56 protein-coding genes and 1 tRNA gene (2 of these 57 only partly in view) are annotated in these 56,961 nt (G+C 65.6%); 40 read left to right on the forward strand and 17 right to left on the reverse strand.

Annotated features, from left to right (window positions below):
* The 27 genes from MRBLMD1_RS14660 to MRBLMD1_RS14790 all read left to right on the forward strand — a co-directional run.
* Positions 1–344, forward strand: partial view of a BMP family lipoprotein gene (locus MRBLMD1_RS14660; RefSeq protein ID WP_159632562.1) — the final stretch only. 769 nt of this gene lie to the left of the window's left edge; 344 of the gene's 1,113 nt are visible here — the last part of the coding sequence; its start codon lies beyond the left edge, outside the window; it ends in the stop codon at positions 342–344.
* A gap of 226 nt (positions 345–570) precedes the next feature.
* On the forward strand, positions 571–2,166 hold the full coding sequence (locus MRBLMD1_RS14665) for an ABC transporter ATP-binding protein (RefSeq protein ID WP_159632561.1): 1,596 nt from the start codon (positions 571–573) through the stop codon (positions 2,164–2,166).
* Entirely contained in the window at positions 2,159–3,553 is a 1,395-nt protein-coding gene (locus MRBLMD1_RS14670; protein ID WP_159632560.1) for an ABC transporter permease, read from the forward strand. Before MRBLMD1_RS14665 ends, MRBLMD1_RS14670 begins: the two co-directional genes overlap by 8 nt.
* Positions 3,550–5,070, forward strand: a complete 1,521-nt coding sequence (locus tag MRBLMD1_RS14675) for an ABC transporter permease (protein ID WP_159632559.1) — start codon at positions 3,550–3,552, stop codon at positions 5,068–5,070. Before MRBLMD1_RS14670 ends, MRBLMD1_RS14675 begins: the two co-directional genes overlap by 4 nt.
* On the forward strand, positions 5,067–5,483 hold the full coding sequence (locus MRBLMD1_RS14680) for a cytidine deaminase (protein ID WP_364400921.1): 417 nt from the start codon (positions 5,067–5,069) through the stop codon (positions 5,481–5,483). The genes MRBLMD1_RS14675 and MRBLMD1_RS14680 overlap by 4 nt, the downstream gene beginning before the upstream one ends.
* Positions 5,480–6,796, forward strand: coding sequence for a thymidine phosphorylase (locus tag MRBLMD1_RS14685; RefSeq protein WP_364400924.1), 1,317 nt, complete (start codon positions 5,480–5,482; stop codon positions 6,794–6,796). The genes MRBLMD1_RS14680 and MRBLMD1_RS14685 overlap by 4 nt, the downstream gene beginning before the upstream one ends.
* A gap of 6 nt (positions 6,797–6,802) precedes the next feature.
* Entirely contained in the window at positions 6,803–7,432 is a 630-nt protein-coding gene (locus MRBLMD1_RS14690; protein ID WP_307488576.1) for a DedA family protein, read from the forward strand.
* Between the two features lie 133 nt (positions 7,433–7,565).
* Positions 7,566–8,291 carry a DedA family protein gene (locus MRBLMD1_RS14695; RefSeq protein WP_159632555.1) on the forward strand — a complete coding sequence of 242 codons (726 nt, stop codon included), beginning with the start codon at positions 7,566–7,568 and terminating at the stop codon, positions 8,289–8,291.
* Positions 8,292–8,330: 39 nt separating this feature from the next.
* Positions 8,331–9,467, forward strand: a complete 1,137-nt coding sequence (locus MRBLMD1_RS14700) for an adenosine deaminase (protein WP_364400929.1) — start codon at positions 8,331–8,333, stop codon at positions 9,465–9,467.
* 79 nt (positions 9,468–9,546) lie between these two features.
* Positions 9,547–10,137 (forward strand): MazG nucleotide pyrophosphohydrolase domain-containing protein, encoded by a 591-nt coding sequence (locus tag MRBLMD1_RS14705; RefSeq protein ID WP_364401447.1) that lies wholly within the window; start codon positions 9,547–9,549, stop codon positions 10,135–10,137.
* Positions 10,138–10,255: 118 nt separating this feature from the next.
* Positions 10,256–11,536, forward strand: a complete 1,281-nt coding sequence (eno, locus tag MRBLMD1_RS14710; RefSeq protein ID WP_110542781.1) for a phosphopyruvate hydratase — start codon at positions 10,256–10,258, stop codon at positions 11,534–11,536.
* A gap of 136 nt (positions 11,537–11,672) precedes the next feature.
* Positions 11,673–12,353, forward strand: coding sequence for an FtsB family cell division protein (locus MRBLMD1_RS14715; RefSeq protein ID WP_364400932.1), 681 nt, complete (start codon positions 11,673–11,675; stop codon positions 12,351–12,353).
* A gap of 27 nt (positions 12,354–12,380) precedes the next feature.
* Positions 12,381–13,052 carry a DUF501 domain-containing protein gene (locus MRBLMD1_RS14720; RefSeq protein ID WP_364400935.1) on the forward strand — a complete coding sequence of 224 codons (672 nt, stop codon included), beginning with the start codon at positions 12,381–12,383 and terminating at the stop codon, positions 13,050–13,052.
* On the forward strand, positions 13,049–13,996 hold the full coding sequence (locus MRBLMD1_RS14725; protein WP_364400938.1) for a Ppx/GppA phosphatase family protein: 948 nt from the start codon (positions 13,049–13,051) through the stop codon (positions 13,994–13,996). Before MRBLMD1_RS14720 ends, MRBLMD1_RS14725 begins: the two co-directional genes overlap by 4 nt.
* 3 nt (positions 13,997–13,999) lie before the next feature.
* Positions 14,000–15,382, forward strand: a complete 1,383-nt coding sequence (locus MRBLMD1_RS14730) for a S8 family serine peptidase (protein WP_364400941.1) — start codon at positions 14,000–14,002, stop codon at positions 15,380–15,382.
* 58 nt (positions 15,383–15,440) lie between these two features.
* Positions 15,441–16,904: an NAD(P)/FAD-dependent oxidoreductase gene (locus MRBLMD1_RS14735; protein ID WP_159632550.1), complete on the forward strand. Its 1,464-nt coding sequence runs from the start codon at positions 15,441–15,443 to the stop codon at positions 16,902–16,904.
* Positions 16,905–17,017: 113 nt separating this feature from the next.
* Positions 17,018–17,091: transfer RNA gene (locus tag MRBLMD1_RS14740), tRNA-Leu, on the forward strand.
* Positions 17,092–17,282: 191 nt separating this feature from the next.
* Positions 17,283–18,134, forward strand: coding sequence for a HamA C-terminal domain-containing protein (locus MRBLMD1_RS14745; protein WP_364400945.1), 852 nt, complete (start codon positions 17,283–17,285; stop codon positions 18,132–18,134).
* Complete coding sequence (locus tag MRBLMD1_RS14750; protein ID WP_364400948.1) at positions 18,119–20,308, forward strand: DEAD/DEAH box helicase; 2,190 nt, start codon at positions 18,119–18,121, stop codon at positions 20,306–20,308. Before MRBLMD1_RS14745 ends, MRBLMD1_RS14750 begins: the two co-directional genes overlap by 16 nt.
* A gap of 27 nt (positions 20,309–20,335) precedes the next feature.
* Positions 20,336–20,878 (forward strand): hypothetical protein, encoded by a 543-nt coding sequence (locus MRBLMD1_RS14755; RefSeq protein WP_364400951.1) that lies wholly within the window; start codon positions 20,336–20,338, stop codon positions 20,876–20,878.
* A gap of 207 nt (positions 20,879–21,085) precedes the next feature.
* On the forward strand, positions 21,086–21,436 hold the full coding sequence (locus MRBLMD1_RS14760) for a helix-turn-helix domain-containing protein (RefSeq protein WP_364401450.1): 351 nt from the start codon (positions 21,086–21,088) through the stop codon (positions 21,434–21,436).
* 170 nt (positions 21,437–21,606) lie between these two features.
* Positions 21,607–22,839 (forward strand): branched-chain amino acid ABC transporter substrate-binding protein, encoded by a 1,233-nt coding sequence (locus tag MRBLMD1_RS14765; RefSeq protein ID WP_159632549.1) that lies wholly within the window; start codon positions 21,607–21,609, stop codon positions 22,837–22,839.
* A 152-nt stretch (positions 22,840–22,991) separates the two neighbouring features.
* Positions 22,992–23,999: a branched-chain amino acid ABC transporter permease gene (locus MRBLMD1_RS14770; RefSeq protein ID WP_159632548.1), complete on the forward strand. Its 1,008-nt coding sequence runs from the start codon at positions 22,992–22,994 to the stop codon at positions 23,997–23,999.
* Positions 23,996–25,243 carry a branched-chain amino acid ABC transporter permease gene (locus tag MRBLMD1_RS14775; protein ID WP_364400956.1) on the forward strand — a complete coding sequence of 416 codons (1,248 nt, stop codon included), beginning with the start codon at positions 23,996–23,998 and terminating at the stop codon, positions 25,241–25,243. The genes MRBLMD1_RS14770 and MRBLMD1_RS14775 overlap by 4 nt, the downstream gene beginning before the upstream one ends.
* Positions 25,240–26,205, forward strand: a complete 966-nt coding sequence (locus MRBLMD1_RS14780; RefSeq protein ID WP_307488567.1) for an ABC transporter ATP-binding protein — start codon at positions 25,240–25,242, stop codon at positions 26,203–26,205. Before MRBLMD1_RS14775 ends, MRBLMD1_RS14780 begins: the two co-directional genes overlap by 4 nt.
* On the forward strand, positions 26,198–26,905 hold the full coding sequence (locus MRBLMD1_RS14785; RefSeq protein ID WP_364401453.1) for an ABC transporter ATP-binding protein: 708 nt from the start codon (positions 26,198–26,200) through the stop codon (positions 26,903–26,905). The genes MRBLMD1_RS14780 and MRBLMD1_RS14785 overlap by 8 nt, the downstream gene beginning before the upstream one ends.
* 151 nt (positions 26,906–27,056) lie before the next feature.
* On the forward strand, positions 27,057–27,974 hold the full coding sequence (locus MRBLMD1_RS14790; protein ID WP_364400959.1) for a Bax inhibitor-1/YccA family protein: 918 nt from the start codon (positions 27,057–27,059) through the stop codon (positions 27,972–27,974).
* Between the two features lie 102 nt (positions 27,975–28,076).
* Here the strand turns inward: MRBLMD1_RS14790 and galK are convergent, their stop codons facing one another.
* Complete coding sequence (galK, locus tag MRBLMD1_RS14795) at positions 28,077–29,264, reverse strand: galactokinase (RefSeq protein ID WP_364400962.1); 1,188 nt, start codon at positions 29,262–29,264, stop codon at positions 28,077–28,079.
* Positions 29,261–30,418, reverse strand: a complete 1,158-nt coding sequence (gene galT / locus MRBLMD1_RS14800) for a galactose-1-phosphate uridylyltransferase (RefSeq protein WP_275180422.1) — start codon at positions 30,416–30,418, stop codon at positions 29,261–29,263. The genes galK and galT overlap by 4 nt, the downstream gene beginning before the upstream one ends.
* A 101-nt stretch (positions 30,419–30,519) precedes the next feature.
* Here galT and MRBLMD1_RS14805 point away from each other — a divergent pair, with 101 nt between their 5' ends.
* The 4 genes from MRBLMD1_RS14805 to MRBLMD1_RS14820 are packed head-to-tail and all read left to right on the forward strand — an operon-like array spanning position 30,520 to position 34,738.
* Positions 30,520–31,476: an aldose 1-epimerase family protein gene (locus MRBLMD1_RS14805; RefSeq protein WP_364400966.1), complete on the forward strand. Its 957-nt coding sequence runs from the start codon at positions 30,520–30,522 to the stop codon at positions 31,474–31,476.
* 35 nt (positions 31,477–31,511) lie between these two features.
* Positions 31,512–32,858 (forward strand): AI-2E family transporter, encoded by a 1,347-nt coding sequence (locus MRBLMD1_RS14810; protein ID WP_275180420.1) that lies wholly within the window; start codon positions 31,512–31,514, stop codon positions 32,856–32,858.
* A gap of 3 nt (positions 32,859–32,861) precedes the next feature.
* Entirely contained in the window at positions 32,862–34,100 is a 1,239-nt protein-coding gene (gene ilvA, locus MRBLMD1_RS14815; RefSeq protein WP_159632540.1) for a threonine ammonia-lyase, read from the forward strand.
* An 8-nt stretch (positions 34,101–34,108) separates the two neighbouring features.
* Positions 34,109–34,738, forward strand: a complete 630-nt coding sequence (locus MRBLMD1_RS14820) for a rhomboid family intramembrane serine protease (RefSeq protein ID WP_159632539.1) — start codon at positions 34,109–34,111, stop codon at positions 34,736–34,738.
* Positions 34,739–34,858: 120 nt separating this feature from the next.
* Here the strand turns inward: MRBLMD1_RS14820 and greA are convergent, their stop codons facing one another.
* Entirely contained in the window at positions 34,859–35,353 is a 495-nt protein-coding gene (gene greA / locus MRBLMD1_RS14825) for a transcription elongation factor GreA (protein WP_159632538.1), read from the reverse strand.
* 151 nt (positions 35,354–35,504) lie between these two features.
* Positions 35,505–35,963, reverse strand: a complete 459-nt coding sequence (locus MRBLMD1_RS14830; RefSeq protein WP_364400971.1) for a DUF4307 domain-containing protein — start codon at positions 35,961–35,963, stop codon at positions 35,505–35,507.
* A gap of 132 nt (positions 35,964–36,095) precedes the next feature.
* Between MRBLMD1_RS14830 and mca the strand changes: the two genes are divergently transcribed.
* Both mca and MRBLMD1_RS14840 read left to right on the forward strand, forming a co-directional pair.
* A complete protein-coding gene (gene mca, locus MRBLMD1_RS14835; protein WP_364400974.1) occupies positions 36,096–37,001 on the forward strand; it encodes a mycothiol conjugate amidase Mca in 906 nt (301 codons plus the stop codon).
* 97 nt (positions 37,002–37,098) lie between these two features.
* The gene (locus MRBLMD1_RS14840; protein ID WP_159632535.1) at positions 37,099–37,440 is read left to right on the forward strand and encodes a hypothetical protein; all 342 of its coding nucleotides are present in this window, start codon (positions 37,099–37,101) and stop codon (positions 37,438–37,440) included.
* A 24-nt stretch (positions 37,441–37,464) separates the two neighbouring features.
* Here MRBLMD1_RS14840 and trhA read toward each other — a convergent pair whose 3' ends face one another.
* Positions 37,465–38,208 carry a PAQR family membrane homeostasis protein TrhA gene (gene trhA / locus MRBLMD1_RS14845; protein ID WP_414703694.1) on the reverse strand — a complete coding sequence of 248 codons (744 nt, stop codon included), beginning with the start codon at positions 38,206–38,208 and terminating at the stop codon, positions 37,465–37,467.
* A 148-nt stretch (positions 38,209–38,356) separates the two neighbouring features.
* Here trhA and MRBLMD1_RS14850 point away from each other — a divergent pair, with 148 nt between their 5' ends.
* Together MRBLMD1_RS14850 and MRBLMD1_RS14855 are read left to right on the forward strand one after the other, a co-directional pair.
* Positions 38,357–39,118, forward strand: a complete 762-nt coding sequence (locus tag MRBLMD1_RS14850) for an isoprenyl transferase (RefSeq protein ID WP_159635666.1) — start codon at positions 38,357–38,359, stop codon at positions 39,116–39,118.
* Positions 39,119–39,357: 239 nt separating this feature from the next.
* Positions 39,358–40,776: a PhoH family protein gene (locus MRBLMD1_RS14855; RefSeq protein ID WP_159632534.1), complete on the forward strand. Its 1,419-nt coding sequence runs from the start codon at positions 39,358–39,360 to the stop codon at positions 40,774–40,776.
* A gap of 229 nt (positions 40,777–41,005) precedes the next feature.
* Here MRBLMD1_RS14855 and MRBLMD1_RS14860 read toward each other — a convergent pair whose 3' ends face one another.
* Positions 41,006–41,653: a GNAT family N-acetyltransferase gene (locus MRBLMD1_RS14860; RefSeq protein ID WP_364400978.1), complete on the reverse strand. Its 648-nt coding sequence runs from the start codon at positions 41,651–41,653 to the stop codon at positions 41,006–41,008.
* 42 nt (positions 41,654–41,695) lie between these two features.
* Complete coding sequence (locus tag MRBLMD1_RS14865) at positions 41,696–42,490, reverse strand: hypothetical protein (protein ID WP_364400981.1); 795 nt, start codon at positions 42,488–42,490, stop codon at positions 41,696–41,698.
* 60 nt (positions 42,491–42,550) lie between these two features.
* Between MRBLMD1_RS14865 and MRBLMD1_RS14870 the strand changes: the two genes are divergently transcribed.
* Together MRBLMD1_RS14870 and MRBLMD1_RS14875 are read left to right on the forward strand one after the other, a co-directional pair.
* On the forward strand, positions 42,551–43,096 hold the full coding sequence (locus tag MRBLMD1_RS14870; protein ID WP_224025452.1) for a prepilin peptidase: 546 nt from the start codon (positions 42,551–42,553) through the stop codon (positions 43,094–43,096).
* A gap of 40 nt (positions 43,097–43,136) precedes the next feature.
* Positions 43,137–43,607, forward strand: a complete 471-nt coding sequence (locus MRBLMD1_RS14875; RefSeq protein WP_159632530.1) for an NUDIX hydrolase — start codon at positions 43,137–43,139, stop codon at positions 43,605–43,607.
* Between the two features lie 18 nt (positions 43,608–43,625).
* On the opposite strand, the gene MRBLMD1_RS14880 is transcribed toward MRBLMD1_RS14875, so the two are convergent.
* From MRBLMD1_RS14880 to MRBLMD1_RS14900, 5 genes are all read right to left on the reverse strand, one after another.
* Complete coding sequence (locus MRBLMD1_RS14880) at positions 43,626–45,311, reverse strand: MDR family MFS transporter (RefSeq protein WP_364400985.1); 1,686 nt, start codon at positions 45,309–45,311, stop codon at positions 43,626–43,628.
* Positions 45,308–45,976, reverse strand: a complete 669-nt coding sequence (locus tag MRBLMD1_RS14885; RefSeq protein WP_364400988.1) for a TetR/AcrR family transcriptional regulator — start codon at positions 45,974–45,976, stop codon at positions 45,308–45,310. Before MRBLMD1_RS14885 ends, MRBLMD1_RS14880 begins: the two co-directional genes overlap by 4 nt.
* 149 nt (positions 45,977–46,125) lie before the next feature.
* Positions 46,126–47,553, reverse strand: a complete 1,428-nt coding sequence (locus tag MRBLMD1_RS14890; protein ID WP_364400991.1) for a class II fumarate hydratase — start codon at positions 47,551–47,553, stop codon at positions 46,126–46,128.
* A gap of 87 nt (positions 47,554–47,640) precedes the next feature.
* Positions 47,641–48,255, reverse strand: a complete 615-nt coding sequence (locus MRBLMD1_RS14895; protein WP_159632526.1) for a carbonic anhydrase — start codon at positions 48,253–48,255, stop codon at positions 47,641–47,643.
* A gap of 10 nt (positions 48,256–48,265) precedes the next feature.
* Positions 48,266–48,946: a DUF4245 domain-containing protein gene (locus tag MRBLMD1_RS14900; RefSeq protein WP_364401457.1), complete on the reverse strand. Its 681-nt coding sequence runs from the start codon at positions 48,944–48,946 to the stop codon at positions 48,266–48,268.
* A gap of 224 nt (positions 48,947–49,170) precedes the next feature.
* On the opposite strand from MRBLMD1_RS14900, the gene glpX reads away from it, so the two are divergent.
* Positions 49,171–50,193 (forward strand): class II fructose-bisphosphatase, encoded by a 1,023-nt coding sequence (gene glpX / locus MRBLMD1_RS14905; protein WP_200830737.1) that lies wholly within the window; start codon positions 49,171–49,173, stop codon positions 50,191–50,193.
* Positions 50,194–50,282: 89 nt separating this feature from the next.
* Positions 50,283–51,338, forward strand: a complete 1,056-nt coding sequence (locus MRBLMD1_RS14910) for a lipid II:glycine glycyltransferase FemX (RefSeq protein WP_364400994.1) — start codon at positions 50,283–50,285, stop codon at positions 51,336–51,338.
* A gap of 95 nt (positions 51,339–51,433) precedes the next feature.
* Here MRBLMD1_RS14910 and manA read toward each other — a convergent pair whose 3' ends face one another.
* Genes manA through MRBLMD1_RS14930 form a run of 4 tightly spaced genes read right to left on the reverse strand, consistent with a single transcriptional unit; the run spans position 51,434 to position 56,155 of the window.
* Positions 51,434–52,678, reverse strand: a complete 1,245-nt coding sequence (gene manA, locus MRBLMD1_RS14915; RefSeq protein ID WP_159632523.1) for a mannose-6-phosphate isomerase, class I — start codon at positions 52,676–52,678, stop codon at positions 51,434–51,436.
* Positions 52,679–52,720: 42 nt separating this feature from the next.
* The gene (locus tag MRBLMD1_RS14920) at positions 52,721–54,367 is read right to left on the reverse strand and encodes an LCP family protein (protein WP_364400997.1); all 1,647 of its coding nucleotides are present in this window, start codon (positions 54,365–54,367) and stop codon (positions 52,721–52,723) included.
* Positions 54,368–54,377: 10 nt separating this feature from the next.
* Positions 54,378–54,962 (reverse strand): 5-(carboxyamino)imidazole ribonucleotide mutase, encoded by a 585-nt coding sequence (gene purE, locus MRBLMD1_RS14925; protein WP_364401000.1) that lies wholly within the window; start codon positions 54,960–54,962, stop codon positions 54,378–54,380.
* Positions 54,959–56,155 carry a 5-(carboxyamino)imidazole ribonucleotide synthase gene (locus tag MRBLMD1_RS14930; protein ID WP_224025459.1) on the reverse strand — a complete coding sequence of 399 codons (1,197 nt, stop codon included), beginning with the start codon at positions 56,153–56,155 and terminating at the stop codon, positions 54,959–54,961. The genes purE and MRBLMD1_RS14930 overlap by 4 nt, the downstream gene beginning before the upstream one ends.
* Before the next feature lie 174 nt (positions 56,156–56,329).
* Between MRBLMD1_RS14930 and MRBLMD1_RS14935 the strand changes: the two genes are divergently transcribed.
* A complete protein-coding gene (locus MRBLMD1_RS14935; protein ID WP_159632519.1) occupies positions 56,330–56,890 on the forward strand; it encodes a GtrA family protein in 561 nt (186 codons plus the stop codon).
* A gap of 12 nt (positions 56,891–56,902) precedes the next feature.
* On the opposite strand, the gene MRBLMD1_RS14940 is transcribed toward MRBLMD1_RS14935, so the two are convergent.
* Positions 56,903–56,961, reverse strand: the final stretch of a protein-coding gene (locus MRBLMD1_RS14940; protein ID WP_159632518.1) for a TIGR03089 family protein. 643 nt of this gene lie beyond the right edge of the window; the window shows 59 of its 702 coding nt (coding positions 644–702); its start codon lies beyond the right edge, outside the window; the stop codon is at positions 56,903–56,905.

Raw genomic sequence — 56,961 nt, forward strand, 5'->3', positions numbered from 1 at the left:
GCAGTGCGATCCTCGATGCCAAGTCCAAAGGCAAGGACGCCAAGCTCATCTGGGTTGACTCCGATGGCTACCTGACTGCCCCGGATTACAAGTCCGTGATCCTCTCCTCCGTCCAGAAGACCATGTCCACCGCTGTGGAGACGGTCATCAAGGACGACAAGGACGGCAAATTCGACGCGTCGCCCTACATCGGAACCCTGGCAAACGGCGGCGTGGCCCTGGCGCCGTTCCACGATCTGGATTCCGCCGTGCCGGCAGACCTGAAGAGCGACCTGGACCAGCTCAAGAAGGACATCATCTCCGGCACCGTCAAGGTCGAGTCGAAGTCCAGCCCCACCAAGTAAGCACCGAACCGCGGGGCGCGCTGCCCTTCCGCCGTTACCCCGGCCGAAGGGCAGCGCGTTCTGTTTTGCTGGCAACAGACGGTCGCCGGCACCATGCAGGCGGTGCCCATTGCCGCCTTCCTGCCCTGCCCAGGAACCATCCGTGACACTAGGCTGGGACTACCCGCTGCCTCGCCGCCGACAGCGCGCCGGAGCAGATCCATACACACACAGATTGGTTGGGGTCTTGAAACTCGAACTGAAAGGGATCACGAAGAGATTCGGGTCCCTGGTAGCCAATGACCACATTGATTTGGTCGTTGAACCCGGGCAGGTGCACTGCCTCCTGGGCGAGAACGGCGCAGGGAAATCCACCCTGATGAACGTGCTCTACGGCCTGTACGATCCGACCGAAGGTGAAATCCTGGTCGATGGCAAGCCCGTCGTCTTCAAAGACCCCGGCGAGGCCATGGCGGCCGGCATCGGGATGGTCCACCAGCACTTCATGCTCATCCCGGTCTTCACCGTGGCCGAGAATGTGGCGCTGGGCAATGAGGCCACCAAAGCCGCCGGCCTGCTCAACCTGGAAGCCACGCGCGAAAAGATCCGCCGCATCTCGGACCAGTACGGGTTCGACGTCGACCCCGACGCCATGGTGGAGGACCTGCCCGTCGGCGTCCAGCAGCGGGTCGAGATCATCAAGGCGCTGGTGCGTGATGCCGAGGTACTCATTCTCGATGAACCCACCGCCGTGCTGACGCCGCAGGAAACCGATGAGCTCCTGGACATCATCCGGCAGCTGAAGCGCGACGGTAAGTCAATCGTCTTCATCTCCCACAAACTGCGTGAAGTCAAAGCCATCTCAGACACCATCACGGTCATCCGCCGCGGCAAGGTGGTGGGGCAGGCGGATCCCACGGCTTCCCCCACTGAACTGGCGTCCGCCATGGTTGGCCGCACGGTGAGCCTGACCCTCGACAAGGCGCCCGCCAAGCCCGGTGACGTGACCTTCAAGGTCCGCAACCTGACAGTGACGGACCACAACGGCCAGCACGTGGTCAATGACCTGTCCTTCGACATCGCCAAGGGCGAAGTGCTGGCCATCGCAGGAGTGCAAGGCAACGGCCAGACTGAACTGACCGAGGCGATCCTTGGCGTGCAGCCGCACGTAGCCGGGTCCATCACGCTCGACGGCGAGGAACTGCTGGGCAGGAGCGTCAAGCACGTCCTCGGTGCCGGTGTGGGCTTCGTCCCCGAGGACCGCACCATTGACGGTCTGGTGGGCACGTTCACCATCTCCGAAAACATGATCCTGGACCTCTACGACAAAGCGCCCTTCGCACGAGGCGTGGGGATGAAGCCGGGCGTGATCGCGGAGAACGCCGCCAGGAAGGTCGAGGAATTCGACGTTCGCACGCCCTCCGTGTCCGCGGCGGTGGGCACCCTTTCCGGCGGCAACCAGCAGAAGGTGGTCCTGGCCCGTGAGCTCTCCCGTCCGCTGCGGCTGTTCATCGCCTCGCAGCCCACACGTGGTCTCGACGTCGGCTCGATTGAGTTTGTGCACAAGCGGGTCATCGCCGAACGCGACCACGGGACGCCGGTCATGATCGTGTCCACAGAACTGGACGAAGTACTTCAGCTGGCCGACCGGATCGCCGTGCTCTACCGCGGCCGGCTGGTGGGAATCGTACCCGCCACCACGTCCCGCGACGTTCTGGGCCTGATGATGGCCGGTGTCCCGGCCACCGAAGCCGAAGCCAGCGCCGCCGCCCCTGTTTCCGGCGCCACCACCACAGCGGCGGTATCGGAGCCTGCCGGCCACGAAGGAGAATCCCATGTCTGAAAAGACAACCCCGGAACCGCGGACCGGCCGCAACGGCGCCCCGGAGCCCGTCGACACCCCGGTGCCCGGCGGCACCACCTCCGAGGCTGTGGCCTCCGACGTCGTCCTTGACACCGCCGGTGGCCAGATGCCGCCGTCTGCCGTTCCGGCAGCCACCCAGCGGCGCGGCCGGGACCATGACCGGGATGGAAGCGGTTCCGTCCTGCACCAGATCTTCACCGGCAACGCCATGGTCTCCTTCCTCTCCGTGCTGCTGGCGATCGTGCTCGGCGGCATCCTGATGGCAGTGACCAACCCCAAGGTCGCCGTCACGGCCGGTTACTTCTTCGCCCAGCCCGGGGACCTCCTGACCGAGGTCATCCGTCCCTACACTGCCCTGGTACAGGGGTCCATCTTCAACTGGGCCGGCGCCGACCTGGCAGCCCAGCTGTACCCGATCACCGAGACCCTCACCGTCGCAACCCCGCTGATCTGCGCGGGGCTCGGCGTCGCGCTGGCGTTCCGCGCCGGCCTGTTCAACATCGGCGCCCAAGGCCAGATCATCTTCGGCGCGCTCTTCGGCGCCTACGTAGGGTTTGCTTGGCACCTGCCCATCGGCCTGCACCTGCTGGTCGTTATCCTGGCCGGCCTCGTCGGCGGCGCGGTCTGGGGCAGCGTCGTGGGCCTGCTGAAGGCACGGACCGGGGCGCACGAGGTGATCGTGACCATCATGCTCAATTACATCGCCAACTTCCTGCTGCTGTTCCTACTCACCACCCCGGCTTTCCAGCGCAAGGGTTCCACGAACCCGATCTCGCCTTTCCTTGATTCCACCGCGTTGTTCCCCGAACTGCTCGGACCGCAATTCCGCCTGCACGCCGGCTTCCTGGCCGCGATAGCGGCCACCGCCTTCGTGTGGTGGCTGCTGAACCGCTCAACGATCGGTTTTGAGTTCCGCGCCGTCGGTGCGAACCCCAGCGCGGCCCGCACCGCTGGCATCAACGTGGCCCGCAGCACCATCCTGGTGATGGCGATCGCCGGTGCTCTGGCCGGCTTGGCCGGCGTGGCCCAGGTGTCCGGGACGGAAAAGTACCTCTCCGGCGGTGTCGCTGCCTCCATCGGTTTTGATGCCATCACGGTGGCGCTGCTGGGACGCTCGACGCCGTGGGGAACCTTCTTCGCCGGCCTGCTGTTCGGCGCCTTCCGCGCCGGCGGCGTGGCAATGCAGGCCCAGACGCAGACGCCGATCGACATTGTGCTCGTCATCCAGTCCCTGATTGTGCTGTTCATCGCAGCACCGCCGCTGGTCCGTGCGATATTCGGACTCAACCCCCGTAAGAAAAAGACCACTACGAGTGGGACCGCAGGTTCGCGTGCCGGCGGCGTCAAGAGCGGAGCGGCAGCATGAGCGCCACCACACAATCTCCCACCGGCAAACAGCCGGGCACCGGTAAGGGAACCAGCAGCACCAGCGGAGCCACCCGCGCCGGAGGCCGGACAGGCACAACCGAACTGGTGAGCTGGAAAGCCGGCGTTGGCCTTGGCCTGCTCGCCATCCTGGGAACCGTGCTGTTCGGTTTCCTGGCCAACCCAAAATCTGCCGGCTTCCGGATTGCCGAGGCCCGCGATCCGAACGCCTCCTCTACGGCGGCGTGGGTCACCCTGGCCGTGGCGCTGGCCGCCGCGGCCTACGTCGGTTACCGCTGGGTCAGCCAGCGGCGGGAGGGCGGGGGAGTAGACCGCTGGATACCCGCCACCACCATCGCTGCCGTCGCCGTCCTGGGCCTGGCCGCCCTCGGCGTCGCCCGGGTTGAAAAGATTACCGTGCCTTCGATGGCGCTGGGCTGGATCTGCTCCGTCGTGCTGCTCGCACTGGCAGGGTCCGCCTGTTTCCTGACCGTGCAGCGGCGGCGCACTCCCGGATGGCTGGGTGGCATTTTCGCAGTGGTCTTCCTCGTCGGCTTCATGATCTGGATCGTCGCCGGCGGCCGTGACCCCGAACCCTCCATCTCCCTCGGCGGCCTCATGGCCGGTGCCGTGACCCTGGCCGTACCGCTGGTGTTTGGCTCACTCTCCGGTGTGCTGTGCGAACGGGCCGGCGTGGTTAACATCGCCATCGAAGGCCAACTGCTGCTCGGGGCGTTCTCCGCCGCCGTCGTTGCCACCGTGACCGGCAACGTCTACGTTGGGCTCATCTCGGCCGCAGTCGCCGGTGCGCTCGTGTCCCTGGTCCTGGCCATCGTGAGCATCAAGTACCTCGTCAACCAGATCATCGTCGGCGTGGTCCTCAATGTCCTGATCAGCGGCCTCACCAGCTTCCTCTTCTCCACCCTGCTCACGGCGGACCCCGAACACCTCAACAAGCCCGGCCGGCTGCAGGCCGTGGATATTCCGTTCCTCGCCGACATCCCGATCATCGGCCCCATTCTGTTCCGCCAGTCCCTGGTTGGCTACCTCATGTACGTCGCCGTGATCGTGGTCTACGTGGGCCTTTTCCACACCAAGTGGGGCCTGCGCGTGCGCGCCGTCGGCGAACACCCACAGGCGGCCGACACGGTGGGCATCAACGTCAACCGGACCCGCTTCATTAACGTGCTCATGGGCGGGGCCATAGCGGGAATCGGCGGCTCCTTCTTCACCCTGGTGTCGGTGGATGCGTTCAGCAAGGACATGTCCGGCGGCCGCGGCTACATTGCCCTTGCAGCCATGATCTTCGGGCGGTGGAATCCCATCGGCGCGTTCCTGGCGGCGTTGCTGTTTGGCTTCGCCGACAACCTGCAAAGCATCATCACCATCATCGGTTCTCCCGTCCCCAGCCAGTTCATGGCGATGCTGCCCTACGCCCTGACCGTCGTCGCGGTGGCGGGCCTGGTGGGACGGTCCAGGCCGCCCGCGGCCGACGGCATACCGTACGTCAAGGGATGACCGCCGTGGACAACACACAACAGGTGGACTGGGCAGCCCTGGAAGCTGCCGCCGCAGCCGCCATGAAGAATGCGTACGCCCCGTATTCAAAGTTTCCGGTGGGAGCCGCTGCCCTGACGGGGGACGGCCGGATCGTCAGCGGCTGCAACGTGGAAAATGCCAGCTACGGACTGACCCTCTGCGCGGAGTGCGTCCTGGTGGGGGAACTGCAGATGACCGGCGGGGGACTGCTGCGGGCGTTCTACTGCGTGGACGGTGAGGGCACCGTCCTCATGCCCTGCGGCCGCTGCCGGCAGCTGCTGTACGAATTCAGCGCCCCCGGCATGCAGCTCATGACCAGCCGCGGCATCAAGACCATGGACCAGGTGCTGCCCGACGCCTTTGGTCCCGAACACCTGGAGGAGACCCGGTGACCGACAGCAAAGCAGAGGCGTTCGACGCCGTAGACATCATCCGCACCAAGCGTGACAAGGGGACGCTGAGCCCCGAACAGATCGACTGGACCATCGACGCGTACACGCGTGGGGCCATCGCGGACGAACAGATGGCTGCCCTGAACATGGCCATCCTGCTCAACGGCATGGACCGCGCCGAAATCGCCCGCTGGACGGCCGCCATGATCGCCTCGGGGGAGCGGATGGATTTCTCCAGCCTCCGTCGACCAGATGGCGGCCTGAAATACACCTCCGACAAACATTCCACCGGTGGCGTGGGGGACAAGATCACCCTGCCGCTGGCCCCGCTGGTGGCGGTGTTCGGCGTGGCCGTCCCGCAGCTGTCCGGCCGCGGGCTGGGGCACACCGGGGGCACCCTGGACAAGCTGGAGTCCATTCCGGGATGGCGGGCCAACCTGGGAAACGACGAAATCCTGGCCCAGCTCCAGGACGTCGGGGCGGTCATCTGCGCCGCCGGTGCCGGCCTGGCCCCGGCCGACAAGAAGCTCTATGCGCTGCGCGACGTCACGGGAACGGTTGAGGCCATCCCGCTGATCGCCTCCTCCATCATGAGCAAGAAGATCGCCGAGGGCACCGGGTCCCTGGTCCTGGACGTCAAGGTGGGCAGCGGAGCCTTCATGAAGGATGAAGCCAAAGCCCGCGAACTGGCGGAGACCATGGTGGCGCTCGGCAAGGACGCGGGGGTCAACACCGTTGCGCTGCTGACCAACATGAACACCCCCCTGGGCCTCACCGCCGGCAATGCCATCGAAGTCGAGGAATCGGTGGAGGTGCTGGCGGGCGGCGGCCCGGAGGACGTGGTGGAACTGACCGTCCGGCTCGCCGAGGAGATGCTCGCCTGTGCAGGGGTCCACGACGCCGACCCCGCCGCCGCCCTCAAGGACGGCCGGGCCATGGACGTCTGGAACCGGATGATCACCGCCCAGGGCGGCGACCCCCGCGCGGCGCTCCCGGAGGCCCGGGAATCCGACGTCGTCTATGCCCCTGCCGACGGGGTGCTGGTGGAACTGGACGCGCTCGCTGTCGGTGTGGCTGCATGGCGGCTGGGTGCCGGCCGGGCCCGCAAGGAGGATGCCGTACAGGCGGGGGCCGGGGTGCGCATGCACGCCAAGCCCGGCGCCACCGTGCGGGCAGGGGAGCCCCTGATGACGCTGCTCACCGACACTCCGGAGCGGTTCGCCCGTGCCCGGGAAGCCCTGGAACACGCAGTGGTCATCGCTCCGGAAGGTTCGCGGCCCGCCCAGCAGCTCATCATCGACCGAATATCATAGGGACCCATGCAGGCCATCAATGACTTCATCCTCGCCGCAGCCGGACAGCCGTGGGTGCTGGTCCTGGTGCTGGCGTGCTGCATCATTGACGGCTTCTTCCCGCCCGTTCCCAGTGAGTCCGTGGTGGTGGGCCTCGCCGCCGTGGCCGCCACCGCGGATGTTCCCAACCCGCTGCTCCTGGTCCTTGTCGCGGCGGCGGGTGCTTTCCTCGGGGACAACATCGCGTACCTGCTGGGCCGCCGGGTGGGCACCAGGCGCTGGGCCTGGATGCGCGGGCCGCGCATGCAAAGCGCGTTCCGCTGGGCGGGCCGGGAGCTGCACAAGCGGCCGGCATCGCTGATCCTGGTGGCCCGCTTCGTCCCGATCGGCCGGGTGGCGGTGAACCTGACCGCCGGGGTCACGCACTACCCGCACCTGCGGTTCGTGGGCCTGACCATCCTTTCGGCCAGCCTGTGGGCCGGCTACTCGGTGGCGATCGGGCTGTTTTTCGGCCAATGGTTCGAGAACAACCACGTCCTCGGCGCAGCGATTGCCATTGTCTGCGCGGTAGCGCTGGGCATCGTGGTGGACCTGGTAATCAACAAATTCCGGGGCAAACCCAACGTGGTGGAACGGATCCGGGAACCCGGCGCCTGACCAGCGCGTTTAAGGGGTAATTCCGGGCATTGGGGCGTAGCGGACAGGGCCCGGAGCGTGGGACACTTAGGAACGATTTCCGCTTTGGCTGCGGCACTTTGGCTGTGTCATTTTTATACAGGAGCAACACCGCGTGGAGTTTATTAATGAGGCCGTGCTCCATGCAGCGGGCCAGTGGTGGATTTACCCGGTTCTGCTGGCGTTCTTCTTCGTGGACGGCTTCGCCATGGTGGTCCCCAGCGAGACCCTCATCGTGGCGCTCGCAGCCTTCTCGCGGCACAGCGGCGAACCCAATCTCTGGCTCCTGGGGCTCACTGCACTGGTCGGCGCCATTGCCGGTGACAACATGGCCTACATGCTCGGCCGCAAAATCGGCCTGGAGCGGTGGGGATGGATGCGCCGGCCCAAGGTCCGGAAAGTCTTCGCCTGGGCCCGCTATGAACTTGAGAAACGCGGCGCGGTACTGATCTTCACCGCCCGCTACATCCCGTGGGGCCGGGTGGCGGTCAACTACGTGGCCGGAAGCACCGGCTTCTCGCACCGCAGGTTCTTCGTCTTCGACGCCTTTGCCTGTGTGACCTGGGTGGGCTACTCCCTTGGCATCGGCCTGCTGGCCAGCTCGTTCCCGTGGCTGCACCACAACCCGCTGCTGAGCGCCGGCATCGCCGTCGTCTTCGCCATTGTCCTGGGTGTGCTCATCGACCACCTGCTCCGCTGGTGGCACAAACGGCTGGGCCGGCATGATGCCCCCGAGGCGGACGAGTGGGCCGAAGGGTCCTCCGGTTCCGGGCAGGAAGACCGGCCCGGCATGCAGGCCCTCGTGGTGCCCTCGGCAGAGGCCGGACCCGCGGCCAAGTAGCGGCTGGCGTTGAACTGCGGCCCACCCTAAGGTGGGAACGTGACTGAGCCCATTGTTGACGCTGCCCCTGCCATCGATTTTGACCTGAAGAGCCTGCCCAAGGTTTCCCTCCACGACCACCTGGACGGAGGACTCCGTCCGGCCACCATCATCGAACTGGCGGAGGCCGTTGGCCACACGCTTCCCTCAACGGACCCCGTGGCCCTGGGACAGTGGTTCCGCGAATCAGCCGACTCCGGATCCCTGGTCCGCTACCTGGAAACGTTCGACCACACGGTCGCCGTCATGCAGACCTACGACGGCCTGTTCCGCGTGGCCAAGGAGTTCGTCGAGGACCTCGCGGACGACGGCGTGGTGTACGGCGAAGTGCGCTGGGCGCCGGAACAGCACCTCCAGAAGGGACTCAGCCTTGACGAAGCCGTGGAGGCAGTCCAGGACGGACTGGAAGCCGGCGTCGAGGCCGTCTCCGAGACCGGACGCGAGATCCAGGTGGGCCAGCTGATCACCGCCATGCGCCACGCCGACCGCGGCCAGGAGATCGCCGAACTCGCCGTCCGACACCGCAACCAGGGCGCAGTGGGCTTCGACATTGCCGGTGCCGAGGACGGATTCCTGCCCAGCCGCTTCAGGGATGCCTTCACGTACCTCGCCCAGCACAATTTCCCCGCCACCGTGCACGCAGGCGAGGCTGCCGGGCTGGAGAGCATCCAGTCCGCGCTGGTGGACGGCCGCGCCCTCCGGCTGGGACACGGCGTCCGCATCGCCGAGGACATCATGGTGGAATTCGACGACGACGAGGAAGCCGGGGACACCGTTGGCCTGGTCACCCTGGGCGACCTCTCCAGCTGGGTCCGCGACCGCGGCATCGCCCTGGAAATCTGCCCTTCCTCCAACCTGCAGACCGGCGCCATCGCGGAGTTCGGCGAAGGCATCGAAAGCCACCCCCTGGACATGCTCTACCAGCTGGGCTTCAACGTCACCATCAACACCGATAACCGCCTGATGAGCGGCGTTACCCTCACCGACGAGTTCAACCTGCTGGTGGAAACCTTCGACTACGACCTCGATGACCTGCTGGAGCTGACCCTCAACGCCGCCGAGGCATCCTTCCTGCCCCTCGAGGAAAAGGAAGCGCTGGTGGAGCACATCAACGACGCCTACACCAACCTTGGCTGATCCGGAATCCCGGCCCGGCAGTTCTGCAACAGCGGAACTGCTGGGCCTGATCGCCCAGCTGCGCGTGCACTGCCCCTGGATGGGCGCCCTGACGCACGCGTCGCTGGTGGAATACCTCCTGGAAGAGGCCTACGAAGTGGCCGAGACCATCGAGGAAGGCCACCCCGACGCCGAGCTGCAGGGCGAGCTCGGTGACGTGCTGCTCCAGGTGGTGCTGCATGCCCGCCTGGCTGAGGAGCGCGGCGCCTTCACGTTCGACGACGTGGCGCGCGGGCTGGGTGCCAAAATGATCCGCCGGAACCCCCACGTCTTCCGGCCTGACGGCTCCCTGCAGGACAGCTTCCCGGCCACCGTGGCGGAGATCGAGCAGAAGTGGGATGCCGTCAAGCGGGCCGAAAAGCCGGAACGGCAGGACCCCTTCGACGGCATACCGCAGGCCCTCCCGGGGCTGGCCAGGGCACAGAAGTCCCTGGCCCGTGCAGCACGTGCGGGCCTTGGGCTCCCCGCGGGCTCTCCCGTCCCCGACAGCGAGGAGGAGCTCGGAAACCTGCTGCTCGCCGTCGTCCGTTCTGCGCGGGACAACGGCATGGACGCAGAGCGCGCCCTGCATGCCGCCGTCCGCCGGTACCAGCGTGACCAGAGTGACCAAAGCGACCAAGCGCCATCATGACGTCCGGGCTTTGACCGGTTTGAGTAACCCGGAGCACTCTCGACTAGGCTGGACCGTGACGAGTACGTCGAGTTTTCTGCCTGATTCCCCCCGTTAATCGCCCATAAGGAGCAAATTCATGGCGCTTATCGATGCCATCCACGCCCGCGAGATCCTCGATTCCCGCGGCAACCCCACCGTTGAAGTTGAAGTCCTGCTGTCGGACGGCCAGATCGGCCGCGCCGCGGTTCCCTCCGGCGCCTCCACCGGTGAGCACGAGGCCGTTGAACTGCGTGACGGCGACAAGGGCCGCTACCTGGGCAAGGGCGTGCAGAAGGCCGTCGACGCCGTGATCGACCAGATCGCCCCCGCCCTGACCGGGTTCGACGCCACCGACCAGCGCAGCATCGACCAGGCCATGCTGGACCTGGACGGTACCCCCAACAAGGGCAAGCTGGGCGCCAACGCCATCCTGGGCGTCTCCCTGGCAGTCGCCAACGCAGCCGCAGCCTCCGCCGACCTGCCGCTCTACAAGTACCTGGGCGGCCCGAACGCCCACGTCCTGCCCGTGCCGCTGATGAACATCCTCAACGGTGGCTCCCACGCCGACTCCGACGTCGACATCCAGGAATTCATGATCGCCCCCATCGGCGCAGAGACCTTCTCCGAAGGCCTGCGCTGGGGCGTTGAGGTCTACCACAACCTCAAGTCCGTGCTGCAGCAGAAGGGCCTGTCCACCGGCCTCGGCGACGAAGGCGGCTTCGCGCCCAACCTGCCGTCCAACCGCGCAGCCCTGGACCTCATCACCGAAGCCATCAAGAACGCCGGCTACACCCCGGGCAAGGACATCGCCCTGGCCCTGGACGTTGCCTCCTCCGAGTTCTACAAGGACGGCGCCTACCAGTTCGAAGGCAAGTCCCTGTCCGCCAGCGACATGAGCGCGTACTACGGCGAACTCGTTGCCGACTACCCGCTGGTTTCCATCGAGGACCCGCTGGACGAGAACGACTGGGACGGCTGGAAGACCCTCACCGACGCCATCGGCGACAAGGTCCAGCTGGTGGGTGACGACCTCTTCGTCACCAACCCCTCCATCCTGCAGCGTGGCATCGACACCAGGACCGCCAACTCCCTGCTGGTCAAGGTCAACCAGATCGGTTCGCTGACCGAGACCCTGGACGCCGTCAGCCTGGCCCAGCGTGCCGGCTACACCACCATCACCTCGCACCGCTCCGGCGAAACCGAGGACACCACCATCGCCGACATCGCCGTGGCCACCAACGCCGGCCAGATCAAGACCGGTGCACCGGCCCGCTCCGAGCGCGTAGCCAAGTACAACCAGCTGCTGCGCATCGAAGAAGAACTGGACGACGCCGCACGCTACGCCGGCCGCAGCGCCTTCCCGCGTTTCAAGGGCTAGTAACCGCCCAAACCCATCCGCGGTGGCTATGGTTGAAAGACCATAGCCACCGCTGTTGTTTCCAGCAGCATTTGTTCAGCAGTGAACGTCCAGCACAGATAGTGGCGGCCCCGGCAGGCTGCGTTTCAGGAGTGTCATGGCTACCCGCCGCCCCAAAGTTCCCAAGGTCGCCCCCGCCCGTCCAGCCAAGGCAACGGACGACGACGGATCCTCCGGCGGTGCCGAGGTCATCCGGGCGGATTTCCGGCCGGCCAAGGGCGGGCCCGCGGCGGGCGCCGCACCTGCGAAGCACAACCACGCGGGCGGAACTGCTCCGGGCCGGCCCGGGAAAGCGGGGGAGGCCAAGGCGGCCAGGCCAACCGCCGGGCGCAAAGGAAGCAGCCCCGTTGACGGCAAGGACGCCCGCAGCCCCGAAGAGGAGCAGCATCCTGTCCCCGCCAAGGCCTTTTCCGGCCGCATGCTCGCGCTGGCCGTGGTGATGATCGCCATCACCGTCATGCTGGCCCCCACGGTCAAGATCTTCTTCGACAAGAAGGCCGAAATAGACGCCCTGAACGCGGATATCGCCGCACGCCAGGCCGAAGGCGACGCCCTCCGCCAGCAGGTGTCGCGCTGGCAGGACCCCAACTACGTCAAGCAGCAGGCCCGCGACCGCATTAACATGGTTATGCCGGGCGAAACCGGCTACTGGGTTTTTGGCAGCGATGAGCCGGCCGGAGAAAGCAGTAGCCCCGCCGGCGCAGCAGCACAAGACCCCGCCGATCTGCCGTGGGTGGATTCCCTGTGGGAGTCCATCAGGCGCGCGGCCACAGACTGAACCGCACAGGAAGGACGGCCCGCGACAGTGGAATACAACACGGCAGCCGCCCGGGACGAATCCCGCCAACCAACAGCACACGACCTTGAAGTACTGAGCAGGCAGCTGGGACGACCCGTCCGCGACGTCGTGGAGATTCCGGCCCGCTGCGTCTGTGGCAACCCCCTCGTGGCCGCCACCGCGCCCCGGCTGAGCAACGGTACCCCGTTTCCCACCACCTTCTACCTGACGCACCCGGTGATCACGTCCGCGGTTTCCAGGCTTGAAGCCGCCGGGGTCATGAACAACATGAACGAGCAGCTGGCCGCGGACGCCCGGCTTGCCGCTGCCTACCGGGCGGCCCACGGGGAGTACCTTGCCGCCCGCGACGCCATCGGCCGGCGTTCCGGAATCGGTCCGGTCCCCGAAATTGACGGCGTGTCCGCGGGCGGGATGCCCACCCGCGTCAAATGCCTGCATGTCCTGGTGGGCCACTCCCTTGCAGCGGGCAGCGGCGTCAACCCCCTGGGTGACCAGGCCCTGGACATGATCAGCGAATGGTGGACTGCTGACAAGTGCTACTGCGACGGCGCCTGGGACACCACCGGTGAGGCACCATCCCGGGACCTCAGCCGGCACGGGCCCCAAGGGCTCCCGGACATCGTGGGCCGCCCCGCCCCGGTCCGGAAATCCGCCGGAACCACAGAGGCGTCCGAATGACCCGCGTCGCCGCCATCGACTGCGGCACCAACTCCATCCGGCTCCTCATCGCCGACATTGACCGCAGTAACGGCGGCACAAAGCTCACCGACGTGGTCCGGGAGATGCGCGTGGTCCGGCTGGGCCAGGGCGTGGACGCCACCGGCGAACTGGCTCCGGAGGCGCTGGAACGCACGCTTGGCGCCACGGCCGATTACGCCCGCCTGATCAAGGAGCATGGCGCAGAGCGGATCCGGTTTGTTGCCACCTCCGCGAGCCGCGATGCACGCAACCGGGACGTCTTCGTGGACGGCGTCAGGGAGCTGCTGGGAGTGGAACCTGAGGTCATTTCCGGGGACGAGGAAGCGGCGTTGTCCTTTGCCGGGGCCAGCAGCGTGCTGCCCGTCCTGGACGGACAGCAGGTGCTCGTGGTGGACCTCGGCGGGGGAAGCACCGAATTCGTCCTGGGCACCGCGGCCGGCGTGACCGCTGCCAAGTCCGTGGACATCGGCTGCGTCCGGCTGACTGAACGCCACCTGCGCAACGATCCGCCCACTGCCGAACAGATTGCCGCCGCGGAAGCCGACGTGGACGAAGCCATGGCCCGAGCCGGACGCGACGTGCCCCTGGAACGCGCCACCGCCGTCGTCGGTGTTGCCGGGTCCGTCACCACCATCACCGCGCACGCGCTCCACCTGCCCGAATACTCGCCCCACGCCATCCACGGGGCCTCGCTGCCCATCGGGGACATCCGCGACGCCGCCACCGACCTGCTGGGGATGACCCGGGCCGGGCGGGCTGCGCTGCCGTACATGCATCCGGGCCGCGTGGACGTCATCGGCGCCGGGGGACTGGTGTGGCGCCGCATCCTGGAACGGATGGGGGAGCTGACCGGCGGGAAAGTCGCCGCGGCCACCGCAAGCGAGCACGACATCCTTGACGGCATCGCGCTGAGCATCGGGTAGCCCATGCATCCCACCCCAGCTTCAACCCCGCTCGTGTCCCGTGCCGCGGCTGCCGCAATGGCCGTCCTGCTGGCCTCGTGCTGCCTGTTCGCCGGCCTGTTCACGGCCCCCGCCGCACACGCCGACGAGTGGCGCGACAAGGAGTACTGGCTCGCGGACTCGGGCATTACCAAGGCCTGGGAAGTGTCAAAGGGCGCCGGCGTCAAGGTGGCCGTCATCGACAGCGGCATCGATGCCCAGCACCCGGACCTCAAAGGCGCCGTTGTCGGCGGTTACGATGCCTCCGGCTCAGGCCAGCCGGACGGCCAGAAAAGCGTCGGCTCCAAGCCTGAACACGGCACCCTGGTAGCCACCATGCTCGCAGGCCGCGGACACCAGCCCGCCAGCGCGAGCCCCAGCCCCAGCCCCGGGCCGGCTGTTCCCCCGGACGGCATCATCGGCGTCGCGCCCGAAGCGCAGCTCCTCTCCGTCTCCACCTGGCTGGGCTCGGCCAATCCGTCGGGCAAAAGCGACCAGGACCAGATTCCCGAGGCGGTCCGCTTGGCGGTGGACAACGGCGCCAAGGTCATCAACATCTCGCTCGGCAGCACCACTCCGCAGTGGCCGCAGAGCTGGGACGCCGCCTTCCTGTACGCCGAACAGAAGGACGTGGTCATCGTCGCCGCCGCCGGGAACCGGGTGGGAGGCAATACCCAGGTGGGCGCCCCTGCCACCATCCCGGGCGTGCTCACCGTCGCCGGCCTGGACCGCAAGAACGTGGCCAGCGTGGACGCTTCCTCGCAGGGCATCAGCATTGGGGTGGCTGCACCGGCCGAGAACCTCCTGGGCGGCCTTCCGGCCGGAGGCTATGCCGAATGGGCCGGAACCTCCGGGTCCACGCCCATAGTCGCAGGCGTTGCTGCCCTGATCCGGTCCAAGTGGCCGGACATGAGCGCCGAACAGGTGATCAACAGGATCGTCTCCACGGCGAAGGACGCAGGAGCGCCGGGCAAGGATCCGCTGTACGGCTACGGCATCCTCAACGCTGAGGCAGCGCTCAAGGCTGACGTCCCGGTGGTTTCAGTCAATCCGCTGGGCACCATCGCCGAGTGGATCCGCGTGCACAGGCGCGGCAATGCCGCCCCGGCAACGCCGCTGCCCACCGCAACCTCAGTGCCAAGTGCGGCACCCACGCTGCCCGAAGCCACCGTTCCTGCCGCGAAGGCGCCGTCCCAGCGCGACAGTGCCATCGGCGCCGCCGTCGTCATCGGTTTTGCCGCCCTGTTCGTGGCCATCATCGCCGCCGCTGCCGTCCAGCTCCGACGGGCTGCCCGCAACCCTTCCCTTGCCGTGGAAGAACCCGACACGGGCGTGATGGAAAGGGTCAAATCCCGCCCGGATTCCTAGGTTACGGGGGCTCCGTACGGCTAGTGAAGATTTTCACAAACTCCTGTATCCTTGAACAATGGCAACCACCCCACAGCTCCAGGACCGTCCCAGGGTACTCGTCGTCGGCGGCGGGTACGTCGGCCTGTACGTAGCACTGAAACTGCAGAAGAAGATCGCGAATGCCGGTGGCATCGTCACCGTCGTCGATCCCCTGCCCTACATGACTTACCAGCCCTTCCTCCCCGAGGTGGCAGGTGGCAACATCGAAGCCCGCCACGCAGTGGTCTCCCACCGCCAGCACCTCAAGCAGACGGAACTCATCCAGGGCCGCGTCACGTCGATCGACCACGTCAACCGGACAGCCGTGGTGGCTCCTGCCGATGGCGGCGAGAACTTTGAGGTTCCCTACTTCGACGTCGTGCTCGCAGCCGGCGCCATCACCCGCACCTTCCCCATCAAGGGCCTGGCGGACAAGGGTATCGGCCTGAAGACCATCGAGGAAGCCGTTGCCCTGCGCAACAAGCTCCTGGAGCGCATCGAGGTTGCCTCCACCATGACGGACCCCGCAGCCCGCGCCAAGGCCCTCACCTTCGTGGTGGTCGGCGGCGGCTTCGCCGGCATCGAGTGCATCACCGAGATGGAAGACCTCGCCCGCGCCGCCGTGCGCAACAACCCCCGCATCAAGCAGGAGGAAGTCCGCTTCGTCCTGGTCGAAGCCATGGGCCGCATCATGCCCGAGGTCACGGCCAAGCAGGCTGACTGGGTGGTTGAGCACCTGCGCAGCCGCGGCATCGAGGTCCTGCTGAACACCTCGCTGGACAGCGCCGAAGGCACCCTGAAGCTCATCAACCTCCCGGACAAGACTCCTGCCCAGGAGTTCGAGGCAGACACCCTGGTGTGGACGGCCGGCGTGCAGGCGAACCCGATGGTCCGCTCCACCGACTTCCCGCTCGAACCCCGTGGCCGCGTCCGCGTCCTGCCGGACCTGCGCATCGCAGGCGACGAAGGCATCGTGGAGAACGCCTGGGCCGCCGGCGACATCGCCGCTGTTCCGGACCTCACCGGCAAGGGCCTCCCGGACGGCACCTGCGTCCCCAACGCCCAGCACGCCCTGCGCCAGGCCAAGCGCCTGGCCAAGAACCTGTGGGCTTCCCGCTGGGACAAGCCGCTGGCCGACTACAAGCACAAGAACCTTGGTGCCGTAGCAGGCTTCGGCGAATGGAAGGGCGTTGCCAACATCAACCTCCTGGGCCGCATCGGCCTCAAGGGCGGACTCGCCTGGCTGGCCCACCGCGGCTACCACGGCATGGCCATGCCCACGGTGGAGCGCAAGTTCCGCGTCATCCTGAACTGGATCATCGGCTTCTTCGCCGGACGCGACACCACGCAGCTGATGGACCTGGACAACCCCCGTGGCGCCTTCGTCTCAGCAGCCACCCCGGCACCGAAGCCTGCCGCTGCCCCCGCAGCGGTGCCGGCCGCCGGCTCCAGCGCCACCGCCGCCGCTCCCAAGGAAACGGTAGCGGCCAACGCCAAGTAGCGCGCCTGTTCCACCACGCTTCACAGCGTCCGACGGCGGCTGTCCCCTTTGCGGGGGCGGCCGCCGTCGGCGTTTCCAGCCAACGCGTCCCGGGCAGGTACCATTGACCCGGCGCCCCAGTAGCCCAATTGGCAGAGGCAGCGGACTTAAAATCCGCGTGTTGTGGGTTCGAGTCCCACCTGGGGTACTTATCAAAACCCCGTCAGTTCCTTGAATTGGCGGGGTTTTTGCTTGTCATACAAGGATTTTCTCCTGCTGACTTCCTCGGCGGGTAAGTTCTGTCCGGAAATGCCGTCAAGGGCCAGTATGGTGGCAAGGAGGAATAGCACTATATAAGTGGGGGAACCAGTGGCAGGGCCTAAGCATCCAAGCACAGTCTTGGATGTCATCATTTCGGACGTCGAAACAGATGTCCGCCTGCTTGGTGTGTGCGCTGGCTACGAAAGTCAAGAGTGGCGCTACAACCAACTGGTGGGCGATTTCATTCGCTGGGCACCGGATTGGATCCTAAAAAAGTCCGAAATCCGGGACATGGGCGGCCACGACATGATGGACCTCGCAGCCAAGGCTTTGAAGCGGATTTACATCAGCGAAAAGTATGAGCACCGGGGCGAAATCGGTGAACTCCTGCTGCACATGATCCTCAGGAAGTTCATGGGTGCTGACCGGGCCATCAGCCGCATCTTTTTCAAGGATGCCCCCAACGACACAGTGAAGGGCTTCGACGGGATCTTCGTTGTTCCTACAGAGAACGAGGCTGGCGAAACGGAACTGGAACTGTGGCTGGGGGAGTCCAAGTTTTACAAGGACACAGCCCGTGGAGTCAGGGACGTTCTGGAGGAACTGGAACAGCATCTGGAATCGGATTACCTGCGGACAGAGTTTGCAGCCATCACGGACAAGATCGAGCCCGACTGGGAACATGCCGAGCAACTGCAAAAACTGCTGGACCCCAACGTGTCGCTGGACGAGGTTTTCAAGCGGGTGGTCATCCCTGTGTTCATCACCTTCGACTCCGAGATCACGAAGCGGCACAGGACGCATACGAATGAGTATGTAGCCGAAATGACTGACTTTGTGCAGCGGCAGTATTCAGGCTTCCAACGCCGCATCGCAGACCGGAACCTTCCCGCCAGCATCCGGGTTCATTTGATTCTCATGCCCCTTGACACCAAGAAAATCCTGCAAGACGAGTTCGACAGGAGGCTGAAAGCATGGCAGCAACTGTGAACGAACTGCGGGATATCCTCGACAGCCCCAACCCCATTCCTGACCCGTTCGGACTCCTTCACTCCATTACCATCCTCACGGCAGCAGATGGGCATACAGCTGCCCTGCGGGAACTGGTTGTTCGTGCGCTGGACAAGGTGGAGCAGTTCCAGAAGGAAAAACCGCTGCTGATGGCACTGGCACGGGAGTTTGGCCTGTATCCCTACATGGAGCAGGAAGGACTAACCCTCACGGATGCTTTGGCCGTGGAAATGCATCGCCCGGACAACTTGGATGGCGTGGTGTTTTCCAGCATCCAAGCAGCGGTCTATCTGGACCTCATGGAGGGCCGGAACGTCATCCTGTCCGCTCCCACATCCTTCGGCAAATCCCTGATTGTGGATGCCCTGATTGCCAGTGGGAAGTATGACAACGTAGTGCTCATAGTGCCAACCATCGCGCTCATTGATGAGACGAGACGGCGATTGAGCGACCGTCAGACGGGCCATAAGATTTACACCCATCCCGGTCAGGCCTATGCCGAACGCAACCTGTTCGTTCTGACGCAGGAACGCTACCTTGCCCTAGAAGATCCGCCCCGCCCGGACCTGTTTTTCGTGGATGAGTTTTACAAACTGGATGAACGCTCCGCAGGCAAAATCAGTGGGCGTGCAGCGCTTCTGAATCAAGCCCTATACAGGCTCATGAAAACCGGGGCTCAGTTCTATCTGGCTGGCCCGAACATCCATGAGTTGAGCGCCATGGTGCCAACGAACGTTTCACGGACGCTGCGGGTAACGGACTTTTCCACGGTCGCTGCAAACGTGCACCGGCTCCCATCCAAGACCGCTGACGAGCGTAAAGCGATGGTGAAACTGCTGGCCTCCACCTTGACTGGAGGCACCATGATTTACTGCGGCAGCCCCAAGCGTGTCCGGGAAGTAGTGGGCTGGCTGACCGAGGATGAGGATGCCACCTATGGTTCCGGGATGCCTGATGCGGCTAATTGGCTGGAACACGAGTACAGCGAGGACTGGGCGCTCCCCAGGGCTTTAAGGAAGGGCATTGGCTCCCACCACGGGAGGCTTCCCCGTTGGTTGGCCCACAAGGTTGTATCCGGCTTCAACGATGGACGTCTTGGAGTTCTGGTTTGCAACAACACGCTGATTGAGGGCGTGAACACGACAGCCAAAAACGTCATCGTTCTGGACCGAACCCTTGCCCGACGCGCTTACAACTTTTTTACTTTCATGAACATCCGTGGCCGGGGTGGACGGATGTTCAAGCACTTCGTAGGAGACATCTTCTTGTTCCACGATGCCCCGGAGCCAGAGATTAACGCGGTGGACATCCCCGCACTTAGCCAGAGCGATGATGCGCCAACTTCGCTATTGCTTTCCATGGACGCTCAGGACCGTTCCGAACGGACCAACGAACGGCTGAGTCCTGTCCTTTCCCAGCGTGTGCTGAGTCTGGAAACGATGAGGGCGAATCAGGGTGTTTCTCCTGAGGCGCAGATTGAATTGGCTGAGCACCTGCATCAACTGTCGCTTCCACGCATACAGAACCTCCTTTGGAGCACCCCATTTCCAAATGGCCGCCAGTCAAACGCTCTCATGGAACTCATTTGGGACTTCATCCCACCTGACGGAGCATCACGCCACGGGGCTGTGTCCGCTGCACAGTTAGCCCTCTACACCTATTGGGTTTCAAGTGCTGAGGGGGATCTTCGTCAGGTCATGGACCGGTTCACGGAGCCGAATCCTCAATACGATGGCAAGGAAACCCACGATGACAAGGTCGATAAGGCCTTTGATTTCATGCGCTTCTGGATTGACCATAACTTGCCTATGTTGGTCCGTGCAGTGGACAGGATTGCTGACGAAGTTTTTACTCGCCGTGGCATCACTCCCGGCAAGTACGGTGGCTACGCATCACGGATGGAGGATGGCTTCCAGCCCCACCTGCTCCTGACGCTGGAGGAGTACGGGATTCCAGTCCAGATTTCCAAGAAACTGACCCGCTGGATATCCGGCTACCGGACCCTTGATGAATTGTTGGAACGCATTGCGAGGCTTCCAATTGAAGCCCTGTCCGGTATGGATTACTTTGAGCAAGAAACAGTGCTGGCCACCATCAGCAGCCTCCGGCCTGACGGTGGCGACTTCCCGCTCTTCGGATGGGCGCGAAGGTAGGCATGGACGCTCTCATACACGGTAAAAATGTCATCGGCTGAGCAACGCACGGAACCCCAAGGCCCGACTTTGCCGTTCCTTGGTGAGGTTGAGCGGGCGGGCTTCACCGAGGCCGAGCAGCAGGTAGTCCTTGCCCCGATGAAACTTCGTGCATCCAAGGTGATCGAAGGCCGTGGTGGTGATTACAACAGCCCGGACGAGTGGACTTCTGCGCTGGAAGCAGCGCGGCAGGCTGAACGTGCTGCTGACCAGCAACTTCACGAGCAACATGGATTCCCTGACACAAGCAACATGCATGCGCAGCAGAGGCACTTTGCCCGTCTCGCTCACCTGATGAAAGAGTATCCGGAAGCCGACTGGAAGTTGCTGATGCAGAGGCGGGACACTGCCATGGAGCGTAAGCCTTCCACCCCTGTTGCCCGGAGCCTGACTATTCAGGATATTGAGCGCGACAAAGCCATTTACCTTGCGCAGAACGCTGAGCGATACAGGATCCTCATGGAGGGGGAGGACAGCGCAGTTGCACCCCTTTCCCATGTCCTCCGCACCATCCAGCGCAAGGAACGCTAACTGGTTTCCTATGGCGTGGATGTTGATGAAGTACTGACCGAAATCCCCACGGTTGTTCCTGGGCGTGCCATGCCTGCTGTGGAGGCGGATGAGGAGCCGGAAGCCATGGAACAAGAGCAGGGGAGTGGGGAACTTCCTGCCGAGCCTGCTGCTGTCCCAGAGCCTGAACAGCCTGTGTCCCGTTCAGCAGTCATCGGCGTAAACGAGATGGCTGTGCTGCTGGGACGCTCCACTGGCACCGTGCGGGAGTATTTGCAGCAGGGGCGGATTCCGGGTGCCATCCAGCCTCGTGGGCGCTGGACTGTTAATAGGCAAGCGTTTGAGGAGTGGCTGGAAGGAAAACCAGCAGTCATGCCTGCAGCCAAGGAGGTCCGGGCCAAGCACCCTCCACGCCCGAAGTGGGATAACGGAGACTTCCGCCCGCCTTCTGACTCGCTCCTGAATCGGCAGTCAGAGCATACGGATTTTCCCACCTGGGGTACAACTGTCCCTTCCGGCGCCCGCCGGTGCCTGGACACCAGGAAGCCGCCTGCACAGCAGGCGGCTTCCGGCGTTTAATTCCGCATATGCAACGACTGTTATAAGGCTGTGACCTCAGTCACTTAGTTTCGCTGCTGTCTATGCACTAGCTTGAACCTAAATCAGGAATACCTGGTCCCATTCCGGGCGGCGAAGCGCCCCATTGATCCGCACGCGCATCGCATGGCCCTGTTTCGGAAGGCAGACAAATGTACCGAAAGAAAGTCCTCACCTCGTTGGCAGCGGCAGCCACATTCAGCATGCTGCTGTCGGCCTGTGCCAACCAGGCAGGCCCCGGCACCACCGAAAGCTCGGGATCGTCCAGCAAGGTGAACATCCCCGCCATTTCGAAAGTCGACGTCCCTGCCGGCGCGGTAAAGCCCGCCGGCGACGGCAAGGCGACCTGCCCCGCGACCACCACGCTCGCCTACGCAGGCGCGCAGACCGGCCCCAACGCCCAGCTTGGCGTCAACATCTTCAACGGCATCCAGCTGGCCATTGACCAGCACAACAAGTCCAACCCGGGCTGCCAGGTCCAGTTCAAGAAGTTCGACACCGAAGGCGACCCCAACAAGGCCACCGGCCCCGTCACCCAGCTGGTGAGCGAGTCGGACATCGTGGGCGTGATCGGCCTGCCGTTCTCCGGCGAATCCAAGGCCACGGGCAACATCTTCGAGCAGAAGGGCCTGGTCCACATCACCCCGTCGGCCACCAACCCCACGCTGACCGAAAACGGCTGGACCACCTTCTTCCGCGGCCTCGGCAATGACGCCGTCCAGGGCCCCGCAGCCGCCAAGTTCCTCACCGGCAAGCTCGGCGCCAAGAAGGTGTACCTGGTCCAGGATGACTCTGACTACGGCATTGGCCTGGGAACCTCCACCTCCGCGGGCCTGGGCAGTGCCCTGGCCGGAACGGAGAAGGTGACCACAGGGCAGAAGGACTTCTCCGCCGTGATCTCCAAGATCATGAACGCCAAGGCCGACGCCGTGTTCTACGCCGGCTACTACGCCGAAGGCGCACCGTTCGACCAGCAGCTGGTTGGCAAGGGATTCACCGGAACGTTCGTGGCACCTGACGGTGTCAAGGACGACCAGTTCATCAAGCAGGCAGGCGACGCTTCCAACAACGCCTACTTCACGTGCCCCTGCCTGCCGGGCGAGCTCATCCCCGACTTCGCCTCGGCCTACAAGGACGTCTCCAAGGGAGCGGAACCCGGAACGTACTCCATCGAGGGCTACGACGCCGCAACCGTACTCCTCTCCGGCATTGACGCAGGCAAGCAGAGCCGTGCGGACCTGCTGGCCTGGGTCAAGGCTTACGACAAGGACGGCCTGAGCAAGCACTACAAGTGGGATGCCAAGGGCGAGCTCCAGGCCCCGACCGTCTACGGCTACAAGGTGGAAAACGGAAAGATCGTTCCCATCGGCCCCATCGGGGAGTAGCAACCAGCACGAACCGGCTGTGGGGGCCAGCATCAGCGGGCCCCCACAGCCTTTTCTTCGCTTGGCAGCAGCCCAGGACCAAGCAACGTCAATAGACACAAGTCCCACGGCCGGGCCCACAAGGCCGCGTGCAACTGGATCAGGATGTTCCCATGCTTCCCTCTCTTGTCCCACTACTCCCGATGGAAAACGACTGGATCACCTTCGACATACCGTCCCTGGCCCAGAACTTCTGGAGTGCCACGTTTGACGGCCTCACGTTCGGGGCCATCTATGCGCTCGTAGCGCTGGGCTACACCCTGGTTTACGGCGTCCTGAACCTGATCAACTTCGCCCACTCGGAAGTGTTCATCGTTGGCTGCTACGCAGTCTTCTTTACCCTCAGCAGCCTTGGCTTCGGCCCCTCAGCTCCCCGGCTCGACATCTGGGCCATCATCCTGAACCTGCTGCTGGCGCTGGTCCTGGCCATGGTGGCGTCAGCCGTGACAGCGTTCCTGCTGGAGCGGATCGCCTACAAACCCCTGCGGCAACGGAACGCGCCCCGCCTGGTCTTCCTGATCACCGCCATTGGTGCTTCCTTCACCATCCAGTACCTCATTTACCTGTGGCGCGGTCCCAGCCCCGAACTGGCCCTGACCATGTTCCGGCCCACCCCCATTTTCGACGTCTTCGGCACCATCATCGATTCGCAGCAGCTGGTGATCATCATCGCCGCCGTGATCATGATGGTGGGCATCGACAGGTTCATCAGCAAGTCGCGCACAGGCCGCGGCATCCGGGCGGTCGCCCAGGATCCCGACACCGCCACGTTGATGGGCGTCAACAAAGAGCGCATCATTATTACCACCTTCGTCATCGGAGGCCTGCTCGCAGGAGCCGCCGCCTTGTTCTACGTCATGAAAATCCCGTCCGGTGTCCAGTACAGCGGTGGTTTCGTCCTGGGCATCAAGGCGTTTGCTGCCGCGGTGCTTGGCGGCATCGGCAACGTGCGCGGGGCCCTTCTGGGCGGACTGCTCCTCGGCCTGATCGGCAACTACGGCCAGATCCTGCTGGGCAATTCGCAGTGGACCGACGTCGTGGCGTTCGTGGTGCTGGTGCTCGTGCTGCTGCTGCGGCCCGAGGGCATCCTGGGAACCTCCCTTGGAAGGAGCAAAGCATGAGTATGACGGACGGCCCCACGCCGCTGCAGACAGCGGCCGCCCAGCAGGCAGCTGAGGAACGCGAAGCTTCCGAGAAAGCCGCGGGAAAGAGCGACCTTCGCCAGCGGGGCAAACGCAAGCCCGGCTACTTCTCCGACCGCTGGCACGCCCTGTCCCGCCAGCAGCAGTGGGCCTTCCTGGTCATCGTGGTGGTCCTGGCCTACCTGCTGCCGCTGCTCAACCCGCCGATCATCACCACCGAACCCGGCAACAACTTCGCCCTGGCATGTTTCGACATGGCACGCTTTGCGCTGATCGCCGTTGGCCTCAACATCGTGGTGGGGTACGCCGGCCTGCTGGACCTTGGCTACGTTGCCTTCTTTGCGGTGGGTTCGTACGTGGCCGCCATGCTGACCAGCCCGGATTCGCCCTACCTGCACATCCCTTACCTGTGGACGCTTCCGGTGGCCATGGCAGTCACCATGTTCTTCGGCGTCATGCTGGGCGTGCCCACACTCCGGCTCCGGGGCGACTATCTCGCCATCGTGACGCTCGGCTTCGGCGAGATCATCCGTATCCTGGCCACCATCATTCCTGCCATGAAGGGCCAGGTGGGCTTCCAGAACGTCGGCCACCCGCCGGGTGACGGGGCTGACGGGACGCCGATCTTCTCCAACTCAAACGGGGTGCCCTGGTACTGGCTGACCCTGACCATCATCATCATCGTCACCCTCCTGGTGGGCAACCTGGAACGCAGCCGGGTGGGCCGCGCCTGGATTGCCATCCGCGAAGATGAGGATGCCGCGGAAATCATGGGTGTTCCCACCTTCAAGTACAAGGTGTGGGCCTTCGCCATCGGCGCTGCCGTCGGCGGCCTGTCCGGAGCACTCTTCGCCGGGCAAGTGGGATTCGTCAACAACCAGAAGTTCGACGTCACCACATCCATCCTGTTCCTCGCCGCAGTGGTGCTGGGAGGTGCCGGCAACAAGGTGGGCGCCATCCTGGGTGGGGCCCTGGTCAGCTACATCCCGTTGAGGTTCACGGCCATCGCCGAATACAAGTACCTGATCTTCGGGATTGCGCTGGTGCTGATCATGATCTTCCGTTCCCAGGGACTCCTGCCCGCCCGGCAGCGGCTGCTGGCGTACGGCAGGACGGCACTTAACAAGGTCACCAGCCGCGATGGCACGGAGCCGAAAGACTCGAACAATCCACCAGCCGGCCCCGGGACCCAGGCGGCCGGACAGAGAGGAGCGGAGGCATGAGCTCCGAGGAAAGGCACGCGGGCTCCAGCAGCGTGGAGGAGCAGCCGGCCCAGGACAGCACGGTCCAGGACGGCTCGGCGGCCCCCGTCGCGCCGGAGCTGGACATGGAGGCCCTCGCCGAAGCCGGAGTGGACCAGGAACTGGCCGAGAAGGTGGCCCCGGACCGCGATATTGCGGTCAAGGTGGGCGACAACATTGTCGAGGTGCAAAACCTGACCATCAAGTTCGGCGGCCTGGTGGCACTGGACAACATCAGCTTCAACATCAAGCGCGGCGAGATCCTTGGCCTCATCGGGCCCAACGGCGCCGGGAAGACCACGTGCTTCAATGCGATGACCGGCGTGTACAAGCCCACCAGCGGAAAAGTGGTGCTGGAGGGGCAGGTCCTGAACGGCATCAAGCAGCACAAGATCACCCGGCTTGGCCTGTCCCGCACGTTCCAGAACATCCGCCTGTTCGGTGAGATGACCGCCCTGGAGAACGTGGTGGTGGGCCTGGACGCGCGGCACCGGACCAGCGTCGGCGGGGCGCTGCTGCGCCTGCCCACCCATATCAAGGAGGAAAAGTCGGCCATCGAGCGCGGCATGGCCCTGCTGGACTTCGTGGGCATCGGCAGCCATGCCCATGTCCTGTCCCGGCAGCTGCCGTACGGCTACCAGCGCCGGCTCGAGATAGCGCGCGCCTTGGCCACTGATCCAAAGGTCCTCTGCCTGGACGAACCGGCAGCCGGCTTCAACCCGGCCGAAAAGGAGGAACTGATGGCGCTGATCCGCACCATCAGGGACGAGGGCTACACCGTGCTGCTGATCGAGCACGACATGAAGCTGGTCATGGGTGTGACAGACCGGATTGTCGTACTGGAATTCGGTAAGAAGATCGCGGACGGACTGCCGCGGGAGATCCGCGAAGACCCGCGTGTTATTGCTGCTTACCTAGGGGAGCCTGAAGATGACGTTGCTTGAACTTGAGGGAGTGTCCGTCCACTACGGCCGCATCCAGGCCCTGCGGGACATCTCCTTCACCGTCGACGAAGGCGAAGTGGTGGCGCTGATCGGGGCCAACGGCGCCGGCAAGACCACCACCATGCGGACCATCTCCGGCCTGCTGAACTGCTCCGAGGGCAGGATCACCTTCGAGGGCCAGGACATCACCAAGATGAAGGCCCACATCCGCGTGGTGCACGGAATCTCCCAGGCCCCCGAAGGGCGCGGCATCTTCCCTGGCATGACCGTGATGGAGAACCTCGACATGGGAACGTTCGGGCGCAAGGACAGAAGCGGTGTGGGCAAGGACCTGGACCGCGTCTTTGACTTGTTTCCCCGGTTGAAGGAGCGGGAAAAGCAGTTTGGGGGAACCATGTCCGGCGGTGAGCAGCAGATGCTGGCGATCGGACGTGCGCTGATGTCCAATCCGAGACTGCTGCTGCTCGACGAGCCCTCCATGGGCCTCGCCCCACAGTTCATCCGCCAGATTTTCAAGATCATCAAGGAAATCAACAACCAGGGCACCACGGTCCTGGTGGTGGAGCAGAACGCCAACCAGGCCCTGGCCGGAGCGCACCGCGCCTTCGTTCTGGAGACGGGGGCGATCACCCACAGCGGCACCGGCAAGCAGCTGCTGGAAGATCCCTCGATCAAGGAGGCCTACCTGGGCGTGGGCTAATTCGCCTGATGGGGCCCGGTGCCGGACCGGCGGCAACGGTCACGGTTCGGTTGCAACCGGGCCCCTTGGGAACTTTCGCGGCGGCCCCCACGTGGGAATTGGTAGCGTAACCACAAGCTCATCACCCACACCCACATGGAGGAATCCCGCAATGGCACTTGGCGGCAACCCGATCTTCAACGGAAAGAGTTTCCGTGGAGCCACCCAGGCACCGCCTGTCCCGCAGGCTCCCTACGGCCAGGCGTCGTACGGCCAGCAGCCTTACGGCCAGCAACCCTATGGCCAGCAACCGTACGGCCAGCAGGGCTGGGGCACACAGCCCCAGAGCATGACCGACGAACAGCTGCGGCAGATGTACAGCCAGCCCTCGGCGGGCCCCGCGGATACTGGCCGGATGACGTTCGACGACGTCATCATGAAGACCGCTGCCTGCCTCGCCGCGGTGATTGCCGGCGCAGCAGTCACCTTGGTGGTGGCGCAGGGCCTGGCTTCCATGCTGATGATCGTCGGCGCCCTGGGCGGCTTTGTCCTGGCATTGGTGAACACCTTCAAGAAGCAGCCGTCGCCGGCGCTGATCCTGGCCTACGCCGCATTGGAAGGTCTCTTCCTCGGCGGCCTGACCCGGATCCTGGATGGCATGTTCCCCGGTGTCGGGCTGCAGGCAGTTGTCGGCACGCTTTCGGTCTTCGCCGTGACCCTGCTGCTGTTCAAGAGCGGGAAGGTCCGCGCCACGCCGAAGGCCATGCGGTTCTTTATGATCGCCATCATCGGCTATGCCGTGTTCTCCCTGGTCAACATGGTGATGATGTGGACAGGCGTCCTGCAGCAACCCTTCGGCATGCGCAGCATTGAGATCTTCGGCATCCCGCTGGGCGTCTTCATCGGACTGCTCGCCATCGGCCTCGCAGCCTTCTCGCTGATCATGGACTTCACCAGCATCGAAGAGGGCGTCCGCAACGGTGCCCCGCAGCGCTTCTCCTGGACGGCGGCCTTCGGCCTGACCGTCACGCTGGTCTGGCTGTACGTGGAGATCATCCGCCTGCTGGCCATCCTGCGCGGCGACGACTAGGCACTCCGGCAACCTCCCGCCGTCGTTCACTAAGCAACTGTGGGCCCCACCAAACTGGTGGGGCCCACAGCCGTTAAAGCGCTCCAGACGGACCGCGCCTGCCTAGGCGATCCGCATGGCGCCGGCGGCAGGGGAGACGGTGAAGATGTCCGGCGCCGCGAAGCCGGCGTCTGCGAAAGCCTTGACGACGGCGTCACGCACCTTCTGTTCGGCGTCCAGCGGCGTCAGCGCAATAGCCGCCCCGCCGAAGCCGCCCCCCGTCATGCGTGCGCCGATTGCCCCATTGGCACGGGAGGTGTCCACGGCAAGGTCCAGTTCCGGGCACGAGATTTCGAAGTCGTCGCGCATGGAGGCGTGGCTGGCGTCCAGCAGGGGGCCGATGGCGGCGGGGCCCGGGCCGCCCAGCAGATCCACGGTCTGGAGCACCCGGTCGTTCTCGGTGACGACGTGCCGGACGCGACGGAACGTGACCTCGTCCAGCAGCCCGCTGGCTTCCTCAAGGTCCGCCACCTCCAGGTCCCGCAAGGCCTTCACCCCCATGACCTCCGCGCCCAGCTCGCAGGATGCGCGCCGCGAGGCGTAGCCCCCGTCGGCGTGGGAGTGCGACACCTTGGTGTCGATCACCAGGAGCACCAGGCCGGCGGGCCCGGTCTCAAACGGGACCAGGCGCGCCGTCTGGTCCCGGCAGTCCAGGAAAACTGCGTGGCCTTGTGAACCGCGCAGGGACGCGGACTGGTCCATGATGCCGGTGGGTGCCCCGACGAAGTCATTTTCGGCCCGCTGGGTGGCCAGCACCATGTCCTCGGCCTCCAGTCCGGCGTCCGTGAGGTCGTTCAGTGCGGTGATGACGGCACATTCAATGGCGTGCGACGACGACAGGCCGGCGCCGAGCGGAACGTTTGAGTCCAGGAGCAGGTCCAGTCCGGGGACGTCGATGCCCCGTTGCCGCAGCGCCCACACGACGCCCAGGGGGTACTTGGTCCAGCCCTTTGCCGTTCCCGGCTGCAGGGTTTCGAGATTGGTGCTGACCACCCCCTGGTCGCCATACGTGGACAGCAGCCGCATGGTGGCGTCCTGGCGCACGGCGACGGCCACCCGCGCGGTGCGGTCGATGGCGAAGGGCAAAACGAAGCCTTCGTTGTAGTCCGTGTGTTCGCCGATGAGGTTGACCCGCCCGGGCGCCTGCCACACGCCGTCGGGAGCGCGGCCGAATTCCTGCTCAAAGCGGGCGCCCAGGTCCTGCGGTGTAGCACCTGCGGCCTGGCTGTTGTCCTGGTTCCGGGTGCTCACGCGGAGGCTCCTTCCGGGGTGGCCGCGAGGGCGGCAGCAGGCGTGGACGACGGTGGGACGGCAACATTGCGGAGCCGTTCCGCCACGCTTTCGGGAGTGGTGTCATTGATGAAAGCGCCCATGGCTGCCTCCGACCCTGCCAGGTACTTCAGCTTGTCGGCTGCCCTGCGCGGGGAGGTCAGCTGCAGGTGGAGGTATCCTGCCGGCCGCAGGACGTCATCCAGCGGGGCCTGGTGCCACGCGGAGATGTAGGGAGTGGGCGTGGGGTACAGGGCGTCAACCCGCTTGAGCAGGTCCAGGTAGACATGCGCCAACTCATCCTTCTCCTCCCCGTCCAAGGCCGCGAGGTCGGCGACCTGGCGGTGCGGCACTAGGTGGATTTCCAGGGGCCACCGGGCTGCGAAGGGCACGTAGGCGCTGAAGTGCGTTCCTTCCAACACCATCCTGCTGCCGTCGTCCCGCTCGGCCCGCAGCAGCGAACCGGTCAGGGTTTCCCTGCCGTCCGTTGCATCGTAATACTTCCGGGCCGCCGCACCCAGGACGCCGGCGCGGGGCGTGACGTAGGGGTAGGCGTAGATCTGGCCGTGCGGGTGGTGCAGCGTGACGCCGATGTCGGCGCCGCGGTTTTCGAACGGGAAGACCTGCTTGATCCCCGTCATGGCACTGAGGGCAGCCGTGCGGTGCGACCAGGCTTCGATCACGGTCCGGGACCGCTCCTGGCTCAGCCCGCTGAAGGATCCCGTGTGGTCCGGGGTGAACGACACGACCTCGCAGCGGCCGTATGCGGGGCCCTTCGTTCCCCAACCGGCATGCTCGGGAACCGGCCCGAGCGCCGGTCCCAGGGAGGGGAACCGGTTCTCGAAGACCACCACGTCATAGTCCGCGGCAGGAATCTCCGAAGCATTCCCGGGAGTGGTGGGACAGATGGGGCACTGGTCTGCCGGCGGAAGGTGGGTACGGGCCTGGCGGTGCGCGGCAACGGCCACCCATTCATCCGTCAGCGCATCGAAGCGGACCTCGCCCGGTTCGCCCCGCGGCGGCAGGCCGCGATGATCGGTGGTGAGGTGCCCGGCGCGGGAGGTGCTGGTGCCGGCGTCGTCGAAATACATCAGCTCCCGGCCGTCGGAGAGTCTGGTGCTGGTAATCCCTGTCATGCAAAAAGTTTGGCACAAGCGATCAGAAAAGAATAGTTAACAACAAAAAGTAACAAAGTTCGGGATGGAGGTGAGGCGCCGCCCGTTGTACGGTAATCCCCATGACTGCCTCTTCCCCACAGGAAACCTCTGTTGCATCCACCCGGACCTGCGCCACCGGCAGGCAATACGAACTGCGCCGGGGCGATGCCCTGGCCGTAGTCACCGAGCTCGCCGCGGGGCTGCGCTTGTTCAGCCGTGGCGGTGTCCTGCTGACCGAGACTTATGGGGACGACGAGATCTCCCCGGGCGGCGCCGGCATCACGCTCGCCCCCTGGGCCAACAGGGTGGAAGACGGGCAATGGTTCCTCGACGGCAGGAAACAGCAGCTGGACATCACGGAAGTGTCCCGCAACAACGCCAGCCACGGCCTGCTTCGAAACGCCGGCTATGCCCTGGTGGGGGAGTCCCCGCACGCCGTGGCGCTGGAAGCGGTCGTCTTCCCGCAGCACGGCTATCCCTTTCTGGTACGGCACCGGGTGGACTACCAGCTTTCCGAGGACCTCGGGCTGCGCGTCCGGCAGACCCTCACCAATGACGGTACGGCGGCAGCGCCTTTCGTCCTCGGCGCGCACCCCTACCTGCGGGTCGGTGACACTCCGGTCGAGGAACTGAAGCTGACCGTTGCCGCCGACACCCGTCTGGTGACCGATGAGCGCTTGATTCCGCGCAGTTCGGCCCCGGTCGACGGGGACGTTGACTTCCGTTCCGGCCGGCACGTCGCGGACCTGGCAGTGGACGTGGCCCTGACGGACCTCCGGTTTGAGGGCGGCGTGGCCCGGCACACCCTTGCGGCCGGTGACGGCAGCGCTGTGTCGCTCTGGCAGGACGAATCCTGCCAGTACGTCCACATCTTCGTGAGCACTGTGTATCCGGGCCGGACCCGGGCCGTGGCGGTGGAGCCAATGACGGGGCCGGCCAATGCATTCAACTCCGGTGACGGCCTCCGGTGGCTGCCTGCAGGGGAGTCCTTCAGCATGGAATGGGGGATCGACTACGCAGCCGGCGCGGCACGGTAGTTTGCATTGGGCCACCGCTGGGGAAGTATGGGGATATGACGCCAAAAGAGGACGACGTTACCCTTGCCCACACAGCACCGGTCCAACCGGCTCCCGCGCCGGCACCGGCCGCGGCCGCACCCCTGAGGGTCCTGACGGACCGTGAGCTGGACAAGGACATCCCGTACGGCATCCGCATCGCAGCTTCCTGGTCATGGCGGCTCGGCCTGATCCTCCTGATGGCGGGAACCCTGGTGTGGCTGCTTAGCCACATCACCCTCCTGATCATTCCGATCATGGTGGCCGCACTCCTCGCCGGACTGCTCAGCCCGGTCACGGCATGGCTGAAGAGGCGGGGGCTTCCCGCGGGTCTGGCCGTCGCAGTGACAGTCCTTGGCTTCATCGGCGTCATCGCCGGTGCACTGGCCCTGGTGGGCAGGCAACTGGTGGTCGGTTTCGGCGAACTGTATTCCCAGGCGCTTGAGGGCGTCCGGCAGGTCCAGGACTGGCTGTCCGCCGGGCCCCTGCACCTGACCGCCACCCAGATTGACCAGTACGTCAAGGAAGCCACCGACGCCCTCCAGAACAACAGCAGCAGCATCCTCAGCGGCGCCCTGTCCTTCGGGAGCACCGCCGGACACTTCGCAGCCGGGATGCTCCTCTCGCTGTTCATCCTCATATTCTTCCTCCTGGAGGGAGACCGGATCTGGGCCTTCCTGGTCAGGATGCTTCCCCGCAAAGCCCGGGCCGCCACGTTCGGCGCCGGCCACAAAGGCTGGGCATCGATGGTCAGCTACGCGCGCATCCAGATGTTCGTCGCCGCTGTCGATGCGCTGGGCATCGGCGTCGGCGCCGCCATCATTGGCGTACCGCTCGCGCTTCCCCTGGGCGTGCTGGTCTTCCTCGGCTCCTTCATCCCGGTGGTGGGCGCCCTGGTGACCGGCGTCGTTGCCGTCCTGCTGGCACTGGTGGCCAACGGTCCCGTCAACGCCCTGATCATGCTGGGCATCGTCCTGCTGGTCCAGCAGCTCGAGGGCCACATCCTGCAGCCCCTGGTCATGGGCAAGGCAGTCTCGCTCCACCCGGTGGCAGTAATCCTCAGCGTTGCGGCCGGTTCCTACCTCGCCGGCATCCCCGGGGCGCTGTTCTCGGTACCCATCCTGGCCGTAGCAAACTCGGCCGTTCGCTACATTGCGGCCAGAACGTGGGAACATGAACAGGTGCCGGTTATTGCCGGAAGGCCCATCACAGCCGGAGCGGGCGGGGACAACACCATCGAGGACGTTGAGCCGCCGTCTGCATCCGACGCCGGGAACGGCCGGGCGGCAGGCACTTCATCCGAACACCGTGATGCCCGCACCGCCTCTCCGGAGGGCGGCGGGGCAGAACCCAAAGGAGAGTAGTCCGTGAAGATCCTTGAAACCCTTCCCGTCACACTGGACGATGTCCTTGAGGCGCAGAAGCTGCTTGACGGGATCATTGCGCGCACGCCCGTGGAATCGTCCCGGGCGCTGGGGGGCATGGTGGGCGGCGACGTCCATTTCAAATGCGAAAACCTGCAGCGCGCCGGCTCGTTCAAGGTCCGCGGTGCCTACGTACGGATGGCCCGGCTCTCGCCGGAAGAGAAAAAGCGGGGCGTGGTGGCGGCGTCGGCCGGCAACCATGCACAGGGCGTTGCCGTTGCCGCCAAAAGTCTTGGCATCAAGGCCCGGATCTACATGCCACTGGGCGTAGCACTGCCCAAGCTTGCCGCCACCCGCAGCCATGGTGCCGAAGTCATCCTGCACGGGCACAACGTGGACGAGGCGCTCGCTGAAGCCCAGCGCTACAGCGATGAAACTGGCATGGTCTTCGTCCATCCGTTCGACAATGTGGACGTGGTGGCAGGCCAGGGAACCGTAGGCCTGGAAATCCTTGAGCAGGTCCCCAACGTCGACACCGTCCTCATGGGCGTGGGCGGCGGCGGGCTCCTGGCGGGAGTCGCCGTCGCCATCAAGGCCCGCGCACGGGAACTCGGCCGGGAGATCCGCATCATCGGCGTCCAGGCGGAGAACGCCGCCGCGTACCCGCCCTCGCTTGCCGCTGATGCCCTGGTACCGCTGAAGCGGGTCTCCACCATGGCGGACGGCATTGCCGTGGGACGCCCGGGACAGCTGCCTTTCAGCATCATCCGCGAGCTGGTGGATGACGTGGTCACCGTCAGCGAGGACTCGCTGGCCCGCGCGCTGATCTTCCTGCTCGAGCGGGCCAAGATGGTGGTGGAACCCGCCGGCGCAGTGGGCGTGGCCGCCCTCATGGACGGCAAGATCGAGAACCCGGGCTCCACGGTGGTGGTCCTCTCCGGCGGAAACATCGACCCCATGCTGATGCTCAAGGTCATCCAGCGCGGCCTCTCCGCCGCAGGGCGCTACATGACCGTTCGGATGATGCTTGATGACCGCCCCGGCTCCCTGGCAACCATTGCCCGCATCATCGCCGAAAATGATGCCAACGTCACCGGCCTGGACCACACCCGGGTGGGTGGATCCATCAGCATGGGCGATGTCTCGATCACCGTGAACCTGGAGACCAAGGGCCACCAGCACGGTGAACAGGTCCTCAGCGCCCTCCGTGCCGAGGGCTTCCAGCCCATCGTTGTGCACTAGGAGCGGCCATGGCCGGACTGGGCAGCGGACTGACGGGTAACGGAGGCGGCCCGGCGCGGCAAACCATCGCCGCGCGCGCCAAGGGCGGCCTGGTAGTTCTGGGCGGCTTCGTGGCCCTGCTGTTCGCCATCGAGGTGGTCAACACGCTGATGATGGGCGCCCTCACGCGGACCTTCGGCCTGCGGCCCAGGAGCGCCGACGGGCTGCTGGACATCTTCACCTTCCCGCTCCTGCATGCCAACCTGAACCATCTGCTGTCCAACAGCCTGCCCCTGGTCATCTTCGGCTTCCTCGTGTTCCTCTCGGGGCTCCGCGTGTTCCTCACCGCGCTGGCCTTCAGTTGGCTCGGCAGCGGGGTCACCGTCTGGCTTATCGGCAACGGCGTCACGGTGGGCGCGTCCGGCCTGGTCTTCGGGCTCTTCGCGTTCCTTCTGGTGCGTGGCTTCTTCAACCGCAGCTGGCGGCAGATCCTGCTCGCGGTGGTCCTCTTTATGGGGTACGGGAGCATCCTGCTCGGTGCCCTGCCCTTCGTGGCAGGCTACGTGAGCTGGCAGGCGCACCTGGGCGGCGCCGCGGGCGGGGTAGTGGCGGCCCTGCTGCTTCGTCCGCGCCTCCCTGCGCTCCCGCGCCAGTCCTGACCGCCGGTCCTCCCCGGCGGCGCGCCCGGGCGGTCCTTGCGGCGCAGACAAAAAAGCGGCGGCCGTCCCCGTGGGGACGGCCGCCGCTTTTGCCGGACCGGCCTGCTGCTTGTCCTGGCGTTACCCGGCGTAGGGCTTGGCGGAGAGGATCTCCACCTTGATGTCCTTGCCGTTCGGCGCAACGTAGCTGAGGGTCTCGCCCTCCTTGTGCCCCAGGATGGCCGCACCAAGGGGCGACTTCTCGCTGAAGACATCCAGGTCCGAGTCGCCGGCGATTTCGCGCGATCCCAGCAGGAAGGTCTCCTCATCCCCGGCGATCCTGGCAACCACGAGCATTCCGGGCTCAACGATGCCGTCATCGGCAGGCGCTTCACCCACATGGGCGTCCCGGAGCAGGACGGTCAGCTGGCGGATGCGGGCTTCAATCTTGCCCTGCTCCTCCTTGGCCGCGTGGTAGCCCCCGTTTTCCTTGAGGTCCCCCTCTTGCCGCGCTGCTTCAATCTTCTGGACGATCTCCGCCCGGCCTGCGCCGGAAAGGTGGTCCAGCTCTGCCTTCAGGCGGTCAAAAGCTTCCTGGGTAAGCCAGGCTGCAGATGCGCTGTTGGTGGTAGACACGGACTTCTCCTCTAGTGGTCTTACATGCAAAAGACCCCGCCACGGTGGCCACTTGTGGAACAGTAACCAGCTCAGCGGGGTAAAGGTATCTCTCCATTGTAGTCAATCCCTTGGAGATAACCCAACAATCAAGCGTCGCGCATCACATCCCTTAGGACTCCCCGCCGGGAATCCAGCAGCTGTCCACCACTCCGGACACGGACGCCGACTCCGTGCGCATCGTGACGCGCTGGGCAACTGTCCTGCCGCCGTCGGGCGTTGAGTCCGCCGCCGACGGCGGGATGTCCACCACCTTCCAGCCCACCACGGCAAACTTGGCGTCCAGCGCCTTCACGGCGCACTTGACGGGCTTGGCCGGTTCCCGGGTCACCTGGAAATCGACCTCGGCGAGGGTGGCATCGGTGGTGCTGTAACCCACGTCCTTGAACGTCACCCCGGAGAGCGAATTGGACGTGGTCACCCAGGCCAGGAACCCGATCCCCACGGCCAGCGCGACGCCGATGGCCAGCCGGGCGGCCCTGGGGGAGAGCCGGCGCTTTTTAGCACCATACCGATTGGCTAGGCTAGTGTCTGCGGGCGCGGATTGGGCCGGCTGGTCCGGGGAAGTCACCAGACCAGTTTAGTGCCCTTTCCGCCGGCGCTTTCGCGGTGGCACCAGCTGCCGGCAAGGCGCTGCGCCCGCCGCATCACCCGTATGCTGCCCCAGAGCCGCGAAAGACAAAATTAAGGAGCCGTCCCCTCCATGACAGCGCCCAGCAAATCCCAGGTGCCGCTCCGGCTGCTCGCGGTCCACGCCCACCCGGATGACGAATCCAGCAAGGGTGCTGCGACCATGGCCATGTATGCATCCACCGGCGTGGACGTCCTGGTGGCAACCTGCACGGACGGCTCCCGCGGTGACATCCAGAACCCGGCAGTTGAAGGTGAGCCGCATCCCAAGCGGGACATGGCCGGCGCGCGAAGGCTGGAGATGCAGCGGGCCGCCGCCATCCTGGGCATCCGCCAGCGCTGGCTGGGCTTTGTGGACTCCGGCCTCCCCGAGGGTGACCCGCTCCCGCCCCTTCCGGCCGGCTCCTTCGCCACCCTGCCCCTGCAGCAGGCGGCCGCGCCCCTGGTCCGGCTGGTCCGGTCCTTTAAGCCGCATGTCATCCTCAGTTATGACGAGAACGGCGGCTACCCCCACCCGGACCACATCATGGCCCACCGGGTAGCCGTGGAAGCGTTCGAGGCAGCGGGGGATCCGGAACGGTACCCGGACGCGGGGGACGCCTGGGAGCCCAGCAAGCTCTATTACGACCGTGCCTTCAGCCCGGAGAGGTTCCGGGCACTGCACTTTGCGCTCGAAGAGGCGGGTCTGCAGTCCCCGTATGCCGAGCGCCTGGCCGCGTGGCTGGAGTCCGATGCGGAGGGGCACACGCCACCTCCTGCCGCGAACCCCACCACCACCCAGGTGGACTGCGGCGACTTCTTCGAAATGCGCGACGACGCACTGCGCGCCCACCGCACGCAGGTGGACCCGCTGGGGTTCTTCTTCGCGGTTTCCCCGGACATGCAGCGCCGGGTCTGGCCCTGGGAAGACTACTCCCTGATCCACTCCCGGGTGCCGTCCGAGCTCCCCGAGAAGGACCTGTTCGCCGGGCTAAGATAGACAGGCAGGCCATTTCTATCTTGCGTAGAAGACAGGTGCGGTGACGGGCCGTTCCGTCCGCATCCTGCTGCATCCGTTCCACCAGAAGGTATTAACCGTGCATTCTCTGCTCCTCAGCCTCGCCACCACGCCGAGCCCGCTGCCCACTCCGACGCTCCGGGACGGAATATCCGAGGACCAGGTAACACCGGGCCTTCTGGGGTTCATCATGACGGCCTTCTTTGTTGTGGCCACCGCCCTGCTCATTGTGGACATGGTGCGGCGGATCCGCAGGGTCCGCTACCGCGCCCAGGTGGAGGAGGAACGCCTGGCCGCCGCTGCCGCGGCTGACGTGGACGCCGCAGACGCCCAGGACGGGCTCGACGACGGCACCCGCCAGGCAGCGCCGGACGCCAACGGAAACGGCCCGGCAAACGGGCTTCCGCGGCCCCGCGAATAAGAGGGTCCCGCCGCCGGGGCGGCTTTAGGCAAGGACCGCCAGCGCGATCGCCACGAAGTGGGCCGCGAAGGCAAACACGGTGAACGCGTGGAACAGTTCGTGGAAACCGAAGTGGTAGTAGCTGAAGTTCGGCTTCTTGAGGGCGTAGAAGACAGCGCCCGTGATGTAGAGGACGCCGCCCACGCAGATCAGCACTGCTGCTGGAATGCTGGCCTGGAAGAACTGCGGCAGGTAGAACAGCGCGCCGCAGCCCAGCGCGATGTAGATCGGCACGTAGAGCCAGCGTGGCGCATCAGTCCAGAGCAGCCGGAATAGTACTCCGAGGATGGCCCCGGCCCAGATGACCCACAGGAGCACCACTGCCTGCTGGCGTTCCAGCAGGGTCCATGCCAGTGGCGTGTACGTGCCGGCGATCACCAGCATGATGTTGGTATGGTCCAGCCGCTTCAGGATGAGCTTGACCCGCGGGGACCAGTTGCCGCGATGGTAGACGGCGCTGACACCGAACAGCAGAACGCCGGTGGCAGCGTAGATGGCAGAGGTGACCCGGCGGTCAACCGTGGGTGCGAGGACAACCAGGATGATCCCTGCGGCCAGGGCCAGCGGGGCCGTGACTGTGTGGATCCAGCCGCGCCATTTGGGCTTGATCATCAGTAGTTCCGCCAGGCGTACCGCGGCATCATCCACCGCGCTGGGCTCCGGATCCGGGCCGGGGTTCCGGTCCTCGGGCCGGGGTGCCGGGGAGGCCTGCGGGGAGTCGCTGTTCATGGCACCAGAATAACTTACGGGCCGGTAAGTTACCGCTCAGTAACATCCCTTTGGGTCCGGTCCTGAGGTCCTGCCCGTCCCGGGGCGTCCCGGGCGGTAGCCTAGGATGTGGATGTACGTACGGCAGGAAAGTCAGGTGAGTGGACGCGTGGAGTTGCCCGGGTTCCTCTATGGCTATTACGAGCGCCGGCTGCTCAAGGACCTCCCGCGCGACCGCATTCCCCGGCACATAGGTGTCATGGTGGATGGAAACCGGCGCTGGGCCAAGCAGTTCAATGCCCCCACTGCCCAGGGCCACCAGGCGGGAGCGGACAAGATCCACGAATTCCTGGGCTGGTGCCAGGAGCTCGGGGTCAAGGTGGTGACGCTGTACATGCTCTCCACGGACAACATGAACCGCTCCAGCGAGGAACTGGACCTCCTGATGGGGATCATCGCCAACACCCTGGACCGGCTGGATGAAGACGCGAACATCTCCGTGCATGCCATGGGTGCCCCTGAACTGCTTCCGGACTACCTGGCTGAGCGGCTGAACAAACTCACGGCCAGGACTCCTGTGCGGGAAAAGATCCACGTCAATGTGGCGGTGGGGTACGGGGGCCGCAGGGAGATTGTCGACGCCGTCCGTGAACTCCTGCATGACGCCGTCGCCAAGGGCATGGATATTTCCAAGCTTGCCGATGACCTGTGCGTCGACGACATCTCCCGGTACCTGTACACGCGGGGCCAGCCGGATCCGGACCTGGTAATCAGGACGTCGGGGGAGCAGCGCCTCTCCGGCTTCCTGATGTGGCAGAGCGCCTACAGCGAGTTCTACTTTTGCGAGGCCCTGTGGCCCGCCTTCCGGAAGGTCGACTTCCTCCGCGCCCTGCGGGACTACGCCGGGCGGCAGCGGCGCTTCGGCACCTGAAACCCGCGGTTCATCACGAGTTCATACGTCCGCCGGAGAAATCGCCGCCAAATAGTTGCGGAAATCACCCGGAGTGGATTTACGTTATATCCATCAGCAGGCAAAACCGCCGGCTGATCGGGGAGGCCAGTACATGGAGCGAAACATCGCACCGGGTGTATGGGAGGCCGGATCCGGCCTCGTGGCCGAGCCGCCTCACCAATAACAATTCCGGGCTGGCGCCCGGGGCTGGAGTCGATGTGGCTACTTCTGAACAACTGCCCGAGGTCCTGGTTGGACAGGGCGGAAAAGCTACCTCTCGCGCCGAGCGAGCCACCTCTGTGACCGGCGCAGCAACTGATGCTGCGGCCGGTTTTGCTGTCTCCGGAAGGGAAGCCGACATCCACACCTTCGTCATTGACACCTCCGTCCTGCTCTCCGACCCGCGGGCACTCCTGCGGTTCGCCGAACATGAGGTGGTGGTCCCCGTCGTGGTCATCACCGAACTCGAAGCCAAACGGCACGATCCGGAACTGGGTTATTTCGCCCGGAATGCCCTGCGGCTCCTGGACGACCTCCGGGTCAAGCATGGCGGCCTGAACCAGCCCCTTCCCATCGGGGATGAGGGCGGCACCCTCATGGTGGAACTGAACCACATCTCCGCAGAGGTGCTCCCGCTGGGCTTCCGCAGCGGGGACAATGACAGCCGCATCCTCGCCGTCGCCAAGAACCTGGCCAACGAGGGGCGCAACGTCACGGTGGTCTCCAAGGACCTGCCCATGCGCGTCAAAGCCTCCGCCATGGGGCTTACCGCCGACGAGTACCGCAACGAACTGGTCAAGGACTCCGGCTGGACCGGTGTTGCCGAAGTCGAGGCGGACGAACAGGACATCGCCACCCTCTACGGCCACGAACCCGTCTTCATCCCCGCCGCCGCCGAACTGCCCGTCAACACCGGTCTGGTGCTGCTCTCCAACCGTGGTTCCGCACTGGGCCGGGTGGGCGCCGACAAGCAGGTCCGCCTGGTCAAGGGCGACCGTGATGTGTTCGGCCTGCACGGCCGTTCCGCCGAACAGCGGCTGGCCATCGACATGCTGATGGACCCGGGCGTGGGCATCGTATCCATCGGTGGCCGCGCCGGCACCGGCAAGTCGGCACTGGCCCTCTGCGCGGGCCTTGAGGCTGTGCTGGAACGCCGCGAACACCGCAAAGTGATCGTCTTCCGGCCCCTCTTCGCGGTGGGCGGCCAGGAACTCGGCTACCTGCCGGGTTCGGAGTCCGAGAAGATGAACCCCTGGGCACAGGCAGTCTTTGACACCCTGGGCGCCCTGGTCAGCCAGGAAGTAGTGGAAGAGGTCATGGACCGGGGCATGCTCGAGGTCATGCCCCTCACCCACATCCGCGGACGTTCCCTCCACGATGCCTTCGTGATCGTCGACGAGGCCCAGTCCCTCGAAAAGAACGTCCTCCTCACCGTTATGAGCCGCATGGGCCAGAACTCCAAGATTGTGCTCACCCACGACGTCGCCCAGCGTGACAACCTCCGCGTGGGACGTCACGACGGAATCGCCGCCGTCGTTGAAACCCTGAAAGGACACCCGCTCTTCGGCCACATCACCCTGACCCGCTCGGAAAGGTCCCCAATCGCCGCCCTGGTGACGGAACTCCTGGAGGGCTAACGGGGGTGCGTGGGGCACCCTTCCTCTGCGTGCTGGCTCGTTCCTCGCCTTTGACGCACGCTGCCGGAAGGCTGCCCTACGCACAAGCGGGGTTACGGGCCTTCTCGTAGGAGCGCATCGCGGCGCATCGGCAACCGTAGGTCGCCCAGCGACCGAAGGTAGCCCTATGCGCTGTGTCTAAGCGACGGAGAAGGACCGTGGCCCCGCGTACCCAGCCAAGGACGGGCACTCATCGCACATCGAGGAACTTTGCCACCGCCTCGTGGCCTTGGACCTGCAGGGACCACTCGGGGCGTTTGAACGTGTCCGGGGTGAGGCGGACGTGCTGGAGTGTTTCGACCTTGGTGCCCCAGGCTTTGCGGCTGGTGCCGTTCAGTTCGTAGCCCAGGGAACGGGAGACGCCCAGGGAGGCGCTGTTCCACGCGGCGGCCTCCGACTCCGCGACCTCAGCGCCGAGCCAGTCAAAGGCCCACAGGACGACGGCGGCCCGCATCTCCCTGCCCAGTCCCCGGCCCTGAACTGACTTTTTGAGCCAGGAGCCGGTGGTGACAGTCTTCAGCACCGCGAAGTCCTTGGCACCAACGTCCTGGCACCCGATGAACTGCCCTTCATGCCAGATCCCCAGGAGCAGCGTCCAGTGCTCCGGCGTGAACTCCCCGCGGCAGCGCCAGTACCAGCGGGCCATGTTGGGGCCCAGCTCGTCGCCGGGCAGCGCGGTCCACGGCGTGCTGAACGGGTTCCTGGTGGGCTCGTGGATTCCGCTGCGGGCGGCGTCGACAGCCGCCGGGATGTCCTGGTCGGTGATGGGCCGGAGCTCCAGCCGGGGCGTGGTGAGCCTGAGGTCGAACAGGGGCCAGATGGAGCTCATCGTCGTCATCCGCGAAGCCTAGCCGACCGGGACCGGGAGGACCTGTCACGCTCAGGCCGGAATGTCCCAGCTGATGTGCCGGCGGACGTCGGTGAGGTTCATGGACTGGGCCAGGAACAGGTCATCCAGCATGTACTCGTCCACGGCGATGATCCGGATCCAGTGGCCATACCCTTCCGTTTCCGGTTCCAGCGACTGGCTGGACACACAGACGCCGGTGTTCACGTCTACGCGCAGCAGGGACCGGCCGGGCAGGCACAGGGGAGCGGCAGGATCGGCGGGGCGGTAGGCGGCGTTGGGGACCACCACGGCTTCAAGGACTGTCCGGCCCTCGTGGTCGGAATACCCCACCTCCCGGATGTCCAGCGCGTTGCTGCCGGGAAACTCGATGGGCACGGGTGCATTGCCCGCGAGCTCCACGGGGTCCAGCGCCGCCGAGAAGCGGCCGTTGCCGAATCCGGGCTCGCCGTAGGCGGCCTCGGGGCGGCGGCGTACCAGTCCGGCGTCGTCAAAGACGGGGGTTACCAGGTGCGGGGGGAGGAGCCAGGACTTGCGCGTGGCGCTCACATAGAAGACGTCCCGGGAATCGTTGATCCCCGTAGTGCTGTGCAGGACCAGGCGCTCGGGGCTCTCGAGCCGGAGCGCGCCCGGACGGCGCAGCCAGGCGCGGACGAACGGGGCGCCCGGGGCGGGGGCCGACGCAAAGGCCTGGTCCCAGTACCCAAACCGCATTGACTGCCACTTCCAAGGGGAGGAGCGGCAGAGGTTTCGGAACATGGCGGCCAGGTCCGCCGGGGAGGCAGGTGATTCCGGAACCGGGCTGCGCCGGGAGTCCCAGGTCGACATATCCACATTTTACGCGGGGGCGCTACGGCGGGAATGGGTGGATCCAGTAGCATCCGAGGGGTGATCGGACGACTCGGTGAACTTTGGCAGCACACCCCGCTTGCCTTCTGGCTGGTGCTGGCGGCCTGCCTCTACTTTGCGGTGATGGCGGTGCGGCTGACCATCATCGACGTCCGGCACCACCTTTTGCCCAACCGGATCGTCTTTCCGTCCTATGCGGTGGCCGGCGTGCTTTTGCTGGCGGCAGCCGCCGTTGCCTGGGCCAGCCCACTTTCGGCCGCCGGTGACACCACTGGGATCCTGTCGGCCCCTGCCCTCCGCGTGGTGGCCGGAGCCGGGATCCTGTGGCTGTTCTACTTCGTCCTCCGCTTTGTGTACCCGCCGGGCATGGGGTTCGGCGACGTCAAACTCGCAGGAGTGCTGGGCATGTACCTCGGCTATCTCAGCTGGGGACACCTGTTCGCGGGGACCTTCCTGGCCTTCCTGCTGGGCGGCCTGTGGTCCGTAGCCCTTCTTGCAGCCCGGCGGGGGACTTTGAAATCGTCCATCCCGTTCGGGCCGTTCATGCTCGCCGGGGCCGCAGCCGCCATGCTGCTTCCCGCCTGAGCGGCGGGGCGTCCGCTTGGTGATTGGATAGGCTGGCGCTATGCCTGCACCCGAATACGTCCTGAAGCTCCGCAAGAAGATCGGTAACGATCCCATCTGGGTTCCCGGTGTGCGGGGCGTGGTGGTGGATGACGCCGGCCGGATCCTGCTGGCCCAGCGGGCTGACAACGGCCAATGGGCGCTGGTCAGCGGAATGCTGGACCCCGGCGAGCAGCCGGCCCGCGGGCTGATCCGTGAGATCTTCGAGGAAACGGCTGTGGTGGCCGAGGCAGAGCGCGTGGTGTCGGTTGGCGCTGTGGGTCCGGTCACGTATCCCAACGGTGACGTCTGCGAATTCCTGGACGTCGTGTTCCTGTGCCGCTACGTCTCCGGCGAAGCCAGGGTCAATGACGACGAATCCCTGGCTGTCGGCTGGTTTACCCTTGATGACCTTCCCGACCTGATGCCCGGGCACCTCACCAGCATCCGCCAGGCGCTGGCACCCTCCGCAGCCGTCCACTTCGAGCCCTAAAGGCTGCCGCGACGGCGGTCACCGGCCTTGGGAAACCAGCTCGCCGTCGTCGTCCTTCACAACGTCCCCGTTACGTCCGGCTTCCGCGTCCCCGGCAGCGGCGGCGGGAAGCCCGGCGGCGAGCCGCTCTGCCTCCTCGCCGCCCACGGCCTCACCGCGGGCCACCATACCGGCGGTGTCCGACAACGGGATCTGCTTCAGCGTGAGGGCCAGCAGCAGCGCGACGGCGATGAAGGGGAGCAAGTACCAGAACACGGGCGCCAGGGAATCGGCATAGGCGTTCACGATGGCGTCGCGCAGCTGTTCGGTGAGCTGGTTCAGTGCCTGCGGATCCAGGGTCCGCGTGGACTGCCCGGCCTGCTCGGCGGAGGCTCCCGCGCCGGTGAACGCGGTGGTCAGGGCTTCCGACAGCCGGGTGGTGAAGATCGAGCCGAACACGGCCACGCCCATGGCGGCTCCCACTTCGCGGAAGTAGTTGTTGGTGCTGGTGGCGGTGCCGATCTGGTCGGCCGGTACGGAGTTCTGGACCACCAGGACCACGACCTGCATGATCAGGCCCAGACCGGCGCCGAAGACGAACAGCTGCAGGCAGATGACCCAGATGGGGGTGCTGGCGGCAAGGGTGGTCATCCAGAGCATGGCGGCCATGGTGAAGACGGCGCCCAGGATGGGGAACATCTTGTACTTTCCGGTCTTGGAGATCCGGATGCCCGAGTAGATGGAGGTGCCCATGAGGCCGGCCATCATGGGGAGCATGAGGAGGCCGGATTCTGCTGCGGACGTGCCGGAAGACATCTGCAGGAACGTGGGGACGAACGCGATGGCGGAGAACATGCCCAGGCCCAGGGTGAAGCCGATGGCCGTGGCGTTGATGAAGATCCGGTTCCCGAACAGGCTCAGCGGGATGATGGGGTCCTCGGCGCGCCGCTCCACCATGATGAAGGCGGCCGCGGACACGAGCAGGCCCACTCCAAAGGCCCAGGTGAGGGGCGAATCCCAGCCCTCGTCCTTCTTGCCGCCAAAGTCGGTGAAGAAGATCAGGCACGTGGTGGCGGCGGACAGCAGGACAACGCCCAGGACGTCGATCCGCTTTTCCGCCTTCTTGTTGGGCAGGGTCAGGGCGAACCAGGCGATGGCGAAGGCGGCCAGGCCAACCGGGATGTTGATGTAGAAGGCCCATTCCCAGGTGAGGTGGTCCACGAAGAAGCCGCCCAGCAGTGGGCCGGCCACGGCCGAGAGGCCGAAGATGGCACCGAGCGGACCCATGTACTTGCCGCGCTCCTTGGCGGGAACGATGTCGGCGATGATGGCCTGGGAGAGGATCATGAGCCCGCCGCCGCCCAGGCCCTGGATGGCGCGGAAGATGACGAATCCCCAGAAATCGGTGGCCAGGGCGCAGCCCACCGACGCGAGCGTGAAGAGCGCGATGGCCACCAGGAAGAGGTTGCGGCGGCCCAGGATGTCGCCGAACTTGCCGTAGATCGGCATCACGATGGTGGTGGCCAGCAGGTAGGCGGTGGTGATCCAGGCCTGGTGCTCCACGCCGCCAAGCTTGCCCACGATGGTGGGCATGGCCGTGGAGACAATGGTCTGGTCCAGGCTGGACAGCAGCATTCCGGCGATCAGCGCCGAGAAGATGATCCAGATGCGTTTTTGCGTCAACAGCAGGGGCCCTGCCGGCGCCTTGGTGGTGGCGGTACTCATGATTGTCCTTCTGCTGCGGTGGTGTCAGTGGTGTTGAACGGTTGTGAAAACAGGATGCTGGCGGCGGAAATGTTCTCCAGCAGCAGGTCCGGGTAGCTGCGGGTGTTGCCGTCGGAGAAGTAGGCCATGCTGCTCTTGCGGGCGATGGTGCTGAGCAGCACCACGGCCATTTGCACCACAGGGTGGTCCGGGGCCACTCCTTCGCGCCGGGCGACGTCCCTGGCGAACTGGGCTTCCCGCTGCTCCGTCACGCCGATGATCCGCAGGATGAGCTGCGGTTCCTTGCGGACCACCCCGATGAGCTGCCGGGTGTCTTCCTCCGAGGCCGACATGTCTTCGGCCAGGCGCAGGGAGAGTGTCACCAGGTCCCGGAAGAGGGTGGGGGAGATCTGTCCTGCCGGTGATCCGGCTCCGCCGGCAACGAACTCCTCGATGACGTCGGACGGGATGTCGTCGTCCGCGTGGCCGATGATGGCGTCTTCCTTGGTGGGGAAGTAGTTGAAGAAGGTCCGGCGGGAGATGCCCGCGGCCTCGCACACTTCCTCCACGGTATATCCGTTGAGTCCGCGTTCAGCCGTCAGGGTCCGGGCAGCCGAGGTGATGGCGCTGCGGGTGGCCGCGCGCTTGCGCTCACGCAGGCTGTCAGAAGTTGCACTATCAGTCACAAAGTAAATTTTTGCACTAAAACATCTGGAGTGCAAACTTCAGTTGCCGACCTGCAGTTGCCTTAAAGTACGACGGCGGCCGGCGCCTTTCGTGCGAAAGGTGCCGGCCGCCGTCGGACGTTTTGGCCTGTTGGGCCTTGTTTGGCTTGTCAGGCCTTGTGGGCCGGGGCCGTCATGGTGGTGACGTCCAAGGCTTTGTCGAGATCAGCTTCGGAGACCTTGCCGTCGCCCTCGCCGACGAAGCCGAGCTTCTCGGTGGCCTGGCGGATGGTCAGGCCCTCCTTGACGGCGGTCTTGGCGATCTTGGCGGCGTTCTCGTAGCCGATGTACTTGTTCAGCGGGGTGACGATGGACGGGGAAGCCTCGGCCAGGAAGCGGGCGCGCTCCACGTTGGCGGTGATGCCGTCAATCATCTTGTCCGCCATGACGCGGCTGGTGTTGGCCAGCAGGCGGATGGACTCCAGCAGGTTGGCGGCCATGACCGGGATGCCGACGTTAAGTTCGAAGGCGCCGTTGGTGCCGGACCAGGCGATGGCGGTGTCGTTGCCGATGACCTGGGCGGCCACCATGATGGAGGCCTCACAGATGACCGGGTTCACCTTGCCGGGCATGATCGAGGAGCCGGGCTGCAGGTCGGGGATGGCGATTTCGCCCAGGCCGGTGTTGGGGCCCGAACCCATCCAGCGGAGGTCGTTGTTGATCTTCATGAACGAGATGGCGATGTTGCGCAGCTGGCTGGACGCTTCGATCAGGCCGTCGCGGTTGGCCTGGGCCTCAAAGTGGTCGCGTGCTTCGGTCAGCGGCAGGCCGGTGTCCGTGGCGAGCAGCTCGATGACGCGCTCGGGGAAGCCGGCGGGGGTGTTGATGCCGGTGCCCACGGCGGTGCCGCCCAGGGGCACCTCAGCCACGCGGGGGAGCGAGGCGTTGATGCGCTCGATGCCGTAGCGGACCTGCGCCGCGTAGCCGCCGAACTCCTGGCCCAGGGTGACCGGGGTGGCGTCCATGAGGTGGGTGCGCCCGGACTTGACGACGTCCTTGAATTCAATGGCCTTGCGCTCCAGCGACTCTGCCAGGTAGCCCAGGGCGGGAATGAGGTCGTTGATCAGCGCGGACGTGGCGGCAACGTGCACGGACGTGGGGAACACGTCGTTGGAGGACTGCGAGGCGTTGACGTGGTCGTTGGGGTGGACCACCTTGTCGCTGCCTGCGGCCTTCAGCGCACGCGTGGCCAGCTCTGCCAGGACCTCGTTGGTGTTCATGTTCGAGGACGTGCCGGAGCCGGTCTGGAAAACGTCGATGGGGAAGTCGCCGTCGTACTTGCCGGCAGCCACCTCATCGGCAGCGTCTGCAATCGCCTTGGCCAGCTCGCCGTCGAGCACGCCCAGTTCAGCGTTGGCCTGGGCGGCAGCCTTCTTGACCCGTGCCAGCGCCTCGATGTGGGTGCGCTCCAGGGTCTTGCCGGAGATGGGGAAATTCTCTACTGCCCGCTGCGTCTGCGCGCGGTACAGTGCGTTCACGGGGACGCGGACTTCGCCCATCGTGTCATGTTCAATGCGGAACTCTTCAGTGGAAGTCATGGGGCTAGCTTATGGCTCCCGGGCGCCCCATCGAAAACCGTTAAGGGAGCATCGCCGGCGGCCCGCTGGGCCGCCGGCGCAGGGTTCCTAGAGCTCGCCGATTCCGGAAACAAGGTCGGCGCGGCCCTCTGCCAGACGGTACGACAGGCCGATGACCGCGGTCCGGCCCTCCTCGATTGCGGTGGAAATCACACGCGAGCTGTCCGCAAGGCGATGGGACATCTGCTTGACGTTCTCCACCACCATGTCGTTGACCTCGGGCTGGTTGTTCCGCAGGGACGTCAGGACGGAAGGCGTAATGCGTTCCACGAGGTCGCGGATGAAGCCTGCGGGCATTTCACCGGTCTCCACGGCGTCCCGGGTGGCGGTTACGGCGCCGCAGCTGTCGTGCCCAAGGACCACAATCAGCGGCACCCCCAGCACCGCGACGCTGTATTCCAGGGAGCCCAGGACGGCGTCGTCAATCACCTGTCCGGCGGTGCGGACCACGAAGACGTCGCCCAGGCCGACGTCGAAGATAATTTCGGCAGCGAGCCGGGAGTCGGAGCAGCCGAAGATAACGGCGAAGGGATTTTGCGTCTCGACCAGTTCCGAGCGCCGTGAAGCGTTCTGGTTGGGATGGGAGGATTCGCCGTTTACGAAACGTTCGTTGCCTTCGCGCAGGCGGCGCCAGGCCAGTGCAGGGGTCAGGTTAGTAGCCATGCTTACTACGTTAAGGCGCGGCAGTGGCGGAAGGGGAAACTGTGACGGCGGGGTTGGCGTCAAGAGAAGTGACGACGGCGGCCGCGAGGGTTGAGAATTCGTCCAGCTGCGCTGCCCCGGAGAGGACAACGGTGCTGCCGCGGTAGTTCAGGACCATCGACTTTTCGCCCTTGCCGGTGTCCCGCAGTTCCCAATCCCGGCCACCGGCATTCCGTGAGCCGGTAACGGGAGCGTTCTTGGTCTGCTGGAGCAGCCAGGTGGGGTTGGCCTGCGTGGTCTGCACCAAAGCGATGAAGGATGTCTTGGGAGTCATGTAGCCGACCTCCCAGGTAGGCACCCCGCTGCCCGTCCCCGCTTCCCACCGGGCGTAATTTGCCCGGAAGGCGTTGCCGGTGTCCGGTGCCACGGGTGTGAATCCCGCCACATCTGCGGCGTTCCGGGCCACCGACGCCACATCGATGTCCGGGCGGTACCCCTCGCTCTTGGGCTGCGGATTCATGAGGACAACGGGCAGGAACGCCGCGATGCTGAGCACCAGGGCAATGATCATGCCGATCACCGAAGCATTGGCGCGCTTGGCCGCGGCCGCCGGAATGACGGGCTTCACCGGGGTGCCGGCACTGTTGCCCGCGGCGCCGGGGCGGCCATCGGGCTGTGCCGGGCCGGAGCTGGGACTGGTGGCTTCCTGCATGTCATTCACCCCTCTATAGTCGCCCATCCCGGAGCCGGAGTTCCATTCGGGCTGGTCCGCGGGCCCCGGCCGGCGGCCAGGCACATTTCGGGGTTGCGTCACGGGCCACCCCCAGCGCGGCGCCACGACTATGATCGATAACAGAGGAATCACCGTTCTGCTGCACCGGCGGGCGGGTTCAATGATCGCCACTCGAAGAAGAGGTTCACGTGTCACCAGCGTCCATGACCCAGAAGTACTCCACGATTTCGCCGTCCCTTGCGGTGGGCCACGACGAGCCGGACCGCAACCTTGCCCTTGAACTTGTCCGCGTCACCGAAGCCGCGGCCATCGCCGGCGGCCACTGGGTTGGCTTCGGTGACAAGAACACCGCCGACGGCGCCGCCGTCGACGCCATGCGTTCCTTCCTGCAAACCGTCCACTTCAACGGCGTCGTGGTCATCGGCGAGGGCGAGAAGGACGAAGCGCCCATGCTGTTCAACGGTGAGCGCGTTGGCGACGGCACCGGCCCCGAGGTGGACGTCGCCGTCGACCCGATCGACGGAACCCGCCTGACCGCCCTGGGCATCAACAACGCGCTGGCCGTCCTGGCTGTTGCCGAGCGTGGCTCCATGTTCGATCCCTCCGCCGTGTTCTACATGGAAAAGCTCGTCACCGGCCCCGAGGCCGCAGACATGGTGGACCTGCGCCTGCCGGTCAAGCAGAACCTGCACCTGATCGCCAAGGCCAAGGGCGTGAAAGTCAACCAGCTCAACGTCATGATCCTCGACCGCGACCGCCACCGCCCGCTGGTGGAGGAGATCCGCGAAGCCGGTGCCCGCACCAAATTCATCATGGACGGCGACGTCGCCGGCGCCATTGCCGCGGCCCGCTCCGGCACCGGCGTGGACGCGCTCATGGGCATCGGCGGCACCCCTGAGGGCATCGTGGCAGCCTGTGCCATCAAGTCCCTGGGCGGCGTCATCCAGGGCCGCCTGTGGCCCACCAGCGACGAAGAGAAGCAGAAGGCCATCGACGCCGGGCACGATCTCGAACGGGTGCTTTCCACCAACGACCTCGTTTCCAGCGACAACTGCTACTTCGCCGCCACCGGCATCACGGACGGCGACCTGCTCAAGGGCGTGCGCTACTCCAAGGATAAGGTCCTCACCCAGTCCATCGTGATGCGGTCCAAGTCCGGAACCATCCGTTTCGTGGAGGGCGAGCACCAGGCCAGCAAGTGGGAAGGCTACGCCCGCAAGAACTGACCGCCAGGTCCTGCTGACTGCAAAGCCCCCGGTGCGCCACACACGCGCCGGGGGCTTTGGCGTTAAGGCCTTGGTATAGGGTTTAAGCCATGATTCCTGCTGTTGTGCCCTGTACTGACCGCGCCCTCTGGGACGAGCACGTTGACCGGTTCCAGGGGCATCCGCAACAGCTGTGGGGCTGGGGCGAGACCAAGGCCGCCCACGGCTGGGCCGTTGACCGGGTCCTGGTCAAGGCCGGGGACGAAACCATCGGCTGCGCCCAGCTCCTGGTCCGCCGGCTGCCCGTCCCCTTCCGTGCCCTCGTCTACATTCCCCGGGGACCCATGTGCTCAGTGGAGAACGCGCAGGTGGTCCTGAACCGGCTGGCCGAGCACGCCGCCCTCCGCCACCGGGGCGTGGCCCTCAGCATCGAACCGGACTGGGACCGGGATTCCGCATTCACCGGTGCCGTGGCCGCCGCGGGCTTCCGCGAATCGACCAACACCGTCCTCATTCCGCGCACGCTCATCCTGGACCTCAGCCGCTCCGACGACGAGCTGATGGCCGAGATGTCCAAGTCCACGCGGGCAAACATCCGCAAGGCCATGCGCAGCGACGTTGAATTCCGCAAGGTCAAAAACGATTCCGAGCTGGACCAGGTGCTGGCCATCTACCACCAGACAGCCGAGCGGGCAGGCTTCGGCATCCACGAGGACCAGTACTACCGGGACATCTTCCGGAACCTCGGCGACTCCTCGCCCATCATCGCCGCTTTCGATGGCGAGCAGATGCTTGCCTTCACCTGGCTTTCGCGCAGCGGCGCCACCGCCTTCGAGCTCTACGGCGGCGTCTCCGCCGAAGGCCAGAAACAGCGCGTGAACTACGGCGTGAAGTGGGCCGCGCTGCAGGCCATGCGGGAAGACGGTTGCAGCCGCTACGACTTCAACGGCCTCCTGAACGACGGCATTTCCGATTTCAAGAAGCAGTTCGCCAAGCACGAGAACATGCTCATGGGAACGTGGGAAAGGCCGCTGTCGCCGTTCTATCCCGCCTACTCGAAGGCCATGCCGCTCGCCCGCAAGGGCCTCCAGCAGGCGCGCCGGCTGCTGAAAGGCGCCGCCGGGCAGGTCCGCCCGTTGGTCCGGAAACTGCGTCCGGGCAGCTAGCCGCAGGGCTAACCCCGGCAACGCCAAAAAGGGCGGCCGCGGCACTTACGAAAGTGCCGCAGCCGCCCTTTTGCTGTTGCGGGCTGCCGGAAGTGCTAGAGACCAGTGGTCACGGCGAAGGCCAGCGCAGCCCCGGTGCTGCCGGCAACCCGGTGGACGTTGACCGGCGCCTCGGCCGCGGCGATGAACGCGCTGCCGCCCTGTGCGAGTTCCAGGTCGCCCTTGGGGGAGTCGAGGTAGACGGCGCCGGCCACCACAATGACCACTGCCGCGCCTGCCTGCGCCAGCGGGACCGGAGCGGCGTCCTGCCCCAGTTCGATGCGCTGCAGCTGGAACTCCCCGAACGGGGGACGGAACAGTTCCTGGTCCATCACCGTCTTTTCCGCGCCGAGCATCGGAACAGCCACAGGATGGAAATCGATGGTGTTCAGGAGTTCCGGGACGTCCACGAATTTGGGCGTCAGGCCGCCGCGCAGGACGTTGTCGGAGGACGCCATGACCTCCACACCCAGCCCGTGCAGGTAGGCGTGCACGTTTCCGGCGGGAAGGTAGACCGCCTCACCGGGCTTCAGGGAGATCCGGTTCAGCAGCAGTGAGATCAGCACGCCGGGATCGCCGGGATACTTTTCGTTGAGGCTGATGACAGTGCCCAGCTCGGCCTGGTAGGGCTCAAGCGGTGCCCCGGACAGGAGGGCTGCCACCACCAGGGCGGTGTCCTCTGCCACGCCCTGGCCGCCGGCGATCAGCCGTTCAAAGGCCCGGCGCAGTCCTGCGCTTTCATCCGGGGCGGCAAGATCCTCGATCAGGGCCTGGACCAGCTCCGGGGACTGGCCGCCCGCGGGGAAGGCAGCCGCAACGTGCTGCAGGATCTTTCGGGTCTCGGCCGCCGGCCGGAATCCGCACAATGCCTCGAACGGCGTGAGCGCGAAGATCATCTCGGGCTTGTGGTTGTCATCCTTGTAGTTCCGGTTGGGGGCATGGGCATCCAGCCCGGCTGCGTTTTCCCGGGCGAATCCTTCCCGGGCCTGGTCCAGGCTCGGGTGGACCTGGAGGGAGAGCGGCTGCGCGGCCGCAAGGATCTTGGCCAGGAACGGCAGCCGGGGGCCAAAGGCCGCCACGGATTCCGCGCCCAGGAAATGTTCGGGGTCGGAGGAGATCAGGGAATCCAGCGGGCTCCGGGTCCCGTCCTCCGGCAGGTGCGCCACGGACGGCGAGTCAGGGTGCGCGCCGATCCACAGTTCGGCCTCCGGGCGCCCCGACTCGGGACGGCCCAGCAGCGACGCGATCGCCGTCGTCGAACCCCAGGCGTAGTCCCGCAGGACGTTGTCAATCTCGTACAAAACCGTTCCGTTCCTTGATGGGTGGGAGCTGATGGGTGGGCCCTAGAGCGGGGCGCACTGACCGTTGGTGGCTACGAGTTGGCGGATGGCCTCCTCGTTGCCCTCCAGCTTGAGCTGGGTCAGCAGCTCTTCGGTGATCGGCTCGCCGTCGGGTGTGGTGGTCACCGGCGTGAAGTCCGACGGCGAGGGCTGCCGGACAGCGCTGCCCGCGGCGGGCAGGGTGGCGGGGACAGCCCCGGCCGCCTGGACGTGTCCGGCGCCTGCCTGCGGAACTGCCGTGCCGTCGTCGGGAATTCCTGCCGACTGTGCACCCTTGGCGGATGCGGATGCCAGCAGCTGGTCCACCCGTTCGTGGATCTGGTCGAAGTCGGGGTTCGTGGAGAACGACGCATCGAAGTCCGGAGGGCCGATGGTCAGCCGTTTGACGTCCTTGCCCCGCGCCTTGATCGCGAGGTCCAGGAAACTGCCCAGCTGGGCGGAAGAGATGTTTGATTCCACCACCTTGGTTCCCGCGCCGGCGATGTCCTCGAACTTGGACAGCAGGGTGGCGGGGTCAAGCTGTTTCAGCATTGCCTGCTGCACGCACTGCTGGCGCTGGATGCGGGAGTAGTCATCCACGTACTCGCGCGAGCGTCCGTACCAGAGGGCCTGGGCGCCGTTGAGCGTCTGGTCCCCGGCCGGAATCCACCCGAGGGGCATCCCGTGGGTCTTGGTGGCCTCGTCGAAGTAGCCGCTCATGGGAACCCAGCCGCCGGCCTTGATCCGGATGCCTCCCATGGCGTCGATCAGGGTGGAGAACCCCTCCATGTCAACGAGCACGTAAGCCTGGATTTTCATGCCCAGCGTTCCGGAAACGGCTTCCATGGTTGCCTGCGCTCCGGGGTCCGCCACACCGGGATAGAGGTCCGCGTGCTCGTTGGTGACCTCGGTGTTGATGGCGTTGATCAGGCACTCGTCGCCGCAGTCGTAGCCGTCGGGATAGAGGGCCCGCATGGGGGAGTCTTCGCTGAACTGCGCGTTCTGGAAGTTCCTGGGGACGGAAATAATGGCGGTCTGGCCCGTTTGGGCGTCCACGCTCAGGATGGACAGGCTGTCCGGCCGGCGGCCCGTGCGGTCGTCGCCGGCGTCGCCGCCCATCATGAGGAAGTTGTAGCGCCCGTCCACCGGTTCGATGGCGGGACCGGACGAAAAGATGTTGCCGATGGCGTTGCGGCCTACGTTCAGCAGGTAGGCGGCATACCCCATGGAGCCACTGCCCAGGACCAGGGCCACCACCAGGGCTATGCCGACGGCGGGTCGGGCCCGCGGTGCCAGCAGGACAGGGCGGATGAGGCGCAGGGTATTCAGGAACAGGAGGGCCCAGCCGAGGGCCAGCGCCGACATCACCACCACCAGCAGCAGCGAGGTGACCGGGTTGGTGGCGATGCTGATGACCAGGCTCCGGTTGACCAGCAAGAGAACCATTGCCAGCAGCAGGAGTGCCCACACGCAGAGCGTTACCCGCAGGGCTGTCCGTCCCAGCTTCCTGTCGCCCGCCACGAGTTGGGCGCTGCCCGGTACCAGGAGGGTCAGCAGGACCAGGACGAAGGCACGCTTGGTCCTGACTGCGGGAGAAGCGCTGACCGGATAGCGGACCGGGTCCGTCAGTGACGGACCGGAGCCGGTATTGAGAACGCTGCTGCTGGCCATGCCCGGCGCCCTAACGGCTGCCCCGAAGGGCGCTGGGGCCGCCGGGGAAGACTTCGCTGACTTTCTGCCGCAGGTTCGCGCCCTTGCGGGTGGCGACGGCGTTCAGGTCCGCGGCGAAGTCGAGGAGATCGGAGCGCAGGGACGCGGCAAGTTCATCGGTGCCGGACGCCAGCATCCGCACGGCCAGGAGCCCTGCGTTGCGGGCACCGGCGATGGAGACCGTGGCCACCGGCACGCCTGCCGGCATCTGGACGATGGAGAGCAGGGAGTCCATCCCGTCGAGGGTCTTCAGGGGAACGGGAACCCCGATCACCGGCAGGGGCGTGACGCTGGCAAGCATGCCCGGCAGGTGGGCCGCGCCGCCGGCACCGGCGATGATGACGCGCAGCCCGCGCTCGTGCGCGGTTTGGCCGTACCGGATCATCTCGGTGGGCATCCGGTGGGCGGAGACGACGTCCGCTTCAAAGGGGATGCCGAATTCGGCCAGGGCGTCCGCCGCAGCCTCCATGACCGGCCAGTCAGAGTCGGAGCCCATGACCAGGCCCACCAGGGGGCCAGCGGCGGAACCGGCGGCGGGGGTGGCTTCGGCGCTCATGCGTTCTCCTCGAAAATTGCGGAAGGTTCTTCGGTGGTAACCCGCCCGTCGCGGATGATGCCCGCCACGGCCGTGGCCCGGCGGCGGACGGAGTCCACTTCCGTCGTCGAACTGCCCATCAGGTTGACGTGGCCGATCTTGCGCCCGGGCCGCACCGACTTGCCGTAGCAGTGCACCTTGGCAGCGGGTTCGGTGGCCAGCGCCATGGGGTAGGCGGAGTACAGATCCTGGTTGTCTCCGCCCAGGAAGTTCTTCATCACGGTTACGGGTGCCAGCGCGTCGGTGGCACCCAACGGCAGGTTCAGGACTGCGCGGAGGTGCTGTTCGAACTGGCTGGTGATGGAACCGTCCTGGGTCCAGTGGCCGGTGTTGTGTGGGCGCATGGCCAGTTCGTTGATCAGGAAGCCGGCCCCCGTGCCCGGGGTTTCGAACAGTTCCACGGCAAGGACGCCGGTGACGTCAAGCTCGGCGGCGATGCGCAATGCTGCGTCCTCAGCTGCGGCAGCAACCTCCAGCGGGATGTCCAGCGCGGGTGCGATCACCTCGTCGCAGACGCCGTCCACCTGGATGGTGTGGACCACGGGCCAGGCGCGGGCCTCGCCATCGGGGGTGCGGGCCACGAGGGCGGAGAGTTCGCGGGTGAACTCGACCTTCGCCTCGGCCAGCAGGGGACTCATGGCGGCAAACCAGTCGGCGGCTTCCGCGGCCTCTTCCGCTGAGGCGACGATCCGCACACCCTTGCCGTCGTAGCCGCCGCGGGGGGTTTTCAGCACTACGGGCCAGCCTGTTTCGTCGCCGAAGCGGACCAGCGCGTCAACGTCCGCCACGGACGCCCACGCGGGATTGGGCAGTTCCAGCCGGTCGATGGCGGCCCGCATGACCAGCTTGTCCTGGGCATGGACCAGGGCATCCGGTCCGGGCTGGACGTTGACTCCGGCATCCTGCAGGGCGCGGAGGTGGTCCGTCGGCACGTGCTCGTGGTCGAACGTCATGACATCCAGGCCTTCTGCGAAGTCCAGGAGTGTCTGCAGGTCCTTGTAATCGCCCACCGGTGTGGCGGGGACGGCCGACACTGCCGAAACGTCCTCGCCTTCGGCGAGGACACGCAGTTCAAAGCCGAGTGCTGTAGCGGCAGGGGCCATCATTCGCGCGAGCTGGCCGCCGCCAACCACGCCTATCACTGGAAAAGTCACATCTGCCAGCCTACCGAAGACGGGCCCGATCCCGCTTTTACGTCCCGGCGGGTGAACGGTATTTTCCACGGGCAGGACATAGGTCACCTGCTTCTGCGGGGCGGCTCAAAGCTTTGGGGGCTAAAATGGACCTTTGGCCGAGTGGCCCACAGTTCGTCGCGGCCATGGAGGGTCATGTTTAGTGCACTTGCAGATCGTATCCGGGGGCTCGCCTCACTCTTCTGGCGCGAGGTGGCCAAGTTCGGTGCGGTGGGCGGTGTGGCGTTCGTCATTGACAACGGCCTGACCTATTACCTGATGCACGGCCCCATGTCGGACAGCGAGGCGAAGGCGCGATTCGTGGGCGCGACCGTTGCCACGGTCTTCTCGTGGGTGGCAAACCGCTTCTGGACCTTCCGGCACCGCCGGCAGGCCAACGTGCTCCGCGAGTTCATCATGTTCGTCATCATCAACGGCATTGGCATCGGCATCTCCACCGGATTTACGGCACTGGCCAAGTACTGGATGGGAATCGACGACAAGAACCTGCTGTTCCTGGCGGGCGTGGCCGGCATCCTGGTGGCCACGGTTGTCCGCTTCTTCGCGTACCGGTTCCTGGTCTTCAACCAGGAACTGGACCAGGAGCCGGAATTCTCCCACGACCACGAAATCATCGAAGCCCACCCGCACCGCGAGCCCGCACGCGCGGCGGAGCGTCCGGCGCCCACTTCCGCCGACGGCGGCCCGCAGGCCTAGCGTTCAGCACTGCTAGCTGCCGTGGATGCGTTCGTCCGCGCGCAGTTTGTCAGTGAGGGCCACCTCGGGAT

This window comes from Pseudarthrobacter sp. LMD1-1-1.1, assembly GCF_040676255.1.
Classification (GTDB): Bacteria; Actinomycetota; Actinomycetes; order Actinomycetales; family Micrococcaceae; genus Arthrobacter.

Bases quoted from the DNA above. Each gene is read 5' to 3' on its own strand.
- MRBLMD1_RS14670 (WP_159632560.1), top strand. From the start codon at position 2,159: ATGTCTGAAAAGACAACCCCGGAACCGCGGACCGGCCGCAACGGCGCC.
- MRBLMD1_RS14675 (WP_159632559.1), top strand. From the start codon at position 3,550: ATGAGCGCCACCACACAATCTCCCACCGGCAAACAGCCGGGCACCGGT.
- MRBLMD1_RS14680 (WP_364400921.1), top strand. From the start codon at position 5,067: ATGACCGCCGTGGACAACACACAACAGGTGGACTGGGCAGCCCTGGAA.
- MRBLMD1_RS14690 (WP_307488576.1), top strand. From the start codon at position 6,803: ATGCAGGCCATCAATGACTTCATCCTCGCCGCAGCCGGACAGCCGTGG.
- MRBLMD1_RS14705 (WP_364401447.1), top strand. From the start codon at position 9,547: ATGGGCGCCCTGACGCACGCGTCGCTGGTGGAATACCTCCTGGAAGAG.
- eno (WP_110542781.1), top strand. From the start codon at position 10,256: ATGGCGCTTATCGATGCCATCCACGCCCGCGAGATCCTCGATTCCCGC.
- MRBLMD1_RS14715 (WP_364400932.1), top strand. From the start codon at position 11,673: ATGGCTACCCGCCGCCCCAAAGTTCCCAAGGTCGCCCCCGCCCGTCCA.
- MRBLMD1_RS14725 (WP_364400938.1), top strand. From the start codon at position 13,049: ATGACCCGCGTCGCCGCCATCGACTGCGGCACCAACTCCATCCGGCTC.
- MRBLMD1_RS14730 (WP_364400941.1), top strand. From the start codon at position 14,000: ATGCATCCCACCCCAGCTTCAACCCCGCTCGTGTCCCGTGCCGCGGCT.
- MRBLMD1_RS14735 (WP_159632550.1), top strand. From the start codon at position 15,441: ATGGCAACCACCCCACAGCTCCAGGACCGTCCCAGGGTACTCGTCGTC.
- MRBLMD1_RS14750 (WP_364400948.1), top strand. From the start codon at position 18,119: ATGGCAGCAACTGTGAACGAACTGCGGGATATCCTCGACAGCCCCAAC.
- MRBLMD1_RS14755 (WP_364400951.1), top strand. From the start codon at position 20,336: ATGTCATCGGCTGAGCAACGCACGGAACCCCAAGGCCCGACTTTGCCG.
- MRBLMD1_RS14760 (WP_364401450.1), top strand. From the start codon at position 21,086: ATGGCTGTGCTGCTGGGACGCTCCACTGGCACCGTGCGGGAGTATTTG.
- MRBLMD1_RS14765 (WP_159632549.1), top strand. From the start codon at position 21,607: ATGTACCGAAAGAAAGTCCTCACCTCGTTGGCAGCGGCAGCCACATTC.
- MRBLMD1_RS14770 (WP_159632548.1), top strand. From the start codon at position 22,992: ATGCTTCCCTCTCTTGTCCCACTACTCCCGATGGAAAACGACTGGATC.
- MRBLMD1_RS14775 (WP_364400956.1), top strand. From the start codon at position 23,996: ATGAGTATGACGGACGGCCCCACGCCGCTGCAGACAGCGGCCGCCCAG.
- MRBLMD1_RS14780 (WP_307488567.1), top strand. From the start codon at position 25,240: ATGAGCTCCGAGGAAAGGCACGCGGGCTCCAGCAGCGTGGAGGAGCAG.
- MRBLMD1_RS14790 (WP_364400959.1), top strand. From the start codon at position 27,057: ATGGCACTTGGCGGCAACCCGATCTTCAACGGAAAGAGTTTCCGTGGA.
- galT (WP_275180422.1), bottom strand. From the start codon at position 30,418: ATGACAGGGATTACCAGCACCAGACTCTCCGACGGCCGGGAGCTGATG.
- MRBLMD1_RS14805 (WP_364400966.1), top strand. From the start codon at position 30,520: ATGACTGCCTCTTCCCCACAGGAAACCTCTGTTGCATCCACCCGGACC.
- MRBLMD1_RS14810 (WP_275180420.1), top strand. From the start codon at position 31,512: ATGACGCCAAAAGAGGACGACGTTACCCTTGCCCACACAGCACCGGTC.
- MRBLMD1_RS14820 (WP_159632539.1), top strand. From the start codon at position 34,109: ATGGCCGGACTGGGCAGCGGACTGACGGGTAACGGAGGCGGCCCGGCG.
- mca (WP_364400974.1), top strand. From the start codon at position 36,096: ATGACAGCGCCCAGCAAATCCCAGGTGCCGCTCCGGCTGCTCGCGGTC.
- trhA (WP_414703694.1), bottom strand. From the start codon at position 38,208: ATGAACAGCGACTCCCCGCAGGCCTCCCCGGCACCCCGGCCCGAGGAC.
- MRBLMD1_RS14860 (WP_364400978.1), bottom strand. From the start codon at position 41,653: ATGACGACGATGAGCTCCATCTGGCCCCTGTTCGACCTCAGGCTCACC.
- MRBLMD1_RS14865 (WP_364400981.1), bottom strand. From the start codon at position 42,490: ATGTCGACCTGGGACTCCCGGCGCAGCCCGGTTCCGGAATCACCTGCC.
- MRBLMD1_RS14875 (WP_159632530.1), top strand. From the start codon at position 43,137: ATGCCTGCACCCGAATACGTCCTGAAGCTCCGCAAGAAGATCGGTAAC.
- MRBLMD1_RS14880 (WP_364400985.1), bottom strand. From the start codon at position 45,311: ATGAGTACCGCCACCACCAAGGCGCCGGCAGGGCCCCTGCTGTTGACG.
- MRBLMD1_RS14890 (WP_364400991.1), bottom strand. From the start codon at position 47,553: ATGACTTCCACTGAAGAGTTCCGCATTGAACATGACACGATGGGCGAA.
- MRBLMD1_RS14895 (WP_159632526.1), bottom strand. From the start codon at position 48,255: ATGGCTACTAACCTGACCCCTGCACTGGCCTGGCGCCGCCTGCGCGAA.
- MRBLMD1_RS14900 (WP_364401457.1), bottom strand. From the start codon at position 48,946: ATGCAGGAAGCCACCAGTCCCAGCTCCGGCCCGGCACAGCCCGATGGC.
- glpX (WP_200830737.1), top strand. From the start codon at position 49,171: ATGACCCAGAAGTACTCCACGATTTCGCCGTCCCTTGCGGTGGGCCAC.
- MRBLMD1_RS14910 (WP_364400994.1), top strand. From the start codon at position 50,283: ATGATTCCTGCTGTTGTGCCCTGTACTGACCGCGCCCTCTGGGACGAG.
- MRBLMD1_RS14920 (WP_364400997.1), bottom strand. From the start codon at position 54,367: ATGGCCAGCAGCAGCGTTCTCAATACCGGCTCCGGTCCGTCACTGACG.
- purE (WP_364401000.1), bottom strand. From the start codon at position 54,962: ATGAGCGCCGAAGCCACCCCCGCCGCCGGTTCCGCCGCTGGCCCCCTG.
- MRBLMD1_RS14935 (WP_159632519.1), top strand. From the start codon at position 56,330: ATGTTTAGTGCACTTGCAGATCGTATCCGGGGGCTCGCCTCACTCTTC.